The sequence below is a fragment of the Enterovibrio sp. FF113 genome (genome assembly GCF_041439165.1).
Classification (GTDB): Bacteria; Pseudomonadota; Gammaproteobacteria; order Enterobacterales; family Vibrionaceae; genus Enterovibrio; species Enterovibrio norvegicus_A.
The window spans coordinates 114726-172396 of sequence record NZ_JBGONO010000001.1 but is presented as its reverse complement, the minus strand read 5'-3'; the positions used below and the strand labels follow the sequence as shown (position 1 = coordinate 172396).

Annotated in this window: 56 protein-coding genes and 1 pseudogene (2 of these 57 cut by a window edge); 30 read left to right on the top strand and 27 right to left on the bottom strand. The window is 46.0% G+C overall.

Translation table 11 applies throughout. The features are described from left to right. The 5 genes in view from ureC to ureG are tightly spaced (at most 57 nt apart) and all read left to right on the top strand, a layout consistent with a single transcriptional unit that may run on beyond the window. Positions 1 to 1256: the 3' portion of an urease subunit alpha gene (ureC, locus tag ACED36_RS00870; protein ID WP_017003443.1), read on the top strand. Its footprint begins 448 nt before the window's first position; 1256 of the gene's 1704 nt are visible here — the last part of the coding sequence; its start codon lies off the left edge, out of view; it ends in the stop codon at positions 1254 to 1256. A gap of 45 nt (positions 1257 to 1301) precedes the next feature. Beyond that, complete coding sequence (gene ureE / locus ACED36_RS00865; protein ID WP_371732579.1) at positions 1302 to 1757, top strand: urease accessory protein UreE; 456 nt, start codon at positions 1302 to 1304, stop codon at positions 1755 to 1757. Positions 1758 to 1814: 57 nt separating this feature from the next. Then, the gene (locus ACED36_RS00860) at positions 1815 to 2045 is read left to right on the top strand and encodes a hypothetical protein (RefSeq protein ID WP_371732578.1); all 231 of its coding nucleotides are present in this window, start codon (positions 1815 to 1817) and stop codon (positions 2043 to 2045) included. Beyond that, entirely contained in the window at positions 2011 to 2679 is a 669-nt protein-coding gene (locus ACED36_RS00855) for an urease accessory protein UreF (protein WP_371732656.1), read from the top strand. Before ACED36_RS00860 ends, ACED36_RS00855 begins: the two co-directional genes overlap by 35 nt. Before the next feature lie 11 nt (positions 2680 to 2690). After that, positions 2691 to 3311: an urease accessory protein UreG gene (gene ureG, locus ACED36_RS00850; RefSeq protein WP_371732577.1), complete on the top strand. Its 621-nt coding sequence runs from the start codon at positions 2691 to 2693 to the stop codon at positions 3309 to 3311. 71 nt (positions 3312 to 3382) lie between these two features. Here ureG and ACED36_RS00845 read toward each other — a convergent pair whose 3' ends face one another. Both ACED36_RS00845 and ACED36_RS00840 read right to left on the bottom strand, forming a co-directional pair. After that, positions 3383 to 4333 carry a TDT family transporter gene (locus ACED36_RS00845; RefSeq protein ID WP_371732576.1) on the bottom strand — a complete coding sequence of 317 codons (951 nt, stop codon included), beginning with the start codon at positions 4331 to 4333 and terminating at the stop codon, positions 3383 to 3385. Between the two features lie 632 nt (positions 4334 to 4965). Further along, positions 4966 to 5478: an RNA-binding S4 domain-containing protein gene (locus tag ACED36_RS00840; RefSeq protein WP_371732575.1), complete on the bottom strand. Its 513-nt coding sequence runs from the start codon at positions 5476 to 5478 to the stop codon at positions 4966 to 4968. An 839-nt stretch (positions 5479 to 6317) separates the two neighbouring features. On the opposite strand from ACED36_RS00840, the gene ACED36_RS00835 reads away from it, so the two are divergent. The 5 genes from ACED36_RS00835 to ACED36_RS00815 all read left to right on the top strand — a co-directional run bounded on the left by ACED36_RS00835 (position 6318) and on the right by ACED36_RS00815 (position 9927). Next, positions 6318 to 6617, top strand: coding sequence for a hypothetical protein (locus ACED36_RS00835; RefSeq protein WP_016958623.1), 300 nt, complete (start codon positions 6318 to 6320; stop codon positions 6615 to 6617). 135 nt (positions 6618 to 6752) lie between these two features. Next, positions 6753 to 7526, top strand: a complete 774-nt coding sequence (gene modA, locus ACED36_RS00830) for a molybdate ABC transporter substrate-binding protein (RefSeq protein ID WP_371732574.1) — start codon at positions 6753 to 6755, stop codon at positions 7524 to 7526. A 3-nt stretch (positions 7527 to 7529) separates the two neighbouring features. Further along, complete coding sequence (gene modB / locus ACED36_RS00825; protein WP_016958625.1) at positions 7530 to 8222, top strand: molybdate ABC transporter permease subunit; 693 nt, start codon at positions 7530 to 7532, stop codon at positions 8220 to 8222. Next, positions 8219 to 9325 carry a molybdenum ABC transporter ATP-binding protein ModC gene (modC, locus tag ACED36_RS00820; protein WP_371732573.1) on the top strand — a complete coding sequence of 369 codons (1107 nt, stop codon included), beginning with the start codon at positions 8219 to 8221 and terminating at the stop codon, positions 9323 to 9325. Before modB ends, modC begins: the two co-directional genes overlap by 4 nt. Positions 9326 to 9495: 170 nt before the next feature. Then, positions 9496 to 9927: a hypothetical protein gene (locus ACED36_RS00815; protein WP_016958627.1), complete on the top strand. Its 432-nt coding sequence runs from the start codon at positions 9496 to 9498 to the stop codon at positions 9925 to 9927. Positions 9928 to 9988: 61 nt separating this feature from the next. Here the strand turns inward: ACED36_RS00815 and ACED36_RS00810 are convergent, their stop codons facing one another. Next, positions 9989 to 10363: a CZB domain-containing protein gene (locus ACED36_RS00810; RefSeq protein ID WP_371732655.1), complete on the bottom strand. Its 375-nt coding sequence runs from the start codon at positions 10361 to 10363 to the stop codon at positions 9989 to 9991. Positions 10364 to 10387: 24 nt separating this feature from the next. Continuing rightward, positions 10388 to 10795: pseudogene (locus ACED36_RS00805) on the bottom strand (methyl-accepting chemotaxis protein); the annotation flags it as partial. Positions 10796 to 11343: 548 nt separating this feature from the next. Between ACED36_RS00805 and ACED36_RS00800 the strand changes: the two are divergent. Together ACED36_RS00800 and ACED36_RS00795 are read left to right on the top strand one after the other, a co-directional pair. Further along, entirely contained in the window at positions 11344 to 11799 is a 456-nt protein-coding gene (locus ACED36_RS00800; protein ID WP_371732572.1) for a GNAT family N-acetyltransferase, read from the top strand. 146 nt (positions 11800 to 11945) lie between these two features. After that, positions 11946 to 13502 carry a BCCT family transporter gene (locus tag ACED36_RS00795; protein WP_371732571.1) on the top strand — a complete coding sequence of 519 codons (1557 nt, stop codon included), beginning with the start codon at positions 11946 to 11948 and terminating at the stop codon, positions 13500 to 13502. Between the two features lie 97 nt (positions 13503 to 13599). On the opposite strand, the gene ACED36_RS00790 is transcribed toward ACED36_RS00795, so the two are convergent. From ACED36_RS00790 to ACED36_RS00775, 4 genes are all read right to left on the bottom strand, one after another. Further along, positions 13600 to 14208 carry an NTP transferase domain-containing protein gene (locus ACED36_RS00790; RefSeq protein ID WP_016958631.1) on the bottom strand — a complete coding sequence of 203 codons (609 nt, stop codon included), beginning with the start codon at positions 14206 to 14208 and terminating at the stop codon, positions 13600 to 13602. Further along, positions 14205 to 15233, bottom strand: coding sequence for an XdhC family protein (locus ACED36_RS00785; RefSeq protein ID WP_371732570.1), 1029 nt, complete (start codon positions 15231 to 15233; stop codon positions 14205 to 14207). Before ACED36_RS00785 ends, ACED36_RS00790 begins: the two co-directional genes overlap by 4 nt. A 70-nt stretch (positions 15234 to 15303) precedes the next feature. After that, positions 15304 to 17502: a molybdopterin cofactor-binding domain-containing protein gene (locus tag ACED36_RS00780; RefSeq protein WP_371732569.1), complete on the bottom strand. Its 2199-nt coding sequence runs from the start codon at positions 17500 to 17502 to the stop codon at positions 15304 to 15306. Between the two features lies 1 nt (position 17503). Next, positions 17504 to 17971, bottom strand: coding sequence for a (2Fe-2S)-binding protein (locus tag ACED36_RS00775; protein WP_371732568.1), 468 nt, complete (start codon positions 17969 to 17971; stop codon positions 17504 to 17506). 271 nt (positions 17972 to 18242) lie between these two features. On the opposite strand from ACED36_RS00775, the gene ACED36_RS00770 reads away from it, so the two are divergent. Further along, entirely contained in the window at positions 18243 to 19130 is an 888-nt protein-coding gene (locus ACED36_RS00770) for an AraC family transcriptional regulator (RefSeq protein WP_016958635.1), read from the top strand. Positions 19131 to 19235: 105 nt separating this feature from the next. On the opposite strand, the gene ACED36_RS00765 is transcribed toward ACED36_RS00770, so the two are convergent. Beyond that, complete coding sequence (locus ACED36_RS00765) at positions 19236 to 19787, bottom strand: hypothetical protein (RefSeq protein WP_017003459.1); 552 nt, start codon at positions 19785 to 19787, stop codon at positions 19236 to 19238. A 209-nt stretch (positions 19788 to 19996) separates the two neighbouring features. Between ACED36_RS00765 and ACED36_RS00760 the strand changes: the two genes are divergently transcribed. The 3 genes from ACED36_RS00760 to ACED36_RS00750 all read left to right on the top strand — a co-directional run bounded on the left by ACED36_RS00760 (position 19997) and on the right by ACED36_RS00750 (position 24699). Continuing rightward, positions 19997 to 21454, top strand: coding sequence for a cobyric acid synthase (locus tag ACED36_RS00760; protein WP_016958637.1), 1458 nt, complete (start codon positions 19997 to 19999; stop codon positions 21452 to 21454). Positions 21455 to 21667: 213 nt separating this feature from the next. Further along, positions 21668 to 22726 (top strand): 3-deoxy-7-phosphoheptulonate synthase AroG, encoded by a 1059-nt coding sequence (gene aroG, locus ACED36_RS00755; protein ID WP_026023874.1) that lies wholly within the window; start codon positions 21668 to 21670, stop codon positions 22724 to 22726. Between the two features lie 524 nt (positions 22727 to 23250). Then, positions 23251 to 24699: an MFS transporter gene (locus ACED36_RS00750; RefSeq protein ID WP_016958640.1), complete on the top strand. Its 1449-nt coding sequence runs from the start codon at positions 23251 to 23253 to the stop codon at positions 24697 to 24699. A gap of 113 nt (positions 24700 to 24812) precedes the next feature. Here the strand turns inward: ACED36_RS00750 and ACED36_RS00745 are convergent, their stop codons facing one another. The 5 genes from ACED36_RS00745 to folM form a co-directional block, all read right to left on the bottom strand. Continuing rightward, positions 24813 to 25937 carry an amidohydrolase gene (locus ACED36_RS00745; protein ID WP_016958641.1) on the bottom strand — a complete coding sequence of 375 codons (1125 nt, stop codon included), beginning with the start codon at positions 25935 to 25937 and terminating at the stop codon, positions 24813 to 24815. 204 nt (positions 25938 to 26141) lie between these two features. Then, a complete protein-coding gene (locus ACED36_RS00740) occupies positions 26142 to 26711 on the bottom strand; it encodes a YceI family protein (protein ID WP_016958642.1) in 570 nt (189 codons plus the stop codon). After that, on the bottom strand, positions 26711 to 27247 hold the full coding sequence (locus ACED36_RS00735; RefSeq protein WP_371732567.1) for a cytochrome b: 537 nt from the start codon (positions 27245 to 27247) through the stop codon (positions 26711 to 26713). Before ACED36_RS00735 ends, ACED36_RS00740 begins: the two co-directional genes overlap by 1 nt. A gap of 128 nt (positions 27248 to 27375) precedes the next feature. Continuing rightward, positions 27376 to 27738 (bottom strand): dihydroneopterin triphosphate 2'-epimerase, encoded by a 363-nt coding sequence (gene folX, locus ACED36_RS00730; protein WP_016958644.1) that lies wholly within the window; start codon positions 27736 to 27738, stop codon positions 27376 to 27378. An 18-nt stretch (positions 27739 to 27756) separates the two neighbouring features. Next, positions 27757 to 28470 (bottom strand): dihydromonapterin reductase, encoded by a 714-nt coding sequence (gene folM, locus ACED36_RS00725; RefSeq protein ID WP_016958645.1) that lies wholly within the window; start codon positions 28468 to 28470, stop codon positions 27757 to 27759. Positions 28471 to 28599: 129 nt separating this feature from the next. Between folM and ACED36_RS00720 the strand changes: the two genes are divergently transcribed. Beyond that, positions 28600 to 29316: an SDR family NAD(P)-dependent oxidoreductase gene (locus ACED36_RS00720; protein ID WP_371732566.1), complete on the top strand. Its 717-nt coding sequence runs from the start codon at positions 28600 to 28602 to the stop codon at positions 29314 to 29316. Positions 29317 to 29333: 17 nt separating this feature from the next. Here the strand turns inward: ACED36_RS00720 and ACED36_RS00715 are convergent, their stop codons facing one another. Beyond that, on the bottom strand, positions 29334 to 29861 hold the full coding sequence (locus tag ACED36_RS00715) for a C40 family peptidase (RefSeq protein ID WP_371732565.1): 528 nt from the start codon (positions 29859 to 29861) through the stop codon (positions 29334 to 29336). Positions 29862 to 29995: 134 nt separating this feature from the next. Further along, entirely contained in the window at positions 29996 to 30862 is an 867-nt protein-coding gene (locus tag ACED36_RS00710) for a LysR substrate-binding domain-containing protein (RefSeq protein ID WP_016958648.1), read from the bottom strand. 119 nt (positions 30863 to 30981) lie between these two features. Between ACED36_RS00710 and ACED36_RS00705 the strand changes: the two genes are divergently transcribed. After that, positions 30982 to 31224 (top strand): hypothetical protein, encoded by a 243-nt coding sequence (locus ACED36_RS00705; protein WP_016958649.1) that lies wholly within the window; start codon positions 30982 to 30984, stop codon positions 31222 to 31224. A gap of 782 nt (positions 31225 to 32006) precedes the next feature. Here ACED36_RS00705 and ACED36_RS00700 read toward each other — a convergent pair. Beyond that, entirely contained in the window at positions 32007 to 34013 is a 2007-nt protein-coding gene (locus ACED36_RS00700) for an exoribonuclease II (protein WP_017003461.1), read from the bottom strand. 195 nt (positions 34014 to 34208) lie between these two features. On the opposite strand from ACED36_RS00700, the gene ACED36_RS00695 reads away from it, so the two are divergent. The 5 genes from ACED36_RS00695 to ACED36_RS00675 all read left to right on the top strand — a co-directional run bounded on the left by ACED36_RS00695 (position 34209) and on the right by ACED36_RS00675 (position 41496). After that, the gene (locus ACED36_RS00695) at positions 34209 to 35873 is read left to right on the top strand and encodes a diguanylate cyclase domain-containing protein (protein WP_371732564.1); all 1665 of its coding nucleotides are present in this window, start codon (positions 34209 to 34211) and stop codon (positions 35871 to 35873) included. 305 nt (positions 35874 to 36178) lie between these two features. Then, positions 36179 to 38080: a DEAD/DEAH box helicase gene (locus ACED36_RS00690; protein WP_371732563.1), complete on the top strand. Its 1902-nt coding sequence runs from the start codon at positions 36179 to 36181 to the stop codon at positions 38078 to 38080. A gap of 193 nt (positions 38081 to 38273) precedes the next feature. Beyond that, complete coding sequence (locus ACED36_RS00685) at positions 38274 to 38936, top strand: cupin domain-containing protein (RefSeq protein WP_371732562.1); 663 nt, start codon at positions 38274 to 38276, stop codon at positions 38934 to 38936. 160 nt (positions 38937 to 39096) lie between these two features. Beyond that, on the top strand, positions 39097 to 40716 hold the full coding sequence (locus ACED36_RS00680) for a diguanylate cyclase (protein ID WP_371732561.1): 1620 nt from the start codon (positions 39097 to 39099) through the stop codon (positions 40714 to 40716). Positions 40717 to 40827: 111 nt separating this feature from the next. Further along, positions 40828 to 41496, top strand: coding sequence for a class I SAM-dependent methyltransferase (locus tag ACED36_RS00675; RefSeq protein ID WP_016958655.1), 669 nt, complete (start codon positions 40828 to 40830; stop codon positions 41494 to 41496). 90 nt (positions 41497 to 41586) lie between these two features. Here ACED36_RS00675 and ACED36_RS00670 read toward each other — a convergent pair whose 3' ends face one another. Then, the gene (locus tag ACED36_RS00670) at positions 41587 to 41793 is read right to left on the bottom strand and encodes a DUF3283 family protein (RefSeq protein WP_371732560.1); all 207 of its coding nucleotides are present in this window, start codon (positions 41791 to 41793) and stop codon (positions 41587 to 41589) included. Between the two features lie 150 nt (positions 41794 to 41943). Between ACED36_RS00670 and ACED36_RS00665 the strand changes: the two genes are divergently transcribed. Further along, positions 41944 to 42291 (top strand): helix-turn-helix transcriptional regulator, encoded by a 348-nt coding sequence (locus ACED36_RS00665; protein WP_016958657.1) that lies wholly within the window; start codon positions 41944 to 41946, stop codon positions 42289 to 42291. Positions 42292 to 42435: 144 nt separating this feature from the next. Here the strand turns inward: ACED36_RS00665 and ACED36_RS00660 are convergent, their stop codons facing one another. From ACED36_RS00660 to pdsR, 3 genes are read right to left on the bottom strand one after another with little or no spacing between them, the layout of a single operon-like run. After that, positions 42436 to 43065, bottom strand: coding sequence for a glutathione S-transferase (locus ACED36_RS00660; protein WP_016958658.1), 630 nt, complete (start codon positions 43063 to 43065; stop codon positions 42436 to 42438). A gap of 31 nt (positions 43066 to 43096) precedes the next feature. Next, positions 43097 to 45283: a proteobacterial dedicated sortase system histidine kinase gene (pdsS, locus tag ACED36_RS00655; RefSeq protein ID WP_371732559.1), complete on the bottom strand. Its 2187-nt coding sequence runs from the start codon at positions 45281 to 45283 to the stop codon at positions 43097 to 43099. Then, positions 45280 to 45975 (bottom strand): proteobacterial dedicated sortase system response regulator, encoded by a 696-nt coding sequence (pdsR, locus tag ACED36_RS00650; protein WP_016958660.1) that lies wholly within the window; start codon positions 45973 to 45975, stop codon positions 45280 to 45282. The genes pdsS and pdsR overlap by 4 nt, the downstream gene beginning before the upstream one ends. 222 nt (positions 45976 to 46197) lie before the next feature. On the opposite strand from pdsR, the gene pdsO reads away from it, so the two are divergent. Both pdsO and ACED36_RS00640 read left to right on the top strand, forming a co-directional pair. Then, positions 46198 to 46923 (top strand): sortase-associated OmpA-like protein PdsO, encoded by a 726-nt coding sequence (gene pdsO / locus ACED36_RS00645; RefSeq protein ID WP_017003466.1) that lies wholly within the window; start codon positions 46198 to 46200, stop codon positions 46921 to 46923. A gap of 11 nt (positions 46924 to 46934) precedes the next feature. Beyond that, the gene (locus ACED36_RS00640) at positions 46935 to 47384 is read left to right on the top strand and encodes a GNAT family N-acetyltransferase (protein WP_016958663.1); all 450 of its coding nucleotides are present in this window, start codon (positions 46935 to 46937) and stop codon (positions 47382 to 47384) included. On the opposite strand, the gene ACED36_RS00635 is transcribed toward ACED36_RS00640, so the two are convergent. The 4 genes from ACED36_RS00635 to ACED36_RS00620 all read right to left on the bottom strand — a co-directional run bounded on the left by ACED36_RS00635 (position 47357) and on the right by ACED36_RS00620 (position 51203). Next, positions 47357 to 47881: a methylated-DNA--[protein]-cysteine S-methyltransferase gene (locus tag ACED36_RS00635; RefSeq protein ID WP_016958664.1), complete on the bottom strand. Its 525-nt coding sequence runs from the start codon at positions 47879 to 47881 to the stop codon at positions 47357 to 47359. The genes ACED36_RS00640 and ACED36_RS00635 overlap by 28 nt on opposite strands. Then, positions 47878 to 49296, bottom strand: a complete 1419-nt coding sequence (locus ACED36_RS00630) for a bifunctional transcriptional activator/DNA repair enzyme AdaA (RefSeq protein WP_016958665.1) — start codon at positions 49294 to 49296, stop codon at positions 47878 to 47880. The genes ACED36_RS00635 and ACED36_RS00630 overlap by 4 nt, the downstream gene beginning before the upstream one ends. A gap of 181 nt (positions 49297 to 49477) precedes the next feature. Further along, positions 49478 to 49900 (bottom strand): DUF3010 family protein, encoded by a 423-nt coding sequence (locus ACED36_RS00625; protein WP_016958666.1) that lies wholly within the window; start codon positions 49898 to 49900, stop codon positions 49478 to 49480. Between the two features lie 148 nt (positions 49901 to 50048). Further along, on the bottom strand, positions 50049 to 51203 hold the full coding sequence (locus ACED36_RS00620; RefSeq protein ID WP_371732558.1) for an HD-GYP domain-containing protein: 1155 nt from the start codon (positions 51201 to 51203) through the stop codon (positions 50049 to 50051). A gap of 480 nt (positions 51204 to 51683) precedes the next feature. Here ACED36_RS00620 and ACED36_RS00615 point away from each other — a divergent pair, with 480 nt between their 5' ends. Next, positions 51684 to 52202 carry an NUDIX hydrolase gene (locus ACED36_RS00615; protein WP_016958669.1) on the top strand — a complete coding sequence of 173 codons (519 nt, stop codon included), beginning with the start codon at positions 51684 to 51686 and terminating at the stop codon, positions 52200 to 52202. 42 nt (positions 52203 to 52244) lie between these two features. Here the strand turns inward: ACED36_RS00615 and ACED36_RS00610 are convergent, their stop codons facing one another. Beyond that, a complete protein-coding gene (locus ACED36_RS00610) occupies positions 52245 to 53147 on the bottom strand; it encodes a lipid A deacylase LpxR family protein (protein ID WP_371732557.1) in 903 nt (300 codons plus the stop codon). Positions 53148 to 53244: 97 nt separating this feature from the next. Between ACED36_RS00610 and ACED36_RS00605 the strand changes: the two genes are divergently transcribed. The 3 genes from ACED36_RS00605 (at position 53245) to viaA (ending at position 57485) form a co-directional block, all read left to right on the top strand. After that, complete coding sequence (locus ACED36_RS00605) at positions 53245 to 54123, top strand: sulfurtransferase (protein WP_016958671.1); 879 nt, start codon at positions 53245 to 53247, stop codon at positions 54121 to 54123. Between the two features lie 269 nt (positions 54124 to 54392). After that, positions 54393 to 56027 carry an AAA family ATPase gene (locus ACED36_RS00600; protein WP_371732654.1) on the top strand — a complete coding sequence of 545 codons (1635 nt, stop codon included), beginning with the start codon at positions 54393 to 54395 and terminating at the stop codon, positions 56025 to 56027. Positions 56028 to 56036: 9 nt separating this feature from the next. After that, a complete protein-coding gene (gene viaA / locus ACED36_RS00595; RefSeq protein WP_017003467.1) occupies positions 56037 to 57485 on the top strand; it encodes an ATPase RavA stimulator ViaA in 1449 nt (482 codons plus the stop codon). Positions 57486 to 57611: 126 nt separating this feature from the next. Here the strand turns inward: viaA and ACED36_RS00590 are convergent, their stop codons facing one another. Beyond that, a protein-coding gene (locus ACED36_RS00590) for a LysE family translocator (protein WP_241823323.1) crosses the window boundary here: on the bottom strand, positions 57612 to 57671 show its 3' portion. Its footprint extends 564 nt past the window's final position; only the last 60 of its 624 coding nucleotides appear in the window; its start codon lies off the right edge, out of view; its stop codon occupies positions 57612 to 57614.

Here is a 57671-nt window from a genome sequence, read left to right as displayed (position 1 = left end):
GTGTGACAACCATGATCGGCGGCGGCACCGGCCCAGCAACGGGCACGAATGCGACAACGTGTACACCCGGGCCTTGGAACATCCACCGTATGCTCGAGTCATTGGATGCCTTTCCGATGAACTTTGGCATATTGGGCAAGGGTAACGCGAGTTTACCTGACGCGTTAGAAGAGCAAATCGCGGCTGGCGCATGTGGGTTGAAACTCCATGAAGATTGGGGCTCAACACCTGCCGCTATCGATAACTGTTTAAATGTTGCCGATCTTACGGACGTTCAAGTCGCTATTCACACAGATACGCTCAACGAGTGTGGTTTTGTGGAAGCAACCTTGGGTGCGATTGGCGATAGGGTGATACACACTTATCACACGGAAGGCGCGGGTGGCGGTCATGCGCCAGATATCATGAAAGCAGCAGGGCTGCCAAATGTACTGCCTTCATCGACCAACCCGACACGCCCTTATACCGTCAATACGGTAGACGAACACTTAGACATGCTGATGGTGTGTCACCACTTGTCGCCGTCCATCGCTGAAGACATTGCCTTTGCGGAATCTCGCATACGTCGTGAAACCATTGCCGCCGAAGACATGCTCCATGACATGGGCGCGTTTTCGATGATCTCGTCAGATTCTCAAGCCATGGGGCGAGTCGGTGAAGTGATTATCCGAACTTGGCAGACCGCGCACAAAATGAAAGTGCAGTTTGGCGCATTAGGCTCAGACCCTAGCCACAGCGACAATTTTCGTATTAAACGCTACGTGGCGAAATATACGATCAATCCCGCTGTTACCCATGGTATGGCACACGAAATTGGCTCAATCGAAGTGGGTAAATTAGCCGACTTAGTACTGTGGAAACCCGCGTTCTTTGGCGTTAAACCCGCACTGGTGATCAAAGGTGGCTTGATTGTTACCGCGCCGATGGGTGACCCCAATGGATCAATTCCTACGCCACAACCTGTGCACTATCGTCCGATGTTTGGCGCTTACGGTGCGGGGCCAGCTCAAAGCTCGCTGTTGTTCATGTCACAGATGGGCGTCGATAACGGAGTCGCCGACATGTTGCAGTTGAAAAGTGGTGTTAGTGCGGTGAAAAATTGCAGAAACATCAGCAAAAGCGACATGAAGCTGAATGATTGGCAGCCAAATATCGAGGTGGATCCTCAAACCTATGAAGTGCGTGCCGATGGCCAATTATTGGTGTGTCAGCCTGCCGATGTGCTGCCAATGGCACAACGCTATTTTCTGTTCTGAGCCGTTTTTCGGCTTTTAACAAACTGTTTATTTAAGGGAAAAGGGATGATCGAATTCACACAAGTTATCAATGTTCCTGCGGATGCTGAAAGCCTGCCTACGGTGCATCTCGGCATTGATGCTCGCATCAAGAGTCGAATCAAAATCACGCTAGATGATGGTCACGAAGCGGGATTGTTTTTGCCGAGAGGCATCACACTTCGTGACGGTGATGTATTGGTTTCTACTGACGGTACGAAAGTACGAATCGTGGCAGCCGACGAAAAGGTCTCCACGGCGCATGCAGATACCGCGCATTTGCTGGCACGTTTGAGTTATCACCTTGGTAATCGTCATGTGCCTTTGCAGGTGGGTGATGGCTGGGTGCGCTATCAACATGATCATGTATTAGACGAAATGGTGGGATTGCTCGGCGGGAAAGTGCTTGTCGAAATGGCAGCGTTTGAACCCGAGGCTGGCGCTTATGGCGGTCAATCTTCAGGCCATCACCATCATCACTAAGTAAAAAATACACGACGTTTAACCATACGAATAACAATGAAACAGAGGAGTAAGAACATGGAAAAGCAAACCTTATCTGCCGCCTTATTCGCAGTCTTGATTGCATCAATGGCGATGCCAGTCAATGCGCATCCACATAAAGAATCCGCCAGTGGCGATACCATTGTTAACACGGTCACGCATGATCATGCGGGTGGTGTGGATACATTGAAGACATGTGTTGGAAAAGAGGATGAAAAAGAGACATCAGCTGATGACTGCAACGTATCGCCTGTTTCAACTCATTAGTCCGTCCCTGCCGGTGGGTGCGTTCAGCTACTCACAAGGGCTGGAATGGGCCATTGAATGTGGCTGGGTCGCCGATGAGAAGGCATTGTCTGATTGGCTACAAAGTCTGGCGTATGACAGCTTGCAGCAGTTGGAACTGCCTATCTTGCGTCGTTTGTATAAGGCGTTTGAGTCTTCTGATAAAGAGGCGATCGAGTACTGGTGCAATTGGCTTTATGCCAGTCGCGAAACGTTGGAATTGCGTCAAGAAGAGATCCAACGCGGACGGACCATGGAAAAATTGCTGATCAGGCTCGAACTGATCAGTGAAAAGCATGAGTTAGTGCCGTTGATCACCAAAAGCCAATTGGCGGGCTTTGCGTATGCGGGGGTGAAATGGGGCATTGATGAAGACAGCCTTTGTCATGGCTATGCATGGAGTTGGCTCGAAAACACCGTTGTGGCAGGGGTGAAAATGATCCCGCTGGGGCAAACATCCGGCCAAAAAGTGTTGATGGCATTAACACCGAGTTTAGAACGTGCGGTAGATGAATCAAAAACAATCAGTGATGACAACGTGGGCAGTTTTGCGATTGCGCAGGCGATAGCTTCAAGTTGTCACGAAACGCAGTATTCACGACTTTTCCGCTCATAAGGAGATGAACAATGAACGATAAACAGCCTTTGCGTGTTGGTGTAGGTGGTCCGGTAGGCTCAGGAAAAACGGCGTTGCTTGAGGTACTTTGTAAAGCCATGCGTGATGATTATTCGTTAGCAGTGGTGACCAATGACATCTATACCCGTGAAGATCAGCGTATTTTGACAGAGGCGAAAGCGCTCGACGCTGACAGGATAGTGGGCGTGGAAACAGGAGGCTGCCCGCATACCGCCATTCGTGAAGATGCGTCGATGAATCTTGAAGCGGTGGAATCATTGGCGAAGTTACACAAAAACTTGGATTTGGTGTTTATTGAGAGCGGCGGTGACAACCTGAGTGCTACGTTTAGCCCGGAGCTTGCTGACCTCACCATCTATGTGATTGATGTGGCTGAAGGCGAAAAAATTCCACGTAAAGGTGGCCCGGGAATTACGCGATCTGACCTGCTGGTGATCAATAAGATTGATCTTGCCCCTTATGTTGGCGCGGATCTGGATGTGATGGATTCAGATACAAGGCGGATGCGACCGAATAAGCCTTATGTGTTTACGAACCTGAAGAAAGGGATAGGTCTTCCTGAAATCATTCATTTTCTAGAAACGGAAGGGATGTTAAAAAAAGCGGGTTAATCCCGCTTTTCTCTTATTGTCAGTTTATTGCCAAGCCAAGCCAAGCCAAGCCAAGCCAAGCCAAGCCAAGCCTATCGGCCAAATCCATAATGGCGAATGTAGCCAAAGCTGACCCAGCTTACTAGCAGTGTAGCGACGGTAAGCTCTATCAAACCTAAGCGTTCAAGCCAAGACCAATGGGGAAAATCGGTTCCCAACCACATGGTTAGACGCTCCATCGCCACCGCACTGATCACGGAAGGGAACGTTAAGGCGGCGAGAGTGGGCTGAAATGGCTCTCTTAGCAGGTCGAAATAACACAAATAGACGAACAGCGTCATCATGATGCCCACGCCAGCTAGCGCACCAGCCAGAACAGGATCAGGGTTCGATAGATTCACCAAATAGGCCGTCAGCGCTAGATTGACGGGGGCGGCCATGATTGCCAATACAGGGCGAGAGTTTCTTGGCAGGCTATCCAAAAAGACAAGCCGATACAGCACAAATGGCAACATAAAGAAATAAGTCCCAATACAGATATGTGCAAGCAGCGCAGATTCGTCGCCAAAGCCCAATTTCGGGCCGGCCAAGGTACTGCTGATCAACCCTACCGGATATAAAAACCAGCTTGGGTAGATGTTGGACTTATCAAACGACTTGAATTGGTAAAAAAAGAAATAACACATCATAAAAACGTGCATCGCCATGGCGGGATACCAGACAAACACGGCGGCTTTCACACTCATCTCACTCAGGAAGTCTGCCATGAGCAGCAACGACATGGTCATTGGCGCCATTAGGCTGCCATAAAGTGGGTCACGAAGGTCTTGAAAGAAACGCTTTGGTTCAAACATATATTTGAGCCAAACAGGGGCGATCAATAAAATGCCGATGATAGAAAGAAGCGGTCGAGAGATATCGCCTGTAATGGGATGATATAGCGACCAAGCTACCCCCAATCCAAAGAATGCCATCGCCAATGATGCTTGAGCAGTAGGAATAAATCGAAATGGGGAATGAAAAACTGTCAATCTGGCATCCATGGAGTTTTGATAGCGCGGGTGAATAGAAAGCTATTATACGCGGTCATGGTGCGCTTGCGATGGCGCATTAATATTTCTTTTTGATTTTAAATAGCTATGCGAAAACTTAGCCATTTTTCATAACGACACATTATGCCAAACCCGCATATAACATGGGCTGTGAAGCATAATGCTTGCCGATAATGAGTGATCAACCCGACAAAAAACTGTTTTCTGAAACCCGATCACATTCATGAAAATGTGACGTGGCGCGTTTGGCAAGTTTTCTTATACTCAAATTGCACCCAAACATGACTGACGAATGAGGATGAGCTCCAAGCTCGGCGAAGCCAGAAAGCAACAGACTGGCGCTGATACTGGGTTGCACAACAATTTGGAATGTTACACTGGCGTAGGAATACGCATCGTAAGTGAAAGTAGACCTTACTGTCCGATAGAACCCATGCAATGAAAAGCACGAGGTAGGAAGCTCAGCGTAGTGAGCATAGTAAGGCAAGTTTTGTTAGGTACCACCACACAGTATTAGATTTTAAACTTTTTAGAGCTAATCAAAAAGCCACCTTAATAGGTGGCTTTTTCTATTGGTAAATTCTATTGGTAAATTGATGACTGCTTACTTAATCCGATGGGCATTAGAAAGTGATGGACGAACGCCCTGTAGCCGCGTCATTTTTTGGCTTGTCTTCTGCAGGTTTGTCCGAATTCACTGTCTTGGCGCTAGCACTCAGTGACGACTTGGCACTTTTGCTCAATTTACTCGCCGCTTTCTTGTCCACTTTCTGGGGTTTAGCCTTTTTAGCTTGAGCGTTGTTCGCTGGCTTTTGTGCTTTAGCTTTTGGTTGAGCCTGCGGTTTTTTCTCGACTGCGGCTGGCTTTGGTTTTCTTGGTTCTACTGGTGTTGGCGGCTCGTCGCACAGTAACACGTAAAACTCTTCGTTAAACTCAATCACATCACCGTCATGGATCTTACGGCGCTTGCGCGTTTCGACTTCACCATTGACGACAACATAGCCCTCAACGATAGCCATCTTTGCTTCGCCACCACCGCTAACGGCGTTGGCGATCTTCAATACTTTGTAGAGTTCTACTGGGTGCGCTGACACTTCGACGCCAATGGCCTCGATTTCAATCTCTTCTTGAGACATGTTTGTTACTCTTTTACAGGTAGATGTGCGGAGTGTAGCTGAACTCGGTCAAAGATAGCAGCGAGAAATGGCGGTTTGAGGTGTTTGGCTATGAAAGCGTTAATGGGCAACAAGCTTTCAACTGAACTGTGATGACGCCAGTATGCTTGGGGCGAGATTCACTTGAAACTTGCAATCTAATGTAATACAAATACATTTATCGTGATGGTGTGTGGAATTTTTCCAATTATTCGCTGTCATATCTTTAGCTGCATTATGCATATCTGAGTATACACACCACTCTAGAAGAAGTGCTCCTCTAAAAAAGCGAGGGGATACGTCATTCATTGACACTATGCATACATGAAGTGTTTTTATATCAATCAGGAAGTTAACGGTGTGCGCTGTCTAAACAGTGTGGGTGTTGTTCGCTTGTTTAATACCTGAACTAATAATAAGAGGTGTTTATTATGACTAATAAAGCCAGACGCCTGTGGTTCTATCATCAAAATAAACCGCAAAATACGCGTCCTTTGAAAATGCGTTGATCGCAGCAGTACCAGAAACGTCACTTGGCGTTTCTGGTTTAATACTCCATCTCCATCTCCATTTTTATCTTTCTTACTCCCCATAAAACGACCTTTAAAACTGATTCATTCATTCGCCCTTGATTCAAGTCGCCACTTTTTCAATAATTTTTGGGGCAACTGTCAGAAAATCATACTTAAAATCAGTTTGTCACTCGGCTTGTGGCTACACTTTAATCACTGCTCACTCATCGAAATTTTGTGAACCATGAAACTGGATAAATTTGGCTTCACCACGATGATATTGCCAACATGGATGTCGGGAGAGAAAGAATGAATGTGTTGTCTTGGGATAATATTTCCAAGTTGACTGGACAGACAGTTCAGTTAATTGACGGTGCAGAAAACGAATATGACGTATTGGTTGAATCAGTACGTGAAGAAAGTGGAAATGGCACTGAGATTGATGGGCGTTTAGTCGAACATTTTACCATGGTGCTTGTCGGCCCAGCTGATACTGAATTTCCACAAGGGAACTACCTCATCTCTCACCCTTCAATGGGTCAGCAAATTCTCTATATGCTGGTGGCTGGGGATAACAGATATACGATCGTCATCAATACTGAGGCGTAGCACGAATTTTGTATTGCTTTGGTGGCTTTGCCAGCAAATGAATTCTCTCTGAACCAGCATCTTGAGTTTGCTCGGGTATGTCGCTTAAATAGTTGTTATGATAGTGCCTTTCTGTCGCGTACACGTAGGGCTCGTATGCAACGCTGCTTCCTGTTAATACTGACCGCATTCTCTTTGTTTGCAGGCTCTGTCGCCGCAAGCGATAGAGTTTTGGTGTATGCGGCTTCTTCGATGACCACAGCATTGAATCTCATCGCCCAAGAGTATGAGCGCGAAACGCAAAACAAAATCACAATTTCTTATGCATCTTCCTCAGCCTTAGCGCGTCAGTTAGCGTACGGTGCGCCCGCAGATATTTATATTTCAGCCAATGAAAAATGGATGGATTATGCGATTTCTGAAGCGGTTATTGATCCCGTTTCTGTGTCGCCTTGGGTAGAAAATGCCTTGGTGCTGATTGCGAATCCCGACGACGCTGAGACTATCAGTTTGTCGCCTGATGCTTTACTAAAAGCTATTGGCAGCAGTCGTATTGCTATTTCTGATCCGAGTCATGTTCCTGCGGGTATTTATGCCAAAGAAGCGCTTCAATCACTTGGCATTTGGAATTCGCTGAAAAACAAAATGGCGTTTTCAAACAGTGTCCGAGCCACTTTGGCATTGGTCGAGCGCGGTGAAGCGCCACTGGGCATTGTGTATCGATCTGATGCCATAGCGTCGCCTTCGGTAAGTGTTGTGGCAGATATTCCTAATGACACTCATACGCCAATCGTTTTCCCTAAAGCGTTAACTACCGACGCGACGCTCGCTGCGCAGCCTTTCTTTGACTACTTAGATTCCAATCAAGCGAGAATCGTTTTGCGTGATAACGGATTCATCGTGATCAACAAACCACTAGAGCACCAATAAGACATGTTTTTAACCCCCGTTGAATGGGAAGCACTGTCCCTAAGTTTGAAAATTTCCTTGGTCGCTGTGGCTGTGAGTTTGCCGCTGGGTATTGCCGTGGCATGGGTTCTCGCCAGAAAACAGTTTGTTGGGAAATCGTTATTAGATGGATTTATTCATCTTCCTCTTGTGTTACCTCCTGTCGTTATTGGTTATTTGCTTTTGGTTGTTATGGGGCGGCGTGGCGTGGTTGGACAGTGGCTGTATGACACGTTCGGTGTGACGTTCTCGTTTAGCTGGAAAGGCGCAGCTTTGGCGTCTGCTGTTGTTGCGTTCCCTTTATTGGTAAGAGCGATTCGACTGTCGTTAGAATTGGTCGATCAGCGGCTTGAAGAGGCCGCACGAACACTGGGAGCGTCACGATGGCGCGTTTTCTACTCCGTGACCTTGCCTCTGATTGCGCCGGGGATTTTATCTGGATTTGTATTGGCGTTTGCGCGAAGCCTGGGTGAATTTGGGGCAACCATTACGTTCGTTTCCAATATCCCGGGGGAGACACAAACCATACCACTAGCCATGTTTGCCTTTCTCGAAACACCGGGTGCAGAGCAAAGTGTGGCGAGATTATGTGCGATCTCCATTGTGATCGCGCTGCTGTCTTTGTTTGGGTCTGAATGGTTAAGCCGAAGAATGAAGCGAAGGATGGGCATTAAATGATCGCCTTAGATGTGTCACTCCAAAGAGAAGATTTTTCGCTGTCATTGATTGCATCCATTCCATCTACTGGGATCACCGCGGTTTTCGGACGATCGGGTGCAGGCAAAACGTCGTTGATTAACGCAATAAGCGGTTTAGTTACGCCAGATTCAGGCAGTATTCGCATTGGAAGCAAAGTACTGTTTGACAGCACTGCTGGTGTCAACTTGCGGCCAGAGCAACGACGCATCGGTTATGTGTTTCAAGATGCCCGGCTATTCCCTCATATGTCTGTGGCGAAAAACCTCAATTATGGAAGCAAAGTATCCAATAGCGACAAATTTAACGAGGTTGTTTCCTTGCTAGATATTGGCGCGTTACTTTCTCGTTATCCTAATGACTTATCCGGGGGAGAAAAACAGCGTGTTGCCATTGGTCGCGCACTATTGTCAGACCCGGAAATTCTGATCATGGACGAGCCAACGGCCTCGTTGGATAAGCCCCGCCGACAAGAACTCATCTCCTATCTATTGCGTTTGGCTCAGACATTACATGTCCCTGTCATATATGTTAGCCATAGTTTGGATGAAATATTACAGCTTGCTGACCATATGTTGCTGTTGGAAAAAGGTGAGGTTATCGCCAATGGTTCGTTACATGATGTTTGGGGGTCACTACCCATGCGCCCATGGTTGGCAGCGAAAGAACAGAGTGCACTGGTTACAGCGACGGTTGTTGGCTCTCATCCTGTTTATGCGATGACACAGTTAGATCTAGAAGGGCAGCCGCTGTGGGTGACAAAAGTCGACGAAAATGCTGGCGCGTCGCTTAGGTTACGTATTTTCGCTAACGATATCTCTATTGCAAAAACACGCTCTAATGACACCAGCATTCGCAATGTGATCCCGTCGGTTATTCAGTCAATTGAGAGGGCGGCATCGTTATCATCAGAGAGCGGCTATTGTCAGTTGGTGTTGCGAGTCGGTAACGAAACATTGCTTGCAAACATTACTCAGTGGGCATTGGATGAACTTGGCTTATTGGAAGGTCAGGAAGTTTACGCGCAGTTAAAAGGGGTGAGCATCGCCCGTGGCGACTTAGCCCACGATCATCGCAATAACTAACAATTTACTTGCGCACTTTGATTCAATTTTCAGTAGAATCTGCCGATTCCGTACAGTGTGTGCTATGTGCCGCAAAACGGAGGGGTAAGACAGCGTAAAAAAGCGTAATCACGTGCGAATTGGATACCCTCAAAGGGTAACGGTTTGAGATGAGCAAGTAGGAGAAATAAATGTTTGCATGGCTAACCGGCTTGTTTAAGAAAGAAACGATCAAGTCGACTGAGTGGGTAAAGAAGCTCATGCAAGCGAACCGTTCGGGTAGTTACAGCAAGTACAAAGAATACTACGACAAGCATGTCTTTCGAATTCATAATTCTTATCACAAAGATTTCTTAAGATTCGAGCGATTCGCTACCCAAAGCTACAAGAAAAATGATCAGCGTGCATTTATGGCGATTAAAACCGCGATGTACGCACAAAAACTGGGTCAAGTTAAAGTAGCGGCGTGTTTGACTGCATCGGTAATTAATTTAAATAAGACGCTGGTGGAAACTAGACAGGTTCAGTTGCATCCAAGATTGCAACGGGCAGCGTTGGCACTGCACAAACAGATTGTTGAATCACATTCAAAATCAAAGAAGCGAAAAATGGAAAAAGCCTGAATATTCAGGCTTTTTTTAATTGCTGACGAGCAGCGTAACGAACACATTCCTAAACGAACGATTAACTCGCGCTTTCAGAAATAAGTCTATCAATGGCGGTTGTGACTTGAATGCTGCCCTCTTCCATTGTCCTTAGGTGACCAACCATTGAATGAAAATCACCACGCTTTCCTGCATCAAGAGCAAGACGGCCTGATTCGTGAACTTGTTTATGTGGCGAATCGATAGCGATGAAGGAAGGCAATGAATTAAAGTGCTTAGCGCCTTCACCTTCAAAGTACCATTTTCCTAAACGACATTCGGTATGGCGGTTAACTTGCTGAGAATAGTCGCTGTTGCTGACATATTTATAGACTGAGCTTTTCCATACGGCATGGTCCAGTTTTACTGTGTTAAGAAACGATGAAACTGCGGCATTTTGGATAACGCGCTGCATGTTCTTTGATTTATCGATCACTTGATAAACGACAGTCTCAATCTGTGTTGATGAAGTGGCAACATCTTCAGCACCATGCTGGCTTTCTTCAACCAAAGCTTGGATATCACGGTTCTGCGCGATGACTTTTTTAACTAGCGCTTCGATTTGGCTGCTTGCTTCTCCGGCTTTTCTCGCTAATTGTCTCACTTCGTCAGCTACCACGGCAAAACCTCTCCCTGCGGCGCCTGCGCGTGCAGCTTCAATCGCGGCATTAAGGGCCAGAAGGTTGGTTTGTTCCGATATCTCTTTTACAGCCGAAACAAATCGACTGATAGATGTAGTTGTTTCCGTGAGTTCGGTAACCGCGGATTGGTTACGTTGTGCTTCTTCAGTGATTCGATTTGCTCGCAAAGACAGATTTGATATTGCAGAAAGGGTTTGTGCGAACATATCGTCAAGCGCAGCCAACTCGTTTTTTTCGGCAACAAGAATGTCGGCATTGCTGAGGAGGCCTTCTCGGATCGTTTCCAACATTTGAGCACCTTGCTGTTGGCACTGACTTGTTTTTAATAGGTCTTCGATACGAGTGTGTAATATCGAAGCTTGTGCATCTTTTTCTTCGAGTTGTTGCTCCAACACGGTTAGCTTATTTTTGTAATTCGTTTCAAGCTCACACAACCTAGCGGTAAGTGCCATTTCGCGTTCTTTGTTGTTCCAAAATGCCATGCTTTGTTTCCTTGGGATGAGAATTCGCTCGTCGAATATGGCGTGATTCTATTGAATAACTTGGCTAAAAACACGTATAAATACTCAGTGTTTGCCTGTTTTATTGTCGTTAATGTATAACGAAGGTTTAGTCAGTGGCACGTGTGAAGTGCTAGCTCTCCATTTGTTGTTTTATCGCGGGTTTATTGTTTTATTGAAGGGTCTTTTTCGTTAATGTAATGTGTGGGAACGGTGGCGCTTTCGTCGTTATATATCGATCCCAAAGGTGGTTAATGGATTACTTAGTGAAGCTTTACCAAAACCCATTTATAGAAAGTGCCGCATTAATAAAAGCGGTGACGATCAGAAAGCCGATCGGGCCAGAAAAGCACATGGTGCTGAATTGGATTGAAACCCATTTTAACGAAAAATGGCGAAGTGAAGCTGACACTGCTTATTCACATAACAACAGCCTTTTTATCGCCATTGAAAATAACGAAATATTGGGATTTTCGTGCTTTGATGGCACCGCGAAAGGATTCTTTGGCCCTCTGGGTGTGAAAGAAAACGTGAGAGCAAAAGGAGTGGGTAGACAGTTACTGCATAAAACACTGATAGCGATGAAAGATTATGGGTATGGCTATGCCGTCATTCCCACGACGAGTGAAGATTATTACCGCAAATACTTAGATCTCATTGAGATAAACGACTCTGAAAAAAGTGTCTATCATGACATGATTTCAAATTAACCATATAAAACAAATAGTTATATTTCTATTTTGTGTTTTGAAAGCCTGTGAATGTAACGAAAATTCATTAGGACACGAATAAAGTGATGGAGATCACCGAAATGTGCTGGTAGAGTTCCATCCCTCACGCCCACAGTGAGAGCAGCATGACTTTTAAATCTCTAATTTCTAGCGATAAACTTGTTTCAACATTGACCATCGGTTTCTTTTCAGCATTTCTATTGGCCGCGACAATGGATATCTCGCGCTTCTCGGAAATCATCAATACACTTTTTGCAAAATCCGCGCATTTTTTCGGACCGTTTTGGCAGTGGCTAATGGTCGGGAATTTCCTTTTGGCACTTTTCATCGCGATTTCTCCTGCAGGTCGTATGACATTGGGCAATAAGACTCAACCTGATATCAGTACCTTCCGCTGGTTGTCGATGATCATGTGTACCTTGCTCGCGGGTGGCGGTGTTTTCTGGTCGGCGGCTGAGCCTGTCTACCACTTCATCTCTGCACCACCAGCATTTTCCGAGTTAAGTTCAACCACAGAAGGAGCAGTGTCTAGCGCGTTAGGGCAAAGCTTTTTCCATTGGGGTTTTCTTGCTTGGGCAGTGTTAGGGACGTTGTCGACCATCATTTTGATGCACGCTCACCACAAGAAGGGCTTGAAACTTCGTCCACGTGCGTTGCTTTATCCCCTATTTGGCAAGAAGCTGGAAAACCATTGGTTTGGTGCGGTTGTAGATACTTTCTCGATTGTAGGTGTTGCAGCTGGCACCATTGGTCCCATTGGGTTTCTGGCTAGTCAATTAGGCTATAGCGTTGAATCCTTGTTTGGCGTGGCAAATACGCTAACGCTTCAAATCGGCATTCTGTTTGCCGTCGTTGCTGTGTATTCCATTTCGGCCTTCACGGGGATGGATAAAGGGTTGCAGTGGCTATCCAAAATGAATGTCATCGGTGCTGTCGCGCTTTTGGTCGCGGTACTCATACTCGGCCCAACGACGTTCATTTTTGAACAATTCGGCTCGGCGTTCGGCAGTTATATTGTGAATTTCCCAGCTTTGAGTTTGGGCGACCACAGTGCGGGTTGGATGACAGGATGGACGTGGTTCTTTTGGGGTTGGTTTATCGGCTTTGCGCCGATGATGGCAATTTTCATCGCTAAAATTTCTGATGGCCGAAGTATTCGTAATTTGGTGTTTGCGGTGGCTATCTGTGCGCCGATTGCGACGAACTTTTGGTTTAGTGCACTAGGCGGTACAGGTATTTTCTTTGAGCTGTCTCAGCCGGGTAGTATTTCTGGTCCCCTTGCCGAGGCAGGCTTACCTGCAGTGCTGATCGCTATGCTACAGCAGTTACCACTTCAGGCGATTTTAGTGCCAGCGTTCTTAGTTTTGACGACCACATTCGTGGCGACAACGGGTGATTCTATGGCGTATTCTATTGCTGTAGTGACGTCAAAAGATGCGACGCCTTCTAAATATCATCGTTTGTTTTGGGCGATGACATTGGGTGTTGTTGCGGCGGTATTGCTGTTGGCTGGTGAAGGTGGCTTGGGTGCTCTTCAGTCGTTCATCGTGATCACGGCGGTTCCTGTTTCTTTGCTGGTTGCTTCGACATTGATTTGTGCACCGATCACCATTCGTCAGATGATGATTCAAAGCAAACAGGAAAACTCGAGCAGTTTAGCTTCAGCCACGCCTTGTTCTTAATAGAGGCAGGCAACGCAGAGTAGGCCGTTACGTGAAAAAAGCCATCCGCATAGGATGGCTTTTTGCTATCTAACAATCTCATTATCTCTGCATTAAATCACCAATATGACGACATGTTGTTGAGATAGTGAACGTAGTTATCGAGATCTTCTTGCGTGTCGATATCGATGTTGCACTGGTCTAGCACCAGCTTGTCAATTAAGTGTGCTTTATCCATTAGTAATGCTTTGGCACCGTGATCACCTTGTAGTGCTTTTAGCTCGCTAAACACATTGGCGCTAATAATGGCTGGAACGCCTATTGTGTCTGGATATTGGCAGCAAGCGGCATCGGAGTTGTGGCGTTCATAGACCTGACAAAGTAGCGCTATGTTGTCGCCCGTAATCGCAGGTTGATCGGCAAGAAGAAATAAAATTGCTTCATAATCATCGCCAAGCGTATTCGTTACGCTGGCAATCACATCACCCATCCCGCTTTGCCAGTTTTCGATAAAGAGAAGACGTGCATTCCAAGCGTTGTCTTGGGCTGCTTGAGCAAGCTCGTTATGCCAATAACCCGTGGCAACGAAAACGTCAGGCGTGGCAGTTTTTGCTGCTTCAATAGCAGATTCAATTAATGGTCGATCGTTGATCAGGGCGAGTGCTTTACAGCTGCCAAACCGCGAAGATCGACCCGCGGCAAGCACTACGGCTGCGATTTTTTTCATTCTGATAGGGCACCACTGAACGACATAGCGTTCGCGTTATTAAGCGTTGCAATACATTCTGAAAGCATAGAGATTGCGATACCTTCTGGCAATGCTGCACCGAGTTGCAAACCGGCAGGGGCGTGTAATTTGCAGGGGAATTGTGACAAAGATAACTTTGCAAAGGCCAGGACTTCGTCTTTGCGATGAACGGGGCCGAGTAATGCAAGGTAGCGAATAGACGACGTTTTTAGTGCTGAGAGGACAGAGGCATCGAGTGAAACGCTATGTGTCATCACTATGGCGGCATCAACACCGTACTGTTGACAATATGTATCGAGTAAGTCGGCGGATGATCGCAAAATCTCATCCACATTTCCGAAGTATTCACGACGCGCGTTGGCGGGTCGAGGATCCCAAACTGTCACTTTCCATCCAAGCTGATGGGCAAGGTTCACGAGAGGTATTGCGTCAAACCCTCCGCCTGCGACCATCAAATGTACGGGTGGCTGAACATAGGTTTTAAGCCATGTTTGTTTGCCTTCTTGCACCTTGCTTGCAATTGTTTCTTTATCACTGCGAAGGTGGTGAGCAGCGATGGAAGGAACGAACTGGGCGTCAATTTCATCATCGTTCGTCGGAATTCTCTGAAAATAATGACCCGATTTTCTCGCGGAGAGATGTTGATACAAGGTGTCTAGCGCAAGGTAATCGTTATTGGCTGAAATTGGGTGCAACATGATATGCACCGTTCCTCCGCACCCAATGCCGAGTTGAAAAGAGAGGTCATCTTCATCCTGGCTGTCATAAACCATTGTCATGGGACGACCCGTCGCCATCACTTTCTTGGCATGACGCTGAATGTCAGATTCCAAACATCCGCCACTTAACATGCCCAACTGTTGTCCAAAACTGTTGAACAACATCATGGCGCCAGCTTTGCGGTAGCAGGGGCCTTCGGTTTTGAAGACAGTGCCGAGCACCCACTCGGCATTGTCTTTTTCGGGATACCACTGACTCAACAAATGAAGAAGATGGTTGGACATGTTTATGCTTCCGTACCTTGTTGATGGCAATCGGTAATTATTCGTTTACTACTGTTCAAGCTACTACGACCTACGACAGTTTCATCGGCAAGTCATAAAGACGTTTCCCCGTAGCGGCAAACACAGCATTGGCAACAGCCGGCGCAATGGGTGGTGTACCCGGTTCCCCCACACCCGTAGGGGCTTCTGCAGATGGCACAATATGCACTTCAATTTCTGGCATTTGTGTTTCTCTGAGAACCAAATAGTCGTGGAAATTGGATTGCACCACAGCACCGTCTTGCAAGGTGATTTCGCTCATGAGCGCAGGTGACAAGCCAAAGCCAATACCTCCCTGCATTTGTGCTGTGATGATGTCAGGATTAACAGCCACGCCACAATCAACAGCGCATACCACACGGTCTACCTGAATCTGTCCATTCTTGACGGTCACTTCGACCACCTGAGCCACGTAACTGTTGAACGACTCGTGAACTGCAACGCCGCGTCCTCGACCTTCAGGTAGTGGCGTTCCCCAACCCGCTTTTTCAGCGGCGAGTTTGAGCACTCCAAGATGTCTAGGGTGATTTTTGAGTAGTGCCGCTCTGAATTCGACGGGATCTTTGCCTGCTGTATAAGCGAGTTCGTCAAAGAAAGTCTCTGTGGAAAAGGCGTTGTGGGTATGCCCAACGGATCGCCACCACAAGACTGGAATCGGTGAAGTGACCGTATGAAGCTGAACTGAAAAATTGGGTATGGCATAAGGAAGTGTTGATGAACCTTCCACTGATGACGCATCAACACCACCATTTACCATAAATTGTTCAAAGGGTGTGCCTGCAGCAATCGACTGTCCGACAATTCGTTGCTCCCACGCTTCAATGTTTCCATCTGCATCAAGTGACCCACGAATTTTGTGTACATACATAGGGCGGTAGTAGCCTGCTCTCATGTCGTCTTCGCGAGTCCAAACTAGCTTAATAGGCACATTGGGTAGCTTCTTGGCTATGTGTGCGGCCTCGACAACATAATCTGACTTCGGGTTGCCTCGACGACCAAAACTACCACCAGCAAAGAGTGTATTAATGCTGACATTTTGCGGTTTTAGCCCCAACACGGTTGCCACCGAAACTTGGTCAATGGTTTGAAGTTGTGCGCCGTACCATAGCTCCGCTTTGTCGCTATCTGCAAGGATCACACAGTTCATTGGTTCCATCGGTGCATGGGCGAGGTAAGGGAAATAATACGTGGCTTCAACCACGGTCTTGGCTTTAGACAGGACCTCCGACGCATCACCATCGTTGCGTGCCGACAGGCCGGGCTTATTCGCCAATGCTGTATATTCTGCCTTCATTTCTGCTGTGTTTTTCTTGAATGCCGACCTGTCCCATTCGATTGTTAGCTTGTCGCGGCCAACTTTTGCACTCCAGAAATCCGTGGCAATCACAGCAATGCCGGTGGGAATTTGTACTACATCGACCACGCCCGGTGATTGCTTGGCGGCTGTTGAATCAAACGACACGACTTTTGCATCGAACGCTGGAGGGTGTGCCACCAGAGCAGTAAGCATACCTTCAAGCTGGACGTCTTGGGTATAAACCGCTGTGCCGTTGCTTTTTCCTTTATCTTTTCGAGGCGTGCCTGTTTTACCGATAAGGGTAAATTGCTCGGGAGACTTTAATGTTATTTGCTCATCTGTCGGTACATTCTGTAACGCAGCGAGCTCTGCCATTTGACCAAAGGTGGCTGATTTCCCAGTGGTTTGATGGGAGATAACGCCTTGGTTGACGACGATTTTATCGATGGGAGCTTCCCATACTTTCGCTGCCGCATTCACCAACATGGACCGCGCTTTCGCGCCCGCATATCTCATCTGCATAAAGGAGTTGGCAATAGCAGTACTGCCGCCTGTTCCTTGAACTGGCCCAAATAACAGGTTGTTGTATTCCTTTGCATTGGCAGGTGCAGCTTCTGTGGTGACTTTTGCCCAATCTGCATCGAGTTCGTCCGCTACAATGGTGGCTAAACCTGTTGTCACGCCTTGCCCCATATCGAGATGTTTGATGACAATGGTGACGGTGTCATCTGCACCAATGCGAACAAAGGCGTTAGGTGAGAAAGGCGCTCCTGCCGTTTCTGACGCTTCTGCAGCGATACTCGGTAAATGAATGCCCAGTGTGAGTCCTGCACCTGCCGTTGTCAGTAGTTTGATAAAGCCGCGGCGGCTTGTACCTTCTTCGTGACCGCTTTCTGTCTTAAGAGGGTCATATCCTTTAAGGTAATCTCTCATGTTATGCGACCTCATTTAGCGCGGTAGCCGCATCTTTAATTGCTTGGCGGATACGCACATAGGTTGCACAGCGGCAGATGTTTCCGGACATGGCAGCGTCAATGTCTGCATCTGACGGAGAGGCGTTGTTGGCAAGAAGTGCGCTAGCGGCCATGATTTGCCCTGACTGGCAGTATCCACATTGAGGCACTTCCAACTTTTCCCACGCGGCTTGAATAAGATCCGCAGCCTTTGATTCAATACCTTCGATGGTCGTGATTTGTTGACCAACAACGGCTGAAATAGGGGTAACACATGAACGTATAGGCTGGCCTGCCATATGCACAGTGCAAGCGCCACATTGCGCTAATCCACAGCCAAACTTTGTACCCGTGAGTTGTAGATTATCGCGAATAGCCCAAAGCAATGGCGTATCGGCGGGAACATCGAGATTGTAATCTTGTCCGTTGATATTGACGGAAACGGCCATGGTTATCTCCTTCCTAGGGTTGGCAGCGTTGTTCTTTTTCCTTTGAGAGGAACGGGGAAGTCTATTTATCGTTTGTCACTATGGCTGCCGTTTGTTCTTTTTGTTATCGAGATGTTCCAAAGTTCTTGCCTAAAACTACGAGTTATCGCTTTGGTTTCACATTAGATGCATCTTAAGTGTCATAATTGTCCGGCTATACCCAAACAACCTCAAAGGTGATCTCAACCCTACAACGTGAGGTTGTTTGGGTATATCAGGAGTAGAAGCACTTATGGAATTCACATCGTCACTTGCTAGACAAGTCGTTGCAAAGATGGGCAGCGAAGGTTGTCACCTCACGGCTATTGATGGGCTGAAACTGTATTCGTGTTCGTCAAATATCCCGTTGATCCCGCTTGTCCTCCAGCCAACGATTTGTTTTGTGTTACAAGGACAGAAGCGTGTAACGACAGGAAAGTCATCGTATATTTACGACACACACACTTACCTCATCAATTCAGTGACGCGACCAGTTGAAGCCAGCCTATCGGAAGTAAGCAAAGATAAGCCTTATGTAGGACTAAGCTTGGCGATTGACCAGCATTTGGTCGGACAGTTAATGATGGAAATGGCGCCCTGGCAGCGTGACTCAACCAATGAACAACAAATGGCACTGACGCAATCAACAAGGTTAACGGCATCAATTGCTGACCTAATTAGTCGTTTGGTGGACACACTGGATAACCCCATGGATCAGCAGATTTTGGCAGATTCATTGCGTCGAGAACTGTATTACCAGGTGTTGAAAGGCCCATGCGGCGGTTTACTGCGAAACAGCGTGAGTAATCATGCTGGGGCCAATCGCATCGCCCCAGTAGTACATTATCTTGAGCAGAATTTTGAGCGTAATCTTGATATTGAAGAAATAGCGAGTGTCGCGGGTATGAGCTCGTCGACACTGCATGAACATTTCAGAAAAGTGACGTCAGTGTCACCGATTCAGTATGTGAAATCATTAAGGCTGCACAAAGCGCGGTCAATGCTTTCATCCGGATTTCAAGTCGCGGAAGTGTGTTATGGGGTGGGGTATAGCAGCCCTTCTCAGTTCAGCCGAGAATTTAAACGCTATTTTGGGTTCACACCGAGCGAATCGCGATCGTCCGTCAGCACGTTAAGCTGACTCCCCAAAAAAAACGGCGGCGTTGACCAACTACACCGATACTATCTCGCTAAATTCGCACTGTGGCTTATTTGGTGATTCCGTTGTGGACAGATGTTTTATCGACTAAAACTCGAACCTGACATTAAAATAAAATTGTTCTTTATAAAGACCATTAGCGCGATAGCTCGCACCGATTGATAGCGCATCGGTTGAGTGGAAACGTCCGCCTATTTCAACAATACTGCGTGTGTCATCAGAATCAAAGGCGACCTGACCGACAACCGCATTTGCCTCAATTTGTGGCAGTATCCATGCTCTCAAGCCCACGTTTACGCCATACGCAAGCTCGCCGAAATCGTGTTTATCATCTTGCGGAAATTTCACTGAATAGATGCGAGCGTCGCCATGAACATCGACAAAACCGTTGATTGGCGCATGAAAGCCAGCACCGCCCGAAGCGATCCAGTCCCCTTCAAATTGACTACTTCCGTTCACCACAAAGTGCGCGCCGTCCATAAAGGCTATTCTGCCCGTTGCAGCTAACCCCGATGGGTTTCCGGTAAAACCAATTTCTAGATTGGTGTAGTTAAAGTTAGTCGCCATTGTTGATGCAGATAATAGGCTCATCAGCATCACAACCCATTGTAGGGTTTTTATTTTTTTGAATATTTTCACAGCATTCCCTGCCTTGTTTACAATTTTTACACTTTTGAGAGTGTATGAGTTGCTGGTCTAAAACTTTAGTGATGATTCAAATAACTTTGACCATGATTGCAAACAATTTCTTAGCAACGGATTGCGTTGGCATTTTTCTGCAAACAGTGTGATATTTTTGCATTCCTCGTCGGCGATATTGATGTGCCGAAAAACTATTAGGTCTTTTCATGCTTCCAACTTCTAAAGCGCTCATGGTGCAAGGCACAACATCCGATGCTGGGAAAAGTGTTCTTGTCGCCGGACTAGGTCGTGTACTTTTACGCCGTGGTATTGCTGTTGCGCCTTTTAAACCACAAAACATGGCGCTCAACAGCGCAGTCACCTCCGATGGCGGCGAAATTGGCCGCGCTCAGGCGTTTCAAGCATTAGCTTGTGGTGTAGAGCCCACGGTGCACATGAATCCGATACTGCTAAAGCCTAACTCCGATTGTGGCGCACAAATTATTGTGCAAGGCAAAGCGGGTGAATCCATGAACGCGATTGGCTTTAAATCTTATAAGCAATTCGCCATGAAGCCTGTGATGGAATCTTTTTCTATTCTTCAACAGCAATTTGAATGTGTGCTGATTGAAGGAGCAGGTAGCCCAGCCGAAGTAAACCTTCGGGAGAATGACATCGCGAATATGGGGTTTGCTGAAGAAGCAGATGTGCCAGTGATTATTGTTGCTGATATCGACAGAGGCGGCGTGTTCGCGCACTTGGTTGGAACATTGGACTGTCTCTCCCAATCTGAGCGAGATCGTGTGATTGGTTTTGTTATCAATCGCTTCCGCGGAGACATTTCTTTACTTGAACCAGGGCTTGATTGGTTAGAAGAGAAAACGGGCAAACCCGTGATTGGCGTCGTGCCTTATCTTCAGGGTTTGATGCTTGATGCAGAAGATGCCATTGATGTCACTCAGGTTACTTTGGACACTGATAAAACCCTTAACGTTGTGGTACCTGTAGTACCCCGCATCAGTAACCACACAGATTTCGATGCACTTCGGATTCACCCTCAAGTGAATTTGCAATTTGCTGCGCCGGGCAAGCCTTTACCTACGTGTGACCTCATCATTCTTCCAGGAAGTAAAAGTGTCATTTCAGATTTGGCATCATTGCGCGAATACGGCTGGGATGAACAAATTACCAAGCACCTGCGATATGGCGGTAAAGTGATGGGGATTTGTGGAGGATATCAGATGCTTGGCAAGATGCTTGAAGATCCCCACGGTATTGAAGGAACAATTTTACGCGCTGAAGGACTCGGCTATCTAAACACTCACACCATTATTGAGCGTGAAAAAGTACTGACGCGTTGCAAAGGACAATTACGTCTCTGTGGTAAAACAGCCCCCGTTTTTGGATATGAAATACATATGGGTATCACAGACTCCGCTGGGGAGCACTTGATCTCATCAGAAAATGGTCTCGACGGGTTGATTAATCAAGATAATAACGTGCTTGGTACCTACTGGCATGGGCTGTTTGATTCGCCAGAAGCCTGCTCATTGCTTCTGGAATGGGCAGGGCTAGGCGATGCGAAACGGGTTAGCCTGGAAGACGAAAGAGAGAGGAGTCTCAATGTGTTAGCGGATGCGTTGGAAACATCACTCGATCTTGAAAAGCTATGGCCGACTCGCTAATCATCATGACTAGGTAAGCAATCAAAGCTTCCTTTAGCACATATATTTCCTCAGTCAATGTTGTAAGCGCATAAAAAAATCAATATATCTGTAAAATTAGGTTTGCACTCTGTGTGGAATGGCGATAAGTTAACAATCAATATGTAGGGAAACACATTGCTTAACCTCTTTGTAGGAGCAATGGTTAGTGAGCAGCAAGGTGAAATAATGAGCATTTATAAAACAGACGACGTACGAATTAGCAACATTAAAGAACTCCTGCCACCTGTGGCAATTCTGGAGAAGTATTCAGCCACTGAAAAGGCGTCTGAAACGGTATTTAATGCTCGTCAAGCTATCCACAATATTCTGAATGACAACGATGATCGTCTTTTGGTTATCATCGGTCCTTGTTCAATTCACGACACAGAAGCTGCCGTTGAATATGCGAAGAAGCTAAAAGCGCTTCGTGACCAACATGCAGACAAACTTGAAGTCGTGATGCGTGTATATTTCGAAAAACCACGTACGACTGTTGGCTGGAAGGGGTTGATCAACGACCCGTACATGGATAACAGCTTCCAGCTCAATGACGGTTTACGAATTGGTCGTAAATTGCTGCTTGATATTACCGATATGGGATTGCCAACGGCAGGCGAGTTCCTTGATATGATCACGCCACAGTACATGGGCGATTTGATCAGTTGGGGTGCAATTGGTGCGCGTACTACAGAATCTCAAGTACACCGCGAGCTATCGTCAGGTTTGTCTTGTCCTGTTGGTTTTAAAAACGGTACCGATGGCAACATAAAAATTGCAACGGATGCGATTCGTTCCGCGGAATCTCCGCACCATTTCTTGTCAGTGACCAAATATGGTCATTCAGCGATTGTTGAAACGGCCGGCAATGATGATTGCCATATTATTCTTCGTGGTGGTAAAGAGCCAAACTATTCAGCAGAGCACGTTGCAGCGATAACCGAGCAGCTGGATGCAGCAAAACTGCGCAACAAATTGATGATTGATTTCAGTCATGCAAACAGCAGCAAAGACTTCAAACGCCAAGTTGTTGTCGCTGACGATGTTGCAAACCAAGTGGCTGGCGGAAACGATGCTATCTTTGGTGTGATGATTGAAAGCCACCTTGTTGAAGGTCGCCAAGATCTTGTTGAAGGAAAAGCGCCTGTGTACGGTCAGAGCATTACCGATGCATGTATTGGCTGGCCTGATACAGAGCAAGTGCTTCAGCGTCTGGCTGATGCAGTTCAAGAGCGTCGAGCAAGCAAAAGCTAACGTCTAGAAATTCCTTGATAAATGAACATCAAAGCCAGTGGGGTCCCACTGGCTTTTTTCTTTTTCTTTTCTGCCATCCCAGCAGTTTGTTTGAAAACAGGCGTTATTTTAGAAAGCGCTTTCGTTGCATAAATGTGAACGGAAGGTCTTATCGAGATGCATTGGTGAAAATGAATAAGTCGTTGAATAAAAAAATAATCTGAAATATTCATATGCGTAGGCGTACATTATTTTTTGTGTCTCCTAATCGATACATCGTTACATTCATCCGCAAATATTTGTATGTCACATCACTTATAGGAAATATACCAAATTCACCCATCTATTCAGATGATAATCTCGCCAATAGTCTATTTTTAATAATAATCACAATGGAAGCTTCTGTTGGTGACATATAGAACCAAAGAAAGCGCTTTCAAAATGATATTTAATAGGCATGTGTTCTTGATGGGTGATTTGATGTATCTCGCAACACTTGGTTAGTATTGCAATACCAAATTCACAATCGGTTAACAAGTAGAGCGATGTCACAGATAGAAGCGACAGAAAATCAAATCATGAAAGCGAAAATCGACGTTCCGATGACACAGAAAGGGGCGTACGGTGCAGGCACACTCACGCTTAACCTTTTACCTGGAGCGTTAGGCGTCTTCTCTTTCTTTCTTATCACTGCTTTTGGTATTGACCCATTTCTAGCGGGTTTATTGGGTGGACTGCCAAGGCTTTTTGATGCATTAACCGATCCCATCATGGGATTCATCACAGACAACACCAAATCACGTTGGGGTAGAAGAAGGCCTTACATTGTTGTTGGCGCCATTCTAAGTGGCGTGTTTTTTGCCTTACTTTGGCAACTCGATCCTGAAGCATCTCAAGCGTATAACTTTTGGTATTTCCTCATTTTCTCGATGATCTTCACTATCGGTAACACCATGTTTGCGACGCCTTTCGTTGCCCTTGGTTACGAAATGACCTCGGACTACAACGAACGTACTCGCTTGATGGCATTCGCTCAAACGATGGGTCAGGTTGCATGGATGATCGTACCGTGGTTCTGGGTAATGATTGCGGATAAAGATTTGTTCCCAACGCAGGCCGAAGGGGTACGTGAACTTTCTCTGTATGTTGCAGGTGCATGTATTGTTTTGGGTATTTTGCCGGGTCTATTCTGTAAAGGTCTTGATGACAGCAAACTTGAGAACCGTGCTGAGATTTCATTCGCAACATTGTGGACGAACTTGAAAGCAGTCTTTTCTGGCATTCGAACAGTCTTCAAAAACGGCCCTTTTGTTAAGCTGTGTGGCGCGACTTTCTTAGTCTTCAATGGCTTCCAATTGGTGGCTTCATTTAGCTTCTTTATCATTGTTTTCCATATGTTTGGTGGCGACTACGGCGCGACAGGTAGCTGGCCAGCATGGTTTGCAACGGTTAGTGCTATGACAACGGCATTTTTGGTTATTCCAATTATTAGCTGGATGGCAAGCAAGTATGGAAAGCGCAATGCTTTCATCATTTCAACGATGATTTCAATTGTAGGCTACAGCCTGAAATGGTGGAGCTTTGATCCTTCAAACCCTTGGTTGATCTTCATGCCGATCCCGTTGATGTCGTTTGGTATTGGTGGTTTGTTTACTCTGATGATGAGTATGACTGCTGATGTTTGCGATATGGATGAACTGTCAAATGGTATGCCACGCCGTGAAGGTACCTTCGGTGCAATCTATTGGCTGATGGTCAAGTTAGGCCAAGCACTGGCGCTAATCTTGGGGGGCTTGGTGATTAAATTGGTCGGCTTTGACCCCGGTGCCGCGAGTCAGTCGGCTGAAACGCTGATTCAATTACGTCTTGCTGATATTATTATCCCGGCTTCGACAGCAGCACTCGCGATTATAGTGATGTGGAAATATGATCTGTCGGAAGACAAAGCACGTGCAATTAAAGCGAAACTCGTTGAGCTACGCGGTGAATTGTAAGTGCTAGATCTCATCTAGATTTAACGTATAACCACGTGAAAGGGATGAACATATGTTCATCCCTTTTTTGTTGCTATCTGTTTACTTTAACAACAAGAAAGGAGGGATGGATTTTATTTGAGTCCATTCATATCGCGAATAATCTGCTCAAAAATCTTACTTGAAATATCGATTAGCGTGTCGGGGAAATCATAGCGAGGATCATGAAGAGGCGGGTGGTCGGCTCCGCTGCCAATGCCAAAAAATGCTGATGGCCATGTTTTAGCGTATTCAGAAAAATCTTCGGACCATCGCATTGGTTGCTCAAGCCCAATGAAATCAAATCCTAAGTCTTTACATGCTTGTTTCAACAGCATGTTAGCTTCGCTGTGATTGATGGTGGCACTGAATGAATCAATCCATTCAATGTTTAATGTTAGATCATCTCTTTTTGCATAATACTCTGCTCGCTCTTTCACCTGTGCACAGAGTGTCGAAAAGCATTTGTTGCTGTCACTTCTCAATGTCGCCATTAATTCGCCAGATTGAGGTGTCGTTCCAAATGCTGCTTGTCCCAAATTGATATGCACAATGGTCGACATAGCAAACCCTTGAGTTATCTCCGTGGGCAAGGTTTCGATGTCTAGCATCATTTGTCTGATGGCTCGGGAAGGATTGGCCGCAGTTTCTGGGTAGGCGGCATGTGCAGTCGTGCCTTTGAACGTGATGGAAACTCCGATCGATGCACAAGAGAAAGTGTTATCTCGGCAGAGTATCTGCCCCAGTGGGTAGCCAGGGATATTGTGATAACCAAATGCGTAATCAATGTTACCTTTTGCCCATGCATTATCATTAAGCATGGCAAGTGCGCCGAGCCCGTTTTCTTCAGAAGGCTGAAATATAAGGGTGATGGAACCACGCTGAAGGCGCTGAGAAGACAGTCGATGTGCTAGTGCCATTAAGCTGGCTGAGTGACCGTCGTGTCCGCAGGCATGCATGGCGCCATAGCGTCTCGATCCATGTTCGTGTTTTGCGAGTTCGTTAATTGGAAGCGCATCAGTATCTGCACGAAACAAAAGACGTGGCCCGTCCAAACCCGTTTCAATTTGAACGACAACACCATGCCCCCCAATGCCTTCTATTGGCTCAAAACCAAAAGATCGTAATTTTTCAGCAAGGATTGTCTGTGTTTTTTTTTCAAAACCAGATAGTTCTGGGATCTGATGCAATTGATGACGAAACAGAATTGGGTTGAACATTTCACCGCCAAATTCGCAGAAATAAGCTCAACACTCTACGCGCTCAGATTGGCCGATTTTGTGATCAAAATCTACTTTATTAGGGTTGCAGATCAGAGTTGTTTTTAACTGATTTTGAGTCTAATGAGGGAGAAAAGAAATCGGGCAGATTTGAAATCTGCCCGATTAGTAGGGGGAGTTTGTTTGGAGAGATTCGTGAGTAAATTACTTTCGAATACCTTCGACATGCAACTCTAAATCTACATAGCTAGATGCACCCATGACCGCGATATCATAGTCTTTCAACGCAAGGCGGGTAGTCCCTTCAAAGCCAGCACGATATCCACCCCAAGGGTCTTCACCTGCACCAATGAAATTTGCCTGAATAGCAATTGGATTGGTTTTACCATGCAATGTCAGGTCGCCATTAAGGGTGAGTGTACCATCAGCATTTTCTTCAACAGATGTACTTTTAAAGGTGGCTGTTGAGAACTTAGATGCATTAATGAAGTCTCCACTGCGCAAGTGCTTGTCGCGTTCGGCGTGGTTGGAATCCAGACTCGTTGTATCTATGTTCACAACGATGACCGAATCAGTAACATTCGCGGGATCGTAAGAAAACTCTCCACCAAAATCGTTGAAACGACCTTTAATAAAGCTGTAGCCCAGATGTGGAACTTTGAAGTTGATTGACGCGTGAGCGCCATTGGTGTCGATGACATAGTCATCTGCCAACGTAGCCGCTGAGAATAGTGTTGTCGCTCCGAGCGCTAAAGCAAGTAGGGTCTTTTTCATCACGATTTGCCTCCAATCATTTTCCGTAACGTATTATCTTTATCGATAAAGTGGTGCTTAAGTGCGGCGGCGGCATGCAATACAGCCAATCCGATTAGCCCAAAAGCGGCATAGTAGTGAACGGTTCCTGCAATGTCAGATTGGTCAGGGAATAACTCACCCAACGCAGGAACTGCAAACCAGTCGAAAACTTCGATGGGACGACCATCTGAAGTGGAAATTAAATAGCCCGACGTGAAAATAACAATCAATAGGATATAAATGACGTTGTGCGCTGCGTGTGCTGCAACTCTTTCGAATCGTTTACCCTCTATCTCTGGCGTACTTTTGACAAAACGCCAAACCAGACGAAAAAGGGTTAATGCTGCGACACAAAGACCGACTGATTTGTGCCAATGAGGGGCCGTTTTATACCAGCTGCTGTAATAGGTAAGGTCAACCATCCACAATCCGGCGGCAAACAGTCCAATGATAAGCAAAGCACTGAGCCAGTGGATTAGGCGATGGGTAAGGCCATACTGAGCGGGTTTTTCCATTTCAGAAACGTGTCCAATTGATTAGTGTTAATGAGAATTATAATCAATATTGCTTTAAGGTTAAGCACCAGCAACTGAACAACTTGTTCGAAAAAATAGAAGGAACCTTAAATTTTATGCATTCCGTATCATTCTTCTTGCTGCCAACTCAGGCTTAGAGAGACAGAATCGGCAAACCTAAGTGCATGAGGTTTATCGATGGTTACGCGTGCAAACGTGACCCAATGGTGACCTTTAGCGATATCGAGAACACTTGAAACTAATTTTTCGAGCAACAGGAAACGGCCATTTTCGACATGGTCGATGATGGTTTTCGTGATCACCTTATAATTTAACGCTTCGTCAACGACATCGCTTGAGCATGCTTTGTCGCCGGGGTAGTGAATCTCAATGTTCAGCACAACATCCTGTTTCTTTTCTTGCTCATCAGGATTAAAGCCAATGTATGTGCGTAGGCGAAGATTGGTAATAGTGATAATCGCATTTTGCATAGCTATCATTCCGTCTTGTTATTTTAGTGCTCGGCCACCGTCAAGATTGACGCTTTGGCCTGTCATGTAGTTACTGTTCAATATAAATTCAACCGCATTCACTATCTCTGCTTCACCTGGAGCAAGGTTCATCAAAGATTTAGACAGTGCTTTTCGCTTGTAATTGTCGTCGTCACTATCGTTAAACATAATGAGTGCGGGAGCAATGCTATTCACCTTAACTTGTGGCGCAAGTTTCTGTGCGAAAGATAGGGTGAGGTTTTCCAGTGCCGCTTTACTCGCTGCATACGCGATATGTTTCGCGCTGCCTTTCTTCACGACATAATCAGTAAAGTGAATGATGTCACTGTCCGCATTCTCATCAGTACGCATAAACGGTGCGAGTGCCTGATTGAGCAAGTAGGGCGCTTTGACGTGTACTTGCATCATCTGATCTAACAAGGCGGCATAATCGTCAGTATGCTTTTCTGCGTTCCAATCCGAGGCGTTGTGTATGAGTGCACGAAGGGTAAGGTTACGCTCTGCCAATGTTCTCGCAAATTGATGAATGCCAGCATCGGTTGAAAAATCAGCGTGAATGCATTCCACCCCCATCTTGCGTAGGGTGGCGATGCCCGACCTTTCAGTACGATAGGAAACAATCACCGAATTTCCGCCTTCGACAAAATGTTTAGCAAGCGCAAACCCGATCCTTTGCGCAGCGCCAGTGATCACAATGGTGTTTTGAGTCATATATAGCTATTCCAATGCTCGTGCAATTTTCAGTACCGAACGCAATACGTTTAAATAATTGAAAAGATCACGATAATTGATGAATCAGTGTGTTAGGTGATATTAGCAGAACAATTTAGAGGAATAAGGATGAAGAAGACGGTATTGGTGGCTGGCTCACATGGAAGCATTGGTTTGGCATTAACCAAGAGGCTGCTTCAAAACGACTATCGCGTTATTACGGCAAGCCGATCAGATCTTCCTAGTGATGACAGGGTCAGCGCACATTTGTGTGTCGACATGACACAATCGGATAATGTGCAAAAGATTCGAGATTGGCTTTCCCCTTATTCGTCTGATCTTAAGGGTATTATTCAATGCGCAGGAATACTGCACGATGACAACCATTCTCCTGAAAAGCACCTAGGGCAAGTGTCAGCAGAGTGGTTAGAAAAGTCGATGTCGGTGAATGTTTTGCCACATTTATATTTAGCGCAGGCAGTGTCCCCGTGGATTAACTCGCACTCAGAACTTACATGGGTATCGCTTAGTGCCAAAGTTGCTAGCATTGAAGACAATCAGTTAGGTGGTTGGTACAGCTACCGCATGTCAAAAGCCGCGCTGAATATGTTTATCAAAACGCTTTCTGTTGAATGGGGGAGGCGCTCAAAGCGTTGCTCTGTGATTGCGATGCACCCAGGAACGACACCAAGCGCACTCTCAGAGCCTTTTACCAAGAACTGGCCCCAAGATAAGTTATATTCGCCGTCGTTGACGGCAAGCCGGATACTGGCCCAATTCGAACATGTTAACGCTGAGGACTCAGGGCGGTTATATCATCACGATGGGACGGTGATTCCTTGGTAGAGAGAATCGTTGAAAGCTTATTCAGCAAAATAGCTACGGATCTGCCAAATGCGTGCTGACCAGTATGGGTTGTCTAACGTTGAGATGCTGACACCTTTCGACGAAGAGGCATGCATGAACTGCTTATCACCGATATATATTCCAACATGATAGCGGCGAGCGCCCGTTTTGAAGAAGATTAAGTCGCCATAGGTTGCAGAGTGCAACGTTGTTTTGTTGCCTTTCGCCACTTGTTGCCTAGTAGTACGCGGCAGCGGGTGTTGAAAAACGGCTTGATAAGCTTGCTGCGTAAATGCCGAACAGTCGATTCCCTTCTTCGATACTCCGCCCCAACGATAGGGTGTACCTTGCCATTCTTCGAAGTATTGAACTAATGCCGCACTCAGAGGTTCACCCAGTTTAATATATGGCGCTAATGAATTTGGCCTGTCTGTTTTGTAGTGCACATTAGTGGAATCGTAGGGTGTGGCCGTCGGTGTTGATTCACAACCCGTGAGCACAAAGCTGACGAGCGAAATGGCTTTTAATGTGATGATGGCACGCATTAGTAGAATAAACACCTGCTATAAGCGAATATCTCCAGTCTAAATGCGAGTAACTTGTGGCGCAATATTATGCCTCTCACAGTGCTGCCTTATTCTCACTAATTAGTCAGACAGATATCCAGTGAGAGAAGCCGCTATGCTGCACTTTGATTGCGGCGCATATACCATTCAGTAATGTAATCAGCCAGAGCAAGAACCGCGGGTTCACTTGCCCCTGGTTTTAGACTTAGTCCACTGGCAATCGATGTTTCTACCGAATTACTGTTCAACCATTCCAGCAAATCCATATCTTCCGTAACTGAGCAAGCGGCAATCAATGAAACCGCCATGCCTGATTCAATGGCTGCGTTTAGGCCATGGAAATCCGCCGCGGAAAGTACCACCTGATAAGGGATACTCGCGCGATCGAGAATATCCATGGCAAGCCGTCCCCATCGGCACTCGACTTCGATGGCTAACGGGAGTGGTCGGTCTTTGCAGTAGGTAATGTGCTTGGCTTTGGCCCAAACCAGCTTTTCGGTAAAGAGTTGTGTGGCAGGGTAGCTTTGGTCGTGAATATTAATCAATGCGAGATCTAAACGCCCATCCAGTACTTGTTTGAGCAATCGTTGGCTGCTGTTACTTTGAACTGAAAGCTGAAGGTTAGGGTAGCGCTCAGAAAACCCCGTGAGTATCCGACGAAAAACAAGGTTGACGTAGTCGTCACAGACACCCAATTTAACAATGCCGTTCATTTCCGGGCTATGAAAATGGGCCATCGCCTCATCATTCAATACCAGCATTTGGCGCGCATAGCTCACCAACGTCATACCGTGAGACGTAAGTACATGGCGACGTCCTTGTTTTTGAAACAATGCAACGCCTGACACTTCCTCAAGTTTTTTCATTTGCATGCTAACTGCAGATTGCGTGCGGTGAACGCTGTTTGCTGCTGCGGCAAAGTTCCCGCAGTCAACGATCGCGACGAGTGTTCTCAACTGGTCGATATCAAAGTTGGTCATACATCAATTCCTTTGAAGTTTTGTGTGAAAACTATTGGCTTTTCTTAACAATTAAATTGTTTAAATATTGAACTGTCAAGTGGGTTAGTGAAAGAGACACAGATAAAAGGGGAAACGTCATGAGAAGCAAAGCAAGCAGAACGGTAAATTCTCGGCACGGCATCGACATTGATCAAATGCCAAGCAAGCTTCATGGCGGTTTCATCGCAACCCTCGTCCACAAGTGTTGGGGTTTATGGCGTCGTTATCAGTTACGCAGTGAACTTGAACGAAAACTGGAAGATCAACACTTTCTTAACGACGTGGGTTTAACACGCGCTGACGTAGCAAAAGAAATTGAGTTATTAAGGCGTCAGAAGTAAAGAACGAGTCCTTTGGCAATATGCTCTGCATATCCAACCGCATCTTTTTATGAAGTTGCGGTTTTTTTTTGGCTGTTGACTGGGGAAGTATTGAATCATATTTGTATCATGAATAAGACGGGTTCGACGTCTTCGGTTGGTTAATATACCTGTCATCTAGCTGTGTTCTCATTCAGTTCGGTATTGGGGTGATAAATTTACAGGCATGCAGGGTATAAAAAGTTAGGCGAAGAGTTGGTTAATTTCAATTGGGCAGTCTACGCTTAAAGTAACTCAATGAGTATTAAGATGATTTCTTATACTGATGTGTGTGGTGATGTTTACAATAACTTTACATCATACTTTGTTTTATGCGAGCATTATCACTATGTTGAGTCGACGGTTTGATGTGATGTCATGCTGTTGAAGATTGTAAACATGTTGATTCTTTTGGTTGTGCGAAAACTCTTACATCGTTCAACCAAACATCAGCGTGATGTAGCAAAGTACTGTTTCAAATATATACATTGAATAACAATAAGGTTTGCAACGAGCAAACTGGTTTGGACAACAAACAGTCATAAGGATTTGGTTTGGCCGCCGACAACCTAATGATTGGTCCATTTTTGGCGTTACTGCATAGCTGGACTTTACTTTGCTTACGCACTGAAAAGTCAAAAGGTAACCTGACCCGGCTCCATGGACCGGGTTTTTTATTGCCAAAATTTCGCTAACTGACCATCAACAGATCAAAAAAAAGCCAGACGATGTCTGGCTTCTTCGAAGACTAAAGGTGCGATAGATTATTCGCCCTTTGTAGCAACCGCATCTTCTGCTTCAAGCTTCTCTGCAACGACAGCAAACTCTCTCGTTGGCTTCCCGACAATAGAGCGGGTAGCCTCTTTGATGTCAGTAATATTCACTTCAATCTGGTCGCCCAGTTGGAATTCTTTATTACCGTCAACGGAGATGGTTCCCATATCAGCATTGCATTCAACGCGTTTCTTGTTCTCACAAATCAATGAACCAGGAATAAAGGTCATTGCGCCATTTTCAAGAAGACGAACACGCATGCCGGCACGGTTGATATCGAAAATTTCAGCCAAGAAAGCTTTCTTTTCTTTTACGCTGTCTTTAAGCAAGCGCACATACAACCAGTCAGAAACGTCACGCTCGGCCATGCGATGATGCTTGCGGTGCAGCGCCAGCTCATCGCCAATCAGCTCGTCAGGCGTTTGTGCCGCGGTTTCGCCACGCACGATCGCTTTAAGTAGGCGATGGTTAACCATATCGCCATACTTACGGATTGGAGATGTCCACGTTGCGTAAACATCCAGACCCATTGCAAAATGCGGGGCGGGTGCCGTACCCACTTCGCTATATGCTTGATATTTACGAATACGATTGTCCAAGAAGGTGGTCTCTTGGGTGTTCAACCAGCGACGCAATGCACTGAAACCTTCAACGGTTGCTAGTGTGTCTGCGTTTACGTCACCACCATGTTGGTTGATCATCTCAACGGCATCCGCCATTTTCTCAGTAGAAAAACCAGCGTGAGTGTTAAACACACCAAAGCCAAAATGCTCACGCAAAGCACGACCTGCACAAATATTCGCGGTGATCATTGCTTCTTCAACCATGCGGTTGGCAATACGACGTGGGTCAACGTGTATGGCGATAACGTCATTGTCTTCGCTTAACTCAAAACGATAGTCTGGACGGTCAGGGAAGGTCACCGCGTTGGTTTCACGCCAATTCACACGCGCCTTTGCAAGGCGGTGGAGCGCATTCACTTGCTCTGCAATGACATCTGATGGTTGCCAGTTTTCGCTGTGACCGTTCTCAATCCAATCAGACACGTTGTCATACGCTAAACGAGCTTGCGATTTGATGGTGGCTGAAAAGAAAGTGGCGTCTTCGGCAATCGTGCCATCGGCTTGAACGGTTACACGGCAACAAAGTGCAGGGCGAATTTCTTCTTCACGCAAGGAGCAAAGGTCGTCGCTCAACTCGCGAGGCAACATTGGAATGTTACGACCAGGCAGATAGATAGTGAAACCGCGCTCGCGTGCTTGTTTATCAAGTTCTGTGCTTTCGGCAACATAGGCTGTTGGGTCAGCAATAGCGATGGTCAGCGTATAGGTACCATCTTCGTTCGCTACGGTGTGCAACGCATCGTCCATATCTTTGGTTGAGGCGTTGTCAATAGTAATAAATGGCACTTGGGTCAGATCTTCGCGGATGAGCGATTCGTCGAGCATTTCCCAATTTGTCTGAGGTGCGGGTTCTTGGTTCGGCAGATCATGCTTTGCCAATGTTACCCACCAAGGTGCACCCTTGTCGTTTGCGTCAGTGATTTTCTCACTGATTTCACAAAAGAAGCCGTTTTCACCTTTCAAAGGGTGGCGGATAAGTTTCGCCACAACCCAGTCACCGTCAGATAACGCATCATGACTTAGCCCTTTACACGTCTTAGCACGTATAGCGTCTTTTAGCTGGGGACTGTCAGGGACGACATTGAGATTATTGCGGATCATTTTTACTCGACCGATGAATCGAGTAATGGATTGCTCCAATAATTCATCCGGTTCCGCTACTTCTTTCTCTTTTTCGGTGCGGATCAACGCGACAACCTTGTCACCATGCATCACTTTCTTCATGTATACAGGTGGAATGAAGTAGCTGGTTTTATTATCAACTTCAAGAAAACCGAAGCCTTTTTCTGTGGCTTTGATCGTGCCTTCTTTTTTCGGAATGGTTTCTTTAATTTGCTGTTTTAGTTGTGCTAGTAGCGGATTGTCTTGAAACATTAGCCTGATCTCAGAGTGTGAACCGCAACACTATACGTATTCAAGACATTAAAACCAAGATGTGTGTCCTAACAACTTGCTCAATAACACAGGCTAAAACTTCGTGGCGCATCTCAAAGTTGATGTAACAGCAATGCGAAATTTGATTCGGATGACAGAATGGGTTCAGTCGATGTTGTGTGAGTGGGTGTGCACATGGAAAGTGCTGAATTAGAGCGTCAGATTGAAAAAATAGGGACGAATGACACCCTTGAATCTTGGTGTAAGTGTGTCTTTGAGCAACTAAGAAAACAAAACGGCATCAAGAACATTGCATTGTTTGTTTGGGGAAATGACGTGCTTCGGCTTGCTGCAAGTCAAACGCAGCATGTGTTTAGTTTTTACGCCAATTTTAAGCCCGTTGAAGAATACAGCGGCTATTTCATTGACTGGCCACTTCTCGCCAAAAAATATCACGACGAATTTTCATTTGTATCTGAATTACCCTTTCATGGCGGATGGCAAAAAAATCATGTCATGTGGGAACACGCTGTTATTCCCCTGACCAAAAGCGACTGTTTACTGGGATTTGTTCTGGTTGAGATTGATATACCAAGCGAAATCAGAACGCTGCGTCGAGAAGCGTTCAATTGGCTTCGTCAAGATGCTGCCTTTCAGTTGAAATGCAAAGTCCTCAAACACCAACTCACGCAGATGCAACTCTCTAAAAAGCAAAACGAGTTGAACCTAGCCTTAAACAATCGCACCTTATCTTCTCAGCTCACGTACTTAAAAAGCCTTCACGAAATATCTCTTCGATTCACCAAAGCAACGACGACACATTCTCTGTGTCGAATCGCGATTGAGCTGGGACGAGATCGACTCCAAATCGATCGAATGGGCATTTTTCTTTGTGATATGGAAACGTTGAAAATGTGGGGGACATGGGGAACCGATCCTCATGGCAATGTGGTTGACCGATCTGATTTTTGTCAGGAGATGCCCAACAGTCTGTTTATTGAAGAAGCGTTTACTCGGAAAAACGAATTGATTGTGAAAGAAAACGTGCCTCTTTATTTCGGATTAGAGGAAGTCGGGATTGGTTGGAACATCATGATGGCGATGTGGGACCGGGACGAGTGTATCGGTTGGCTCGCGGCTGATAATTTAATTTATCGTTCAGTATTGGACGAACCAAAGAAAGAAGCGATTAAATTACTTGCGGCGTCGGTGTGTCAGAAAATTATTAAATTGCGCGAAACAGAGTCAGCCAATGCGAGATTCTCTGAGCTTCAGATTGTGCACAAGGATCAAGCAAAAGAGTTGGCACAATTAAGACGGGAATTGTCAGGAACCAAACAACAGGGACTGTGGGCAAATATCACTGATTTCCGTACTGGTTTACCGAATGAAAAACACTTGGCGCTGAGTTTATCCGGTTTTGTTTCACAGGTTCGAAAGCAGAAAGCATCCCTTGCTGTCATATCCATTGCGATAGATTTTTTCCGCGCGTATGAGAAAAAGTATGGCGTGGACTCGACTGATCGAATGTTGCGGTTAATTACAGCATCGACCGAAGACAATTTGGTGGAGCTGGAATCTTGCCATTTGGTGACAACGTCACCGGGTGAATTTGTTGTTTTAGTGCAATATGATGATGAAGTTGAGATACGCGAGTTGGCTGAAAAGATTGTCAATTCAGTTTGCCATCTCAATATTAGCAGCAAAACATCAACAATTTACCAACGCATTACGTTGAGTGTTGGTGTTCATCTGTGTGGTGTTTCGTTGTTTACCAAGCAAAGTACGTTGCTTAAAAAAGCGGAAAAACAACGTATGATGGCGAAGAAATTGGGGAGAAATCGGGTCTGTGTTGACTAAAAAGTGATAGGTGCTGTGCGACCTCATGCCTAAATTAACGACAATTTGCTAGCGAATTAGGCTATTGCAGTCAAAAAGTCGACAGTCGAGGAAAAAATTGTGAACTTGTTCAATTTTTTCTGGCTTTTTTTGGTTTATTAGCGCAGAATTCTGACCCTTATTTGTCGAGGCCCGTAGCGTTAGTTACTGTTGCAGAGAGTAGGAAGTCATTGTCGTAAACAATAATGACCCTGCATCAGTAAAATATAACAGTACGAAACCGCTAGCAGGGGCCCCGTTACTTTAGTCTATATATTGGGATCCCAATGCAAGATACCGTTACTGAATTTCGTCAGCTAGATCTGTCTGAAAACCTTCTTTCCGCTTTAGATTCAATTGGCTTCGTATCACCAACGCCAATTCAAGCGGCTTCGATTCCTCTTCTATTGACTGGTGCTGATGCACTGGGCAAGGCGCAAACCGGTACAGGTAAAACTGCCGCGTTTTCACTGCCAGTTCTTAACAAAATCGATCTGAACCAGCACAAGCCACAAGCTATTGTTATGGCGCCTACTCGTGAGCTTGCTATTCAGGTTGCAGCAGAAGTTAAATTGCTGGGTAAAAACATCGCTGGTCTGAAAGTGCTAGAGATCTACGGTGGTGCTTCTATCGTTGATCAAATGCGTGCTCTACGTTCAGGTGCTCACATTGTTGTTGGTACTCCTGGCCGTGTTAAAGACCTTATCAACCGCGAACGTCTGCAACTAGACGAAGTGAAAACTTTCGTTCTAGATGAAGCTGATGAAATGTTGAAAATGGGCTTTGTTGATGACGTGACTTGGATCATGGAACAAGCGCCAGAAACTGCACAACGTGTGTTGTTCTCTGCAACCATGCCACCGATCGTAAAAGAAATCGTTGACCGTTTCCTTCGCGATCCAGCTCGTATTGACGTGGCTGGTAGCAACCGTACTGTTGAGAAAGTAGAACAGCAATACTGGGTAGTGAAAGGCGTAGAAAAAGACGAAGCAATGTCTCGTCTTCTTGAAACCGAAGAAACTGACGCATCTATCGTATTCGTACGTACTCGTCAGGATACCGAGCGTCTGGCTGATTGGTTGCAAGCACGTGGCTTCAAAGCTGCTGCATTGCACGGTGATATTCCTCAGTCTCTACGTGAGCGCACTGTTGATCACATCAAACGTGGTGTTATCGATATTCTTGTTGCGACTGATGTTGTTGCTCGTGGTCTTGATGTTCCACGTATCACTCACGTATTCAACTACGACATCCCATTTGATGTTGAGTCGTATATCCACCGTATTGGCCGTACTGGCCGTGCTGGTCGTGCAGGTAAAGCGATTCTGTTGGTTCGCACCAACCAAATCCGCATGCTGCGCACCATTGAGCGTGTCACTTCTACTCGCATGGAAGAAATTCAACTTCCAATGCGCGACAAGGTTGCAGAAGCACGTCTTGCTGCACTTGCTGCTGACCTGCTTGAGCAGAAAGAGCAAGAAAGCCTAGAAGCATTTGTCGGTCTAATCGAGAAGCTTCAAGAGCAAATCGAAGTAGATACTGCAACGCTAGCTGCAATGTTACTTCAGCGTCAACAAGGTAAGCGTCCGTTGTTCTACACCGGTCCTGACCCAATGCTTTCTGCTATCGAGCGCGAAAACAAACGTCGTGAATCACGTCGTGATGAACGCCCTCGTGACGGCAGCCGTCCAGAGCGTGGTGCTGATCGCGGTGAGCGTCGTAGCTACAATGCTGCAGATTGGGATACTTACCAACTGCAAGTTGGCCGTGACCAAGGCGTTCAGGTTAAAGATATCGTTGGCGCTATCGCAAACGAACTTGGCCTAGAGAAGCAATTCATTGGTTCTATCAAGTTGGCAACTGGCCATACTTACGTTCAATTGCCGAAGAAAATGCCTAATGAAATTATGGCGCAACTTAAGCAACTGCGTATTCGCCAGAAAGCAACTGACGCACAACTGGTAGAAGGTCATGTGAACATGGAGCCGCCACGTCGTCGTACTGGTGGTGACCGCAATGGTGGCGCTAACGCTGGTGGCGGTGCACGTCGTTTTGATGAGCGCGGACCTCGCGGTGGCAACGGTGGCAAACCTTCTGGTGAGCGTCGTTTCAATCGTGACCGTGGTGGTAACGGTGGTAACGGTCGTCCAGCTGCAGCTCGTACTGACCGTCGTCCAGCGGACGCATAATCTGTTGTAAATGACATTCAAAAGCCGACGAAAGTCGGCTTTTTTGTGCCTGTTATATTTTAGGATATCAGAGACTCAATAATAAATGAGTTCCAAAGATTGGGACGTCGTCTCCACCAATGTGGGACTATATTATTGATACAGCAAGCCTAAACTGGGTATGACCAGTGTTTCCCTGTTTGAGGATTGTCTTATGCTGAACATGCAGTTTGATAGACGGGTGATTATCAATGCCAATGATCTCGCTTGGCAGCCTTCACCTATGGATGGCGTACTTCGTAAACCTTTGGCACGTGAAGAGGAAGAACGAGGGCACGCAACAAGTATCGTAAAGTATGCGCCTAAGAGTGTATTCAAACATCACGAACACCCACTTGGAGAAGAAATTCTTGTCCTACATGGTGTGTTTTCTGATGAATTTGGCGATTACCCTGCTGGAACGTATATCCGCAACCCTGCCGGAACCTCTCACACGCCATTTAGTCATGTTGGCTGCACACTCCTCGTTAAGCTTCATCAGTTTTCTGCTAATGATCACCATCAGATACGAATAGACACCCGTGATGACAAACATTGGATTGATGGACAAGGCCGTTTAAGAATGCTGCTGCTTCATGAATTTAATGGTGAACAAGTCGCCATGATCCGTTGGCCTGCCGGTCAGCATTTTTTCTCTATCTCTCATTTTTGTGGAGAAGAAATCTTGGTGCTTAGTGGTGAGTATCGAGATGAATATGGAAAGTACCCAGCTGGGACTTGGCTTCGCAATCCGCATATGTTCGAATACAACCCATTTGCCGAAGAAGATACCTTGTTGTGGGTGAAAGTTGGCCACCTTCCTTATCCTGGTGGGTAACGTAACCTGGTAAGCTTGAAAGCGCTTTCTTACCGTGTGGCTTAATACTGATACAGATGTCTTCTCGCTATACCGCTAGTATATTGCTTGAGTGTTTAGCTCGATAGTTCGAGCGCTTTCTTGATTGTGCCTCAGTAACGCTAGGATATGATGGACTCGGATGTTTCAGACTCAAAATCAATCACAGATGCTGTACTTCGATATCGCACCTGTCCCGATGCTCATTCTCAATGAGCTAGGTGAAATAGTTCATAGCAATCGCGAGTGTCAAAACATATTGCGGTTCGAGCAAACGAGCAGTCATATTGATGATTGTCTTTCTGCGGGCGTTTGGTTGGACATTAAACGCCACTTCTCAACGCCACCTGTTTTTACGTCACCTGAGCCTTTCAGCAAGGCCATCAAATTCACGTGTTCCAATGCCTCCTATTCTTTGAACGTAAGCGTTGCCGACACCTCTTCTGGTGTTACCTACGTTGCCGCACTTACCTTGCATTCAAAAGAAGTTGCTCCAGGCGGCGTTGCCATGGACAGACTCCCGTTCGGTATGGCAGTAGTAGACTCTGATGGTTATTTTCTTGATATGAATCAAGCGTTTTATCAGCTGTTGGGCTACCGAGAAGAAGAACTCAAAACGAAAAAAGACTTTGACCTTACCTATGTGTCAGATGCCAATAGCGAAAAACCACTGAGACATAATTTGATAGGGCGTGGTGGACAGCAGTATCACGTAGACAAGAGATATATACACAAACATGGCCACCAACTTTGGGTGAGAACTTTTGTCTCTGCGGTATCAGATGATGTGTCGGGTGATGTAAGATTTATCATCTCCGTTTTTGATATTCATGAAGAAAAACAGCTTCAAGATGTTATCGCGACGTCTGAAAGACGGTTTCGTGTGATTGCAGAAAATGTGAGTTCCGTTGTTTGGATATCCGGCGCCGATCCGATGCGACTTTTCTACGTGAACAAATGCTATGACAACGTATGGGAAGAGTCAGCCGAGTCGCTTTACGGTGATCCTCGCGCATTTCTTAAAAAGATCCACCCTGCAGAGAGAGAGATAGCATCGGTCACCAGATTCTCATCGTCTACGGATTCATGGAATGTGAACTATCGATTGCTGTTTCCTGACGGGCGCATTAAACACATTCGTGATAGCGGTCATTGCGTCTTTGATGGCAATAGTGAGCTTATTTACCGCGTGGGTACACTGACAGACATTACGTCAGAAATTGTTCAACGGGACAACGTGGTGACAATGGCGCAACAGTTACGTCAATTGGTAGAGTATGACTCTTTGACAGGGATTAAGTCTCGCCACGCCATCATGAATGATATTCGAGAAACCTATCAGCAATTTTCAATGACGGGTGACCCTTCAATGCTTGTGTATATTGACGCAGATGGGTTCAAAGGCATTAATGATTCATTTGGTCATGAGGTCGGCGATCAAGTGTTGGTAAAGATCGCAGAGCATCTAACCAGCAATATTCGTGATTCTGATGTGGCTGGACGGATAGGTGGTGATGAATTCGTTGTCCTTTTACGCCATACCGCCCAATCTGAAGTGCCTCAGATACTGGAAAGACTCTGTCGGGATATCAACTCGGAGGGACTACCAATTAACATTGCTGTGACCCTAAGTTTGGGTGAAAAAGAACTATGTTCAAACATTTTATCAGCAGAACAATGGCTTAGTGAAGCAGATCAAACGATGTACCATAATAAGCGAGAGAAGAAGAAAGCGCGTAGCCAGCATCTAAGCACGTTGTGACAAGTAAAGTACTAGCACTTTAAGCTGATACAGTTCAGTTGTTGTTAAAATGAGACATATCTCTGTATTGCTTCGGCGTATTCTCTTAGTTGAATAACAGGGGGATTGTTTATGCAGAGCGTTGTTGAAGTATTTGGTACAGCACTAGCCAGCTATTACAACGGCAATAAATCAGGGAAACTTATTGTGAGGGAAAATAATGGAACGTCTGTGATACCGACGTCCGATTTTTTCCGCCGCCCTGAGGACGTTGCCACAGATAGAATTGCACTCTCGTATTGTCGACGAAGTGTCTTAAACATCGGCGCAAACGGTGGAGAGCATTCGCTGTTTCTTGTCGCTAAGGGTATCAAAGTTATCTCCGTCGACAGCTCTCCAATAGCGTGTGCCATCATGCATCAGCGTGGGGTTCCGTCAGTGATATGTGGTCACTTGTTTGATCAACACCCCATGTTTGACCGCACTTTTACGTGGTTAGCATTACGCGGCGTGATTGGGCAACTGGGTAACATCAGAAACTTTTTTCACTTCCTCGATTTGGCTCATCGCAATCTTTACCCAGGGGGGCGTTTAATTCTCAGTTCTGAAAACCTGAAATATGAAGGTTATCGAACGCGTCACTTAACTTTTGAATTTGACGGTCGAGTCAGTGAAGAAGTGCCATGGTTTGATGTGGGAATGTCGACGCTGAGACGTGTTGCTGAAAGTAAGAACTTTAATTGTCGTGTTGTCTATTGTGATGACAGTAACAAGTATGTGGCATTACTGACTAAGAAATAATAATGTGACGTTGTCACTATTGTGGTTATGCAGAACCACAATAGTGACAGACTGATAAGTACACAAATCGAAATTGAAAAATGGGGCTGATCACAGCCCCATAATTTTTGAATATTTTTCTACACAGTTTACAAAATGCGCACGCTCATCTTCGTTGTTCAACGCCTGTGCTTGCTGCGTAAACGTACTTCTTTCGGCCAATCCATTTTTTACCTGCCAAACGGCATAAGACGCTTGTTTGTCTAATTCTATTTTTTGTTTTTCATCCGCTGGAAGCAGGGCAAGGTTGTAGCTCATGGTAAATCTCATCATCTGATTAACGGCGTTACCATAGCGAAGAGTGAGAAGAGAGACAAGTGCTTACGCAGCCCTTACGGTTAACTGACACAGTAAATGGTATTTTCCCTAATATTGCCTTATCAAATGGGTAGGTAGTAGAGGGAAACAATGGAATTTACCTATCACGACAGACAAACACTTTATGATGCTTGGATGTCGTACAAAGCAAAATTACGCATTACGCAAATTGATATGGCGAAGCGATTGGGTGTCAGTCAACTCGAGTTATCTAAAGCTTTGCGTGGTGACGTTCCAATGGAACAGAGTTTCGTCTTTCGACTCTGCAAAGAGATCGGCTTGGACCCTCATCAGGCACTGCCCAGCTTGAGAAATAGCAATGCGAATACGCCAGTGGGGAGTGTTACCGTGAGAACATCGCTGACGGTAGATGGGAAAGTGACCAAGGTTGAATACTCAGACAACCAAGTGTTTATCGAATACCTCAAAGAAATGTAAGAAAAGCCATCCCGAGGATGGCTTTTTTGTGTTTTGGGTGAATGGTTCACTATCTTGTTGATTGTTATTTAAGCTGACTCGCTGAAAGATTTGACCAATGCGATAACAACATACCCTTCGGCAAATAGATCTGCTGCCTGTTGATTAACCCAACGCGGCTGATGCTTCAATAAACGCTGGGCGCTGGCTGAGCTTTTGTTGCCAAGTGACAAGAGAAGGCAGTGATTCGTCGATATGAATTCCCAGGTTCTTAATAAAACCGCACATGACATAAGCGGTGATATCCGCTACAGAGAACCTCTCTCCAGCAAGATAAGGCGTTTCTGCTAAGCGTTTTTCGAGCACGGGTAAGAACTCGATAACCCGCTGTTTGGATTCGACTCCCCAAGCTTCGACGCAGCGTTCTCTGTCGTCGTAGATACTCGTGATGTTGCGAAACGCTTGAAAAGCCGAGAATAGCCCTTGAAATTCAGCAATACGGTTCCACATTTCGACCTGACCAATAGAAAGCGGACAATCGCCAAACAGGGCGTGATCTGTTGGAAATTCAGCGTCTAAATAGCGGCAGATTGCAATGGATTCACAGAGTGTTGAGCCGTCATCGAGTTCGAGAACGGGGATCCTCCCATTCACACTGATTTCTTTGAACGCATCGGTGATGTTTTCTCCACCACGAATGTCCACATCCACTCTTGGAATCACAATACCTTTTTCAGCCATGAATAAGCTAACGCGTTGTGCACTAGGTGCAGGGCCTTTCTCATATAATTTCATAACCACTCCATGTAACTGGCTGACATTAAGTTTACGCCATAGGAAGCCAAACCGTGACGATAACGCCATCACCACTTGGGCGATTGGCGATGGCAAGCTCACCTTCGTGAAATTCTGCCACTAAGCGCGCGATGTAAAGCCCTAACCCTAAGTGCGGCTTGTCGGATTTTTGCTTTTCATCCCGAACAGAGACCATAGAAGCGAGCAATTGATTTCCCATATTTTCTGGCAATTTAGGGCCAAGGTTTGAAACCGTGAGCCGTGCCTGCTGTTCATCTGGTATCAGCTGAACATCAATAGCCGAGCTAGGTGTATGAAATTCGACAGCATTGGCGATCAATTTGTCGAGAAGTTGCGCCACATATTCCGGTACGCCGACCATGTCATAACATCCTTCGCTTATCTTTAGTGAAAATGCTTGCGTGGGGTAAGCATATTCATAACCTTGAACGCAGCCAGCGACCACTTTGTCGAGAGGGAAATGGGTCTTTTCTGAATGATCAAAGCTTTGCTCAAGCCTTGTTGCTTCAGTCATGCTCGACAAAATGGTAGCAAGCCGAGCAACGCCTTCTTGAGCGCGATCTATGTAACGGCTTTGGTCTGAATCTGTGGTAACAAATGCAAGGTTTTCCAACGATGAACGAACTACGGCGACAGGCGTTCTCAATTCATGAGAGAGGCTTGAGGACATTTTTTCTAAGTAACTGTTGTAGTCGGAGAGGCGGGTCACCATTGTCGACATCGTCCGCGACAGATCGCCGATTTCGTCTTTGCTTTCGGCGGGTTCTAATTGATGGCGCACTCGCCCCTGCGGATCAATGGCACTTTCAGCATCATCGCGCAGTTTTCTGACACGCTTTGATATGTGAGACCCGAAAAGCAATAAGACAACAACGCCGGTACAAATCACGGCGAGTAACACGTTGAATAATTGTTCAAGCGCCTTGTTTCTCAGTGTCGTGATGCCATTGGTTGTTTCCTCGACAACGACTGCACCAACAATATTGCCATTGACCTTGATGGGGTAAGCGGCGGACAAAATCATAGCCCCTTGTTCTTGTGTGATACGCCAATTGGCATAAGGTCGACCAATTAGGGCTTGCTGCACTTCTACACCACGGAAGACGGCAGCATGTTGCATTGCGTCGATAATATTTTCGGGTGGGCGCTCTAGCAACTGATAGTAGATGGGGTTAAGAATCTCAGTTTGAATCCAACCCATGATGCCTGATGGTGGGTCTTGATATTTGATGGTGGTTTCCCACACACCATTGGCGGATTGCAAATCGCCCGCTTTGGCAAGCACCCGCCCGTGTTTATCAACGACCCAAACACGGGATTTACCGTCATTAATGCTCTGCAATGCGCGCTCAAGGCTAGGCGAAGGCACTAAGAGAGTCCCTAGGGTTTCGGCGCTACGCGAATTTGAGGTGGCGAGTATGGTTTCCACGTCACGATTAAATGGGTCGTTGACATTGTAGTAAGTGATACCAAGCTTTTCGCCCACCAACCAATCAGGTATGGCGAGTTCGATCACATAGCCTTGGTCGGTTTCTTGCCACCAGCCTCGAATGGCCTCAGAGGGAAAGGTATGTTCGGCATCTGTTATCGTCGTTTCAATCAAGGCAACGTCGGTAGGTCCGCTCTGACTGGCTGAAATAGCATAACGTTTCAGTTCGCCATTTGGGGTTGTTAACGTCAATACAAGATGGTCATTACGGTCGATGCGTTGAGAGTTGTCACGCTTTAATACTGGGGATGAGTCGACGACATCGATCAGCGCAAAGATCTCGTCACCATCGCTTGCCAGAATGAGATCGAAATGAAGATCGTCAGGCTCATAAGGCGAACGGCTGAAGATAACGTTACCATCGCCATAATGTGTTCGATGTACTTTATAACGGTCCCAGTCGAGGGTTGATCCATCAAGATCGATAGGCGTTTGCAGCGCGATAGCGTACAAATCTTTGCCTTTCTCCAATCGGGGTTTGGTTGTTAGCTGTCTTTCAAAAAGCGAAGGTTGCTGGTTGAGTGACATAGAGAAAGCACGCGCCGAACCCATCAGGGTTTGTTCTTGGCCTTGACGCAACACATTTTCCAATTCCCACACATAGTTGTAGCCAATGAAGGGTAATAAAAGAAGCAAACCTGAGAGTAAGACAACTTTGGTGCGAATTCCCGCCACCCAGCGCCAGACAGGTTCTAAATAGCGTTTCATTTGCTGCTATCCCAGCGATAACCCATGCCATAAACCGTGTCGATATAGTCAAATTCGGCATCGATAGCGATGAACTTCTTCCTGATTCGTTTGATGTGGGATGTGATGGTACTGTCATCGACCACCACGTGCGCTTCTTGCATCAAATCTTGACGGCTGCGCACATGACCTGGACGTTTGGCCATGGCATGAACCAGCCAAAATTCGGTGACGGTCAAGTCCACGGTATGGTCTTCCCATTTGACCTGCATGCGATTGAGATCGAGCGTCAATTTGCCGCGTTCCAATAAAGATTCTGTGTCTGTGGCAGCCAGGCTTAACAGTTCACTGCGGCGGAATAGAGCAGCGATTCGTGCCATCAAGTGAGGCAGGCTGATGTCTTTGGTTAAGTAGTCGTCAGCGCCCATGCGTAGGCCAACGACGGTATCAATGTCACTGTCTCGCGCCGTCAGAAAAATCACGGGTAAGGTGGCAGACATCGCTCGAACAGTTTGGCATAGCTGAAATCCGCCATCAATTTCGTCAGCAAGACCAATATCAATGATGACCAGATCGGGTAAACGTTGCTTGAAACCCTCTTCGGCATCTTGGCGATTGGCATAGGCGGAGACGGCATAACCTTGTTTTCTCAACACGTCAGCGTAGTTTTCACGGATAGCGGGTTCGTCTTCTACGATGGCAATACGTTTCATTTTTACTCAGATAATCAACCACAAGATGATTTGACTATACCCGAAAATAAAAGCGGTAAAAGGCCAGAAAAGCGATTCAGTGCAAAAGCTATATTTTTGCCACATTTGCTCGCCACATTGCCATTTTTGCTCCCAAGCAATGCCATTTTAACTTGTTTTAATGACCTCATCGAAACAACAAACGGGTTCATACCCAATCCCTATTAGGATGAGGAAAGCATAATGAAAAAATTGAATAAGACACTGGCAGCGATTTCTCTTGTTATCCCAATGACCGTTTCTACCGCTTATGCGGGAGAGCAACAGGTTAATACTGAGCGTGACACCACGGTCGAAATGATTGGGTTTGGTGGTGGTGCGGCGTTTGGCGCTGTGATTGGTGGGCCAGTAGGTGCGGTAGCCGGAGCACTAGTAGGGGGCTTGATTGGTCAGATTGCTAGCTCTGATAAGCAAAATGCCGTGCAAGAGCAAATCATTGCTGAGATTCAAGATGAAAACGTACAGTTAACGACATACCGCGATATGTATGCGCAAAACGAGCTAGAACTCGCCAATCTAAAAGCGACAATGCAACAGACAGATATCAACCTTGACCTGGCCATGGACATTCAATTTCGTACGAATTCTGCCGACATTGAGCCGCATTTCAAACAACAACTCAATGAAGTGGCAGCATTGATGCGCCATACACCCGAGGTCAGCTGGGATTTGGAAGGGCATGCCGATGTCCGCGGAAATCAAGACTACAATTTGCAGCTTTCACAGCAACGATCGCAAGCTGTGTTTGATTACTTGATTGAACAAGGCGTTGCACCGGAGCAATTGGTACAAACTGCTTATGGCAATCAACTCGCTATTGAAACGGAAGGGGATCGTGACGGCTATTTCTTTGATCGTCGTGTGAGCTTGCGTTCAGTGTCGGGCGGTCAAGCAACGGCAAACAATTAAAGGGAGCGGTTATGATTATTCGTCCCGCTACGTTAGAAGACGCGGAGCGCATTAATGCGCTCTGCCATTCACTTGGCTATGCCGCTGAGCTTAGTCAAACAGAAGTGCAACTAGAGCGCATCATGAAGCAAGAAAGAGATGCGTTATTTGTCGCAGAGGTATGCGATTTGGTGGTTGGTTTTATCACCCTACATACAGTAGATGTCGTCCATGATGATATGCCATGGGGAAGAATTTCCGCCATCGTGGTGGATGACAACTTCCGTGATATGAGCATCGGAAAACAACTGCTCGATCACGCGGAGCAATACCTCAAGCATCGGCGCTGCATGCGCATTGAAGTGACCAGCAATATCAGCAGAGAAGAAGCACATGGTTTTTATCTGCATCTTGGTTATCGTATAACACCACTGCGTTTTATTAAGCTATTGGCTCATCGTGTTCTGGTGGCTGCATCTTGAGGTTGCTTGGGTATATTCGCCGCCATTGCTTGTTCGTGGTTTAGCAACCAAGCTTTGGCGTCGAGCCCTCCCGCATATCCTGTGAGTTTACCGCTTTTACCAATGACGCGATGACAAGGAACAATGATAGCGATAGGGTTTTGGCCATTGGCTGCCCCCACGGCTCGAGAAGCTGAAGGTTTACCAATGTCAGCCGCGAGATCCCCATAGCAACGCGTTTCACCTGCCGGAATGGTTTGCAACGCAGCCCAGACTTGCTGTTGAAACGCTGTGCCCAATAAGTCCAACGGTACAGAGAACTGAACGGATTCCCCCGCAAAATAGCCGTCTAATTGTGCAATCACTTCATTGAAGGGCGAGCGTGTCGTTATCTCTTGCTCGGAAGACGGAATGTCGTACTTATAAGTAGGTAAAGACAAAGATGTCAGCCCCTTTTCTGACGCGGTGAGCGTGATAGCTCCCAGTGGTGAATCGTAGAGGTGACGATACTGTTTCATGATATGTCCTTATTTTTTTCGATGGCACCTTGAGGCTGATTTAATGCTGTGCTCTGCTGTTCGTGGATCTGACTTAGAGAAAGGTAACTGCGCCAAGGTGCTGCATGATTGGAGCTTGACGGTATGTTGTTAGCGTCATCGAGTAAGTCTGCAATATCGGGTAACCCGGCGCCGCGAAGACAGGCATAGTTATACTGCATGGTGCTCAGCGGATGGGTTCTGATATCCCTCACGTTTCGACCATCTGTGTCGGTATCGACAGAAGTGTGTGCCGTTTGCTGGGAGAGGCAAAAGGCTGCCCATGCTGACAACGGCTGTTTATTTGCATCAGGTAGTGGCAATAACTCAACATGCGACAACCATGTATTGGCGCTGGGAAAGTACGCGACATGGGTATTCGCATCATGGATCAATACGTGTTCAATCGATGAAATATGCGCTGCTGCACCAAGCACAGATTCGCCAAACATTGCGCGTACACCGGCCTCGAAGGTATCCCATGTACCTGGAATTCGCGTGCCATTCGATGCTGATTGATTGGTAGCATCAGCCATTGTTTGAGCAATCGCGTCGGGGTTAGCATCGAGATCCAAGAGTTTGCGAATTCGATTGAGTACTGAATACAAATGTTTCGGTTCGGATAATTGGAGAGCGACTCGAAATCTGTTTTTATCCGGTTCCCATGTGGCGGTAAATTGACCTCTCTGATTTCCGTTTATAAAGGTTCTTCCATAGCCACTTTCGCTTAGCCATTCGACGTTGGGGATCAGTCTCGCCGCTACAAACGAATGAAACTGCTTCCAATCATACGGCGGTCGGTAACTGAGCGTGACGGAAAGCGATTCGGAGGGCGACGTTTTCTTACCGCGCACTTGCGTGGGAGATAGCGCGAGCTGCAAATGAAAACAATCATTAAACCGTCGGACACTGTTAAAGCCGGCTGCGAATGCAATATCTGCGATGGGCAATGTCGTTTCATGAAGCAGCTTCTTCGCGAATAATATTTGCTGATAAAGCGCATATTGTTTAGGTGAGCAACCTAAAGACTCGCTGAACAGTTTTCGAACATAGCGATCGGTCACCCCCAATCTTTCAGCCAAATCCGGAATGCTATTTTCTTGTAAGAAGCCATCTTGGATAAGCCCAAGCGCCCGTTTCAGCGTGGTTTCTTTGCCTAACCATGCGGGCGAACCCGGTGCACTATCCGGTCGGCATCGTAAGCAAGGGCGAAATCCCTGAGAGGCGGCTTCATGGGCGGTTGAGAAGTAACGAACATTCTCTTCTTTCGGAGGCGGCGCAGGGCAAATAGATCGGCAGTAAATGCCTGTGGTAAGCACTGCCGTGTAAAACAGGCCATCAAAACGCGCATCTCGGGAAAGGCGTGCTTGTTGAAAATGTGTGATGTTGGTGTTCATGGCGTTCTACAAAGTTAATCTATCTGACGTCACTTTAGCATTTGTCAGTAATAGGGGTCGCCAGAATCGGAACTGAATAGTGAAAGGTATATGGATCAGGAAAGAGAAAAAGCAGAAAGGAGTGAAGAGATTAAGTGGAAAGGGAAAAGAAACAGGCCACCTAAGCAGCCTGTTATCGTCGTTACTTGTTCAAGTAAGCACACGCCGTTGTAAACGCGTGCTCTTGGAACTGTTTCAGCCCCACTTCTTTTAAAGAAACCATCACTGGGTTGCTTTTTATTGATTCTTTCATGGCTGAAGACGTGAAAATCTCACAGTCCATGTCTTGAATAAGCTGAAGCGCTGCTTCCAACTTGAAGCCAATCGCGCTACCCGCAAATTTGCCTCTCATCGGGCGTTCACGGATAACAATCTTGTCTACTTTGTAGTCAGTCATCAGCTGCGCGAATTGCTTTTGGAAGTGACGGATTTGTTCAGCGCTTGCCCCATCGGTGATGGTAAATTTACGTGCACGACAATCAGGTACGTCGAACAATCCCTCTTTTAGTTCTAACAGACAGATGTTCGCCTCATTGCTTTTAAAATCGACAGCACAAATTCGCATTTTTCTTATTCCACGAGTTAATGAACCAAGCATTATAGGCAATAGTGAGGCACGGGTCATGAAGAAAGATAGGAACTATCGTTGATTGGTGTCGTTTAGGGCAAAAAAAGTACGATTTGGGCGGCGGAAGGATGTGTTATCACGTGAATCAGCGGAAATCGCTGAAGCTGGTTTTGAGTTTTGCTTCTGTCAGGCCACGCACAATCTTCAGATCGGGACGTTTTTTCAGGTCAATGTATTCAACTTCTCGAAAAGCATCGGTGCGCGCAGAGTAGAAGAGCTTCACGGTAGGTGTCATGAGATCCTCAGGATTTTCCTTGCAGACCAAACCGACGCGACCATTACTTAGTTCGACGACAGATCCGACAGGGTAGAAACCAATGCAGCGGATAAACTTTTTGAGCAAATCTGCATCAAGGTGAAACGGCGTGAGACCGATCATTATTTTAAAAGCTTCGGAGGGAGACAGTGCGGGTTTATAACAACGTTCAGCGGTGAGTGCGTCGTAAATGTCGACAATGCATGACATACGGCCAATGAGTGGCAGCTCATCGCCTTTAAGGCCATTTGGGTAACCGTTACCGTCGATTTTCTCATGGTGCATGATGCTAACATCTTTGCTGATTGATGGTAGATCGGCCATGTTCTCAAGCACTGGCTGAGACAGTGTCTGATGCTCTTTCATATGCACAAACTCGTCATCAGTCAATTTTCCCGGTTTATTGAGAACTTCGTCTCGCACCAATATTTTGCCAATATCGTGAACGAGTCCTCCAACCGCAAGGTCTTCGAGTGTCGATCGATCCAATTCCAAAAAGCGTCCGAAGTTAACCAAATGGAAAGCAACATTCATCGAATGTTCAAGCAGGTAGGCACTTTTCTCTCGGATACCACTGATCCAGAGGACGGCTTCGCGACGTTCAAAAATATTTTCTACGATGTTGGCACTGATTTCTTTTACCGGTTCGATATCGACTGGATTATTTTCATAGATATCGCTAAGGAGTTTACTCAGTTGCTTCTTGGATCTATCGACAAGATCTTTTGCCACTGCATATTCGTCGTTGCCATTAATCGAGGAATGCTTGCCAACATTCGTTTCTTTGTAGCGTATATCTTCATCAGATGTAATTTGATCCGCATCGATATAGACAAACATCACGCCTTTGGTGCGTAAATTGTCGATGGTCTCTTGTCTTCTGATAAAGCCCGGCTTTTTCATTTTGGTACGTGCTGTCTGAGATTCGATCTGCTCGACATACATTCCAATCTCAACGTTATCAATGTCAACTTTTTGAAGCATTGATGTAGGCTCCGTATCAAGGTGTTACTAGCAATTAAATGATGATTAGATGGAAGTTCAGTGTTTACCACTCTAAAGCGAACAATGTATTTACTGATGACTATAACTATATACAAAATACGAGATTTTGGCGTAATTAAGAGATAAAACAGTCAGTAATGGTGCGCAATAGCGGTATGACATTCTGAATAATGGTGTTTTATTAGTCTAATACACAATCGGTAGGCTAATGATAATAAGCAACTTTCAATCTAAACTCTGCAGTATTAGTCCTTCTAACACGATAATGACGCAAACACGAAATTTAAGGTTGTATGTATTCTAAGTGAACTTTTTATAAAACAAAGTACGGTAAAATTGATGCTGCAAAATAATGCGAACCTCTTCACGTTTTGTGTTTGCTTCAAGCTGAAGGTCTCGCTAGAGTGCGCGTTTGATTTGGCGCAGTTGTCGCCTGTTGTTGAATTTATGGACTAATGAATGCGAACGCTCCAAACCACGACTCATCCCGATGTACTTCCGTTAGAAGATAAATCTGTGTTCCACCGACTTGCCTCAAGAGCGATTGTTGTGCGTGGCGACAACATTTTGCTGCTCTTTACTGAGCGATACCATGACTACTCTTTACCTGGCGGTGGGGTGGACCCTGATGAGAATGACGTTGATGGTCTGATCCGCGAATTAAAAGAAGAAACGGGGGCACAGAACATCCGCAACATCCGTGCATTTGGTGCTTATGAAGAGTTCAGGCCATGGCACAAGGGAGATTATGACGTCGTGCATATGGTGTCTAAGTGCTTTTGGTGTGATATCGACGAAGAACTCGGAGAGGTGTCACTCGAAGATTATGAAGTTAAGAATGGCATGCGCCCTGTTTGGGTTAACATTCGTGAAGCGATTGCACATAACAAAGAGACGATGGCTAAAAGTGATAAGCAGGGACTTTCTGTTGTTCGAGAAACCTTTTTACTAGAACTGATTGCCAATGCAATTGAGTAATGAAAGCGCATAAAGGCTGGTAGCCCAGCCTTTAGCTTCGTACTAATAGCGATAGAAAAGCGTAAAGCTACCATAGCCGTGTTGGTCAAGGCTTGAGGTTTTGAATTGCTTGCTATAAGCCGTCACAGAAGCCACCGCTCCCCATTGTTGCGAATACCAAGACAAACCGCCTGAGATGGCAGCCTGATTACGCTCAATGGTCAAATCATCATTTTCTGGTGGCTTGTCACCTTCAATGGTGATGTCGCTAAAGCGATAGCGAGCCTCGAGCGTCGTAAAGAAAAAGAATCCATAGTTACTGTGACTGAGCATGCCGATATCGACAGCGTTCTGTGCAATAACAGACGTTGAGCCAAATGTATTCCCAAGATCCAGTCCAATGCGATAGGTGCCGCCTAGTGCAACTTCATTTTGAAAGTTACCACCCTGACCACGCCCAAACACACTAAATTCTCCAATATGGCTGCGAGAAATCAACTGGTGCGCTTCGAAGCCTACCTGATAGACAAATTCATTTTCAATTTGGTAGTCCCAGCCTTTTGGGTCGGTCGAACCGACGATTTGGTGCACGAATGATTGTGCGGAGTCCGCTGCTGAGCGAGGCCCGACGGTACCGAGCATCAAACTGCCTTTATAGGCGTTGACGTCGGTTTGGTGATAAGCACGACCTTGCGCGTATAGCAAACCTGCGTAGGGGCGTTCATTCGGTTGCGGCGTTTCGAATTCAATGTTTGTTGGCGTCCACATCTGGGATGCAATTTCAACACTGTACCCTATGGTTGCAGGATCTGAAGACCAACGAAGTCCAAGGCCACTGGTGTAGTCTCTGTCGGTACCGAGCGCGCCATCATTATCAAAAGTTAAAGAAACTGAGGCCGCTTGAAGAGAAAAGCTAAGCAATGGCGAAACAAGAATCGCAGCACCAATAATTCTGCGTGATAACATAAAATCCTTATTATCGAATTAGCGACGGTATTAACGTCGATACTGCGACGTATGATAGTTAGAACTCATATGCTATATCATTCAAGGTGTTCTGACGATGGCGGTTTCAAAGGAGAGTGATTTGCTACAGATAAATGATGTACTCATTAGTGCTGAATGGTTGCGAAGTAACCTAGGTGCGCCGAATCTCAGAGTGATAGATGCCAGTACTTTTATGCCGGGCAGCCCAAGAAATGGAAAGCAGGAATGGGCGACTAAGCGTATTCCCGGCGCGGTGTACTTCGATTTCGATAAAGAAATCGTAGATAAATCATCACCCGTGCCTCACACCTTGCCGTCTCCAGAGTACTTTCAGGAATGCGTTAGCAAGCTCGGCATAGACAATACTGATGCGCTGGTGGTTTATGACAGTGTCGGCATCTTCTCTGCGCCACGTGTCTGGTGGATGTTTAGAATCATGGGACACCAGTCAGTTGCCGTGCTTGATGGTGGCCTTCCTGCTTGGGAATCCATTGGCGGGCCATTAGATACACAAACACCGGCTGAGCCAGAATTCAGCACTTACAAAGCCAGCTTTCAGCCCGAGCGAGTCATTGATAAATCAGCGTTGCTAGCGGGTATTGAATCGTCATTGCTCAATGTCATTGATGTTCGACCAAGCGACCGATTTAACGGGAGCGTGACTGAGCCTAGGCCTGGTGTGCGCAGCGGTCATATGCCTAACGCAAAGAATTTGCCATTTGGTCAATTACTTGAAAACGGAAAATTTAAAGACAAAGCGCAGCTTCAAGAGAGTTTGAAGTCGGTGCTCTCGACCGACCTACCCAACGTATCATCATGTGGTTCGGGCGTGACGGCGTGCATTCTCACGTTGGCGAGCGAGTTCGCGTTGAATGTGCCTGTGATGGTTTACGACGGCTCTTGGACCGAGTGGGGCAGCGATATCTCGCTTCCGGTTGTTTCTGATAGCGACTAAGTTTGTTATTAGCGGTTTTAAAAATCTTTTTAAGCCTCCCATTGGGAGGTTTTTTTTGTTTGGCTGAACAATTGAAATGGCGATAAATATGGCTATTTCTTGAGCGGCAAAACTGAGAACTTAGTTTTTAGGGTGGATTAGGTCAAAGATGAAGTGATATACAGTTTGTAAGCAAGTATTAATGGTTACAAGATGTTAACAATGTGTTATGACTGTTTCATGTTGTTGATTAATCGATATGGAGCAGCAACTTGACGAATCAAATCGCGATGACAACAAACAATGTTTTACTCCCTGAGCGAATTCAAAAGCTTGTTCAAGCGCTCTCGAGTGGCGTTTATGAACGAGAGAACACCATTCGCCTATGCTTGCTCGCTGCGCTGAGTGGTGAAAGTGTCTTTTTGCTAGGCCCGCCGGGGATAGCAAAAAGCTACATTGCAAAAAGACTGATTGAAGCGTTTGATGACAGTACGTTTTTTGAGTACTTGATGACGCGTTTTTCTACCCCTGAAGAAGTTTTTGGGCCTCTTTCAATTCAAGAGCTGAAAGACAATGGAAAATATGTTCGCTTAACCGAAGGATATTTGCCATCGGCTGATGTCGTGTTTCTTGATGAAATCTGGAAAGCCGGTCCCGCTATCTTGAACACCTTACTGACCGTGGTAAACGAAAGAGTATTTAGAAATGGTAGCGAAGTGCTCCCTGTGCCCATGCGTTTGCTCGTCACTGCATCGAACGAGCTGCCAGACCCTGATAGTGGACTTGATGCGTTATACGATCGCATGCTGGTCCGTATTTTCGTCAATCGAATTCAAGAGAAAAGTAATTTCAAGCGGCTTCTGAGCGGTGACACGGGCGAGACTCGCATCAAGATTGGTTCAGATATTTCCATCAAAGCGCATGAATACATGCAATGGCAGCATCAGATCGATCAAGTCTCACTTTCTGATAGTGTCTTTGAGAAAATTTATGCACTGAAAATGCTGTTGGAACGAGAAGCGCAAGATCCGAGTCATTCCTTTCCCTCAGAAGAGCTTTATATTTCTGATCGACGTTGGAAAAAGGCGGTACGTTTGCTTAAAGCGAGTGCCTTTTTCAATGGTCGCAGTGACGTGAATCCCGTCGACTTGCTCCTCTTGCAAGAATGCTTATGGCATAGCCCTGAATCTCGTATTGTGGTCGGCAACGTCATGCGTCAGTTCGCTGAACAGATATGTTTTAACCAACAAGAATCGTTGGCGATTGCGATTGAAGCCAGTGAAGATGTGAAAGCATTGTCCGAGGAAATCATTGAAACCATTGGACATGATGTCGACACAGAACTTTCGATGCGTAAAGAGAAGCATAAAGTAGACCTTAGTCATGCACGACGCTATTCCGTCAACATGGCAAACGATTTGATCAAACTGGTGATGCTAGATACTAATCCGTCTGTTTCTGAAAAAGAAAAAGGTGACAGTCGTTGGGTCTATGTAGACGCCACAGAGTTTGAGAAGAAGATTAAGAATGGTGCTTGTGACGTTTATGGGTACGTAAATAAAAACCCTAATCTCTGTGTGCTAAAATTTGATGTAGATGGTGAGCATAGCTTGATGATTAAAGACATCGCGAATCGTCCAGTCCCTGTTGCGATTGCGGGTGTGGACGATAACGATCAAGAGGCATTTGCAAAGTGGCAGGTCAAAAACGAAGCCGCAATCAAGAAAATTGAAGAAGCAAAACACCTGATCCGTATTGCACGAGTTCAGCTCAATGCCGCCTTGCCTCATCATTTTTCAAACTCTGAGCTTCTGGAGCTTCTAGCAAACAGCATTACCGATGCAGAAGAGTCTTTGCAGCGTCAGACGACAAAATTCGAGAAGAGCGCATTTCGAGTGCGAATGCTTAGTGAATTCTTCGCTTAAGGAGGCATCGTGATCAGTCCAGAAAGTTTGCAGCTAGGGATGATGCTCGCCGAAACAGGTATGTTGGAACATGCAGTCTCAGAGGTGATGGCGAAGCCGCAACTTCTCTTAATGACAGAAGCTAATCCTTCAGCAAAATCTGCGGTTCGTCGACATATTCGCAAGTGGCGACATTCGGTTAAGCGTCGATTGAGTAACGACTGTATTACTGAAGAACTCAAGCTGGAAATTACGTTATACCAAGAAGCCGTTCAGCTTACGCAGCATGAATTTAGCCAAAACGCGAAAGGCATGATCAAGCAACTTGAAGGGAAATCTGAATTTTACCTCTCCGCGCGTCGCATGCTGGAAAAGAATACCTCCCAAGAAACGCCGATGTTCCAATCGTATTTTTGCAACAAATGGTATGAGCATTTAGCGTCATCGATCAAAAATGCACAGCAAAAAGAGCTCGAAGCGCACATCGATAAGTTATTGAATGAGCTCTATCAGCGAATTGAAACCTACAAAACGTTAGAAAATGTCGAAGAACGCGGGACACTAGAAAAAGTCGGGCGTCTTTGGGACTTAGCTTCGTCAAAAATGACGCAATCGGATGTTGAATTACTAAAGCATTTTGTGGCTTTCTTGAAAGACAATAAGGACTTACAAGAGATCGCCCAAAAGTTGGGGCGTATGGCTAACGATGTGGATGATCCTTCTCTGCATCGGTCTCCAGCTGAAGAGTTGAAAATGGTGGAAGAGCCTGCGGATAATGTCGCTGACGACATTGTGGGTATACACCAAAGTGACAACCTTGAAAAAATGATCCCTAACGAAATGATCTATTTGGCGGAACCCGCTCTTGAAGTGCTGTTCTACAAACATTTTGCAGACAAACGACTACTGACCTATCGCATGCAAGGCATGCAACGATCACTTCGCAAGATCAAAGCGTTTAAGCCAGAGAGCAAACAGATAGAGGTTGAGAAAGGGCCGTTTTTGATTTGTGTCGATGCGTCAGGCTCAATGAGCGGCTTTCCAGAACAATGCGCAAAAGCCATGGCTTACTCTTTAATGCAAATCGCAGTGAAGGAAGATCGTGATTGCACCGTGATGATCTTCTCGACTGATCATATTTGCTATGAATTGACTGGAGAAGGGGGCTTGAAAGAGGCGCTCAATTTCCTTTCTTACCGTTTTCATGGTGGAACCGATCTCGCACCTGTGCTGACTCATTCCATTGATTTAATGGGCACGGACAAATACCGCAATGCCGATCTGGTTGTTATCTCGGATTTTATAGCACCCGAGCAGCCTAGAGAAGTGCAAGAGCAAGTGAGCGCACTGAAGCTAAAGCACAATCGCTTTCATGCGGTGAACTTGTCAAAATACGGCAACCCAAAACTGATGAGCATGTTTGATCACGTATGGGATTATCATCCTTCACTGATGGGACGTTTGTTGAAGCGCTTCTAAGTTTGAGTACAAAATATAATTGATAGAGCCCCATGATCAGCACATGGGGCTTTTTACTGCACTCTCTTCCTTGCTCTTGACGATTTTCCCGGCGCAAATTTAACCGCTTACTTAATCCGATAGGTATTACTGCTTATCTGACAGAGCCAATTTCAGACCAAGTGCCGCAAAGCTACCCGCAAAGAC

Coding starts and splice junctions, on each gene's coding strand:
- ACED36_RS00760 (WP_016958637.1), top strand. CDS start 19,997: ATGCTTCCAACTTCTAAAGCGCTCATGGTGCAAGGCACAACATCCGAT.
- pdsS (WP_371732559.1), bottom strand. CDS start 45,283: ATGAAACGCTATTTAGAACCTGTCTGGCGCTGGGTGGCGGGAATTCGC.
- ACED36_RS00610 (WP_371732557.1), bottom strand. CDS start 53,147: ATGTTATCACGCAGAATTATTGGTGCTGCGATTCTTGTTTCGCCATTG.
- ACED36_RS00745 (WP_016958641.1), bottom strand. CDS start 25,937: ATGTTCAACCCAATTCTGTTTCGTCATCAATTGCATCAGATCCCAGAA.
- ACED36_RS00660 (WP_016958658.1), bottom strand. CDS start 43,065: ATGAAATTATATGAGAAAGGCCCTGCACCTAGTGCACAACGCGTTAGC.
- ACED36_RS00740 (WP_016958642.1), bottom strand. CDS start 26,711: ATGAAAAAGACCCTACTTGCTTTAGCGCTCGGAGCGACAACACTATTC.
- ACED36_RS00680 (WP_371732561.1), top strand. CDS start 39,097: ATGTTTCAGACTCAAAATCAATCACAGATGCTGTACTTCGATATCGCA.
- ACED36_RS00665 (WP_016958657.1), top strand. CDS start 41,944: ATGGAATTTACCTATCACGACAGACAAACACTTTATGATGCTTGGATG.
- ACED36_RS00620 (WP_371732558.1), bottom strand. CDS start 51,203: ATGCTTCAAAAAGTTGACATTGATAACGTTGAGATTGGAATGTATGTC.
- ACED36_RS00720 (WP_371732566.1), top strand. CDS start 28,600: ATGAAGAAGACGGTATTGGTGGCTGGCTCACATGGAAGCATTGGTTTG.
- ACED36_RS00775 (WP_371732568.1), bottom strand. CDS start 17,971: ATGGCCGTTTCCGTCAATATCAACGGACAAGATTACAATCTCGATGTT.
- ACED36_RS00785 (WP_371732570.1), bottom strand. CDS start 15,233: ATGTCCAACCATCTTCTTCATTTGTTGAGTCAGTGGTATCCCGAAAAA.
- folM (WP_016958645.1), bottom strand. CDS start 28,470: ATGACTCAAAACACCATTGTGATCACTGGCGCTGCGCAAAGGATCGGG.
- ACED36_RS00705 (WP_016958649.1), top strand. CDS start 30,982: ATGAGAAGCAAAGCAAGCAGAACGGTAAATTCTCGGCACGGCATCGAC.
- ACED36_RS00695 (WP_371732564.1), top strand. CDS start 34,209: ATGGAAAGTGCTGAATTAGAGCGTCAGATTGAAAAAATAGGGACGAAT.
- ACED36_RS00860 (WP_371732578.1), top strand. CDS start 1,815: ATGGAAAAGCAAACCTTATCTGCCGCCTTATTCGCAGTCTTGATTGCA.
- ACED36_RS00605 (WP_016958671.1), top strand. CDS start 53,245: ATGGCGGTTTCAAAGGAGAGTGATTTGCTACAGATAAATGATGTACTC.
- pdsO (WP_017003466.1), top strand. CDS start 46,198: ATGAAAAAATTGAATAAGACACTGGCAGCGATTTCTCTTGTTATCCCA.
- ACED36_RS00815 (WP_016958627.1), top strand. CDS start 9,496: ATGTTTGCATGGCTAACCGGCTTGTTTAAGAAAGAAACGATCAAGTCG.
- ACED36_RS00855 (WP_371732656.1), top strand. CDS start 2,011: ATGACTGCAACGTATCGCCTGTTTCAACTCATTAGTCCGTCCCTGCCG.
- ACED36_RS00675 (WP_016958655.1), top strand. CDS start 40,828: ATGCAGAGCGTTGTTGAAGTATTTGGTACAGCACTAGCCAGCTATTAC.
- ACED36_RS00635 (WP_016958664.1), bottom strand. CDS start 47,881: ATGAAACAGTATCGTCACCTCTACGATTCACCACTGGGAGCTATCACG.
- ACED36_RS00600 (WP_371732654.1), top strand. CDS start 54,393: ATGACAACAAACAATGTTTTACTCCCTGAGCGAATTCAAAAGCTTGTT.
- ureG (WP_371732577.1), top strand. CDS start 2,691: ATGAACGATAAACAGCCTTTGCGTGTTGGTGTAGGTGGTCCGGTAGGC.
- ACED36_RS00810 (WP_371732655.1), bottom strand. CDS start 10,363: ATGCAGCGCGTTATCCAAAATGCCGCAGTTTCATCGTTTCTTAACACA.
- ACED36_RS00625 (WP_016958666.1), bottom strand. CDS start 49,900: ATGCGAATTTGTGCTGTCGATTTTAAAAGCAATGAGGCGAACATCTGT.
- ACED36_RS00710 (WP_016958648.1), bottom strand. CDS start 30,862: ATGACCAACTTTGATATCGACCAGTTGAGAACACTCGTCGCGATCGTT.
- ACED36_RS00750 (WP_016958640.1), top strand. CDS start 23,251: ATGTCACAGATAGAAGCGACAGAAAATCAAATCATGAAAGCGAAAATC.
- ACED36_RS00780 (WP_371732569.1), bottom strand. CDS start 17,502: ATGAGAGATTACCTTAAAGGATATGACCCTCTTAAGACAGAAAGCGGT.
- ACED36_RS00630 (WP_016958665.1), bottom strand. CDS start 49,296: ATGAACACCAACATCACACATTTTCAACAAGCACGCCTTTCCCGAGAT.
- ACED36_RS00795 (WP_371732571.1), top strand. CDS start 11,946: ATGACTTTTAAATCTCTAATTTCTAGCGATAAACTTGTTTCAACATTG.
- ACED36_RS00845 (WP_371732576.1), bottom strand. CDS start 4,333: ATGGATGCCAGATTGACAGTTTTTCATTCCCCATTTCGATTTATTCCT.
- ACED36_RS00800 (WP_371732572.1), top strand. CDS start 11,344: ATGGATTACTTAGTGAAGCTTTACCAAAACCCATTTATAGAAAGTGCC.
- ACED36_RS00840 (WP_371732575.1), bottom strand. CDS start 5,478: ATGTCTCAAGAAGAGATTGAAATCGAGGCCATTGGCGTCGAAGTGTCA.
- ACED36_RS00615 (WP_016958669.1), top strand. CDS start 51,684: ATGCGAACGCTCCAAACCACGACTCATCCCGATGTACTTCCGTTAGAA.
- pdsR (WP_016958660.1), bottom strand. CDS start 45,975: ATGAAACGTATTGCCATCGTAGAAGACGAACCCGCTATCCGTGAAAAC.
- ACED36_RS00835 (WP_016958623.1), top strand. CDS start 6,318: ATGAATGTGTTGTCTTGGGATAATATTTCCAAGTTGACTGGACAGACA.
- modB (WP_016958625.1), top strand. CDS start 7,530: ATGTTTTTAACCCCCGTTGAATGGGAAGCACTGTCCCTAAGTTTGAAA.
- ACED36_RS00715 (WP_371732565.1), bottom strand. CDS start 29,861: ATGCGTGCCATCATCACATTAAAAGCCATTTCGCTCGTCAGCTTTGTG.
- ACED36_RS00790 (WP_016958631.1), bottom strand. CDS start 14,208: ATGAAAAAAATCGCAGCCGTAGTGCTTGCCGCGGGTCGATCTTCGCGG.
- ACED36_RS00640 (WP_016958663.1), top strand. CDS start 46,935: ATGATTATTCGTCCCGCTACGTTAGAAGACGCGGAGCGCATTAATGCG.
- ACED36_RS00670 (WP_371732560.1), bottom strand. CDS start 41,793: ATGAGCTACAACCTTGCCCTGCTTCCAGCGGATGAAAAACAAAAAATA.
- modC (WP_371732573.1), top strand. CDS start 8,219: ATGATCGCCTTAGATGTGTCACTCCAAAGAGAAGATTTTTCGCTGTCA.
- ACED36_RS00685 (WP_371732562.1), top strand. CDS start 38,274: ATGCTGAACATGCAGTTTGATAGACGGGTGATTATCAATGCCAATGAT.
- modA (WP_371732574.1), top strand. CDS start 6,753: ATGCAACGCTGCTTCCTGTTAATACTGACCGCATTCTCTTTGTTTGCA.
- ureE (WP_371732579.1), top strand. CDS start 1,302: ATGATCGAATTCACACAAGTTATCAATGTTCCTGCGGATGCTGAAAGC.
- folX (WP_016958644.1), bottom strand. CDS start 27,738: ATGCAAAATGCGATTATCACTATTACCAATCTTCGCCTACGCACATAC.
- ACED36_RS00690 (WP_371732563.1), top strand. CDS start 36,179: ATGCAAGATACCGTTACTGAATTTCGTCAGCTAGATCTGTCTGAAAAC.
- ACED36_RS00770 (WP_016958635.1), top strand. CDS start 18,243: ATGGAATTCACATCGTCACTTGCTAGACAAGTCGTTGCAAAGATGGGC.
- ACED36_RS00735 (WP_371732567.1), bottom strand. CDS start 27,247: ATGGAAAAACCCGCTCAGTATGGCCTTACCCATCGCCTAATCCACTGG.
- ACED36_RS00700 (WP_017003461.1), bottom strand. CDS start 34,013: ATGTTTCAAGACAATCCGCTACTAGCACAACTAAAACAGCAAATTAAA.